The organism is Streptomyces apocyni (assembly GCF_009739465.1).
GTDB classification, from domain to species: domain Bacteria; phylum Actinomycetota; class Actinomycetes; order Streptomycetales; family Streptomycetaceae; genus Streptomyces; species Streptomyces apocyni.
Genome location: NZ_WHOM01000062.1, coordinates 114476 through 168814, shown reverse-complemented (window position 1 = coordinate 168814; position 54339 = coordinate 114476). Strand labels below are relative to the sequence as shown.

Genomic DNA, 54339 nt, shown 5'->3' with positions numbered 1-54339 from the left:
CGGTGGCGCCGCTGTGCGTTTGTGTGTCCGGGGTTAGCTTCGTCGCCGTTGCCTCCACTGCCTCTGTTGCCTCCGCTGGCGTACTGACTTGAGTGGAATAGGCTCAACTTTGTGTATGTTGGTTGAGTCAGTCAGTAAGTTCAGCAAGCAAGGTCAGTCAGAGGAGGAGAGCGGACTGTGGACGCCGAGCTGACGAACCGGAGTCGGGACGCGATCAACGCGGCCACCAGCCGGGCCGTGTCCGGAGGGCATCCGGATCTGACCCCCGCGCATCTGCTCCTCGCCCTCCTCGAAGGGCAGGACAACGAGAACATCACCGATCTGCTGGCCGCCGTCGAGGCCGACCAGGCCGCCGTACGGTCCGGCGCCGAGCGGGTGCTCGCCGGACTGCCCAGCGTGACCGGTTCCACTGTCGCACCGCCGCAGCCGAACCGCGAGATGCTCGCCGTCATCGCGGACGCCGCGCAGCGCGCGAAGGAGCTCGGAGACGAGTATCTGTCGACCGAGCATCTGCTGATCGGGCTCGCCGCGAAGGGCGGGCAGGTCGGGGACGTACTCTCCCAGCAGGGCGCCAGTGCGAAGAAGCTGCTGGACGCGTTCGAGAAGAGCAGGGGAGGGCGACGGGTGACGACCCCCGACCCGGAGGGGCAGTACAAGGCCCTGGAGAAGTTCGGTACGGACCTCACCGCCGCCGCGCGCGAGGGCAGGCTTGACCCCGTCATTGGGCGGGACCAGGAGATCCGGCGGGTCGTGCAGGTGCTGTCCCGGCGGACCAAGAACAACCCCGTGCTGATCGGCGAGCCGGGCGTGGGCAAGACCGCCGTCGTCGAAGGGCTGGCGCAGCGGATCGTCAAGGGGGACGTGCCTGAGTCGCTGCGCGACAAGCGGCTCGTCTCGCTTGACCTTGGGGCGATGGTGGCTGGTGCCAAGTACCGCGGCGAGTTCGAGGAGCGGCTGAAGACCGTGCTCTCCGAGATCAAGGGGAGCGACGGGCAGATCGTCACGTTCATCGATGAGCTGCACACGGTGGTGGGGGCTGGTGCCGGTGGGGACTCCGCCATGGACGCCGGGAACATGCTGAAGCCGATGCTCGCCCGCGGTGAGCTGCGTATGGTCGGCGCCACCACGCTCGACGAGTACCGCGAGCGGATCGAGAAGGACCCCGCCCTGGAACGCCGCTTCCAGCAGGTGCTGGTCGCCGAGCCCAGCGTCGAGGACTCCATCGCCATCCTGCGCGGGCTCAAGGGGCGGTACGAGGCCCACCACAAGGTCCAGATCGCTGACAACGCCCTGGTCGCCGCCGCGTCGCTGTCGGATCGATACATCACCTCGCGTTTCCTGCCCGACAAGGCCATCGACCTCGTGGACGAGGCCGCCTCCCGGCTTCGTATGGAGATCGACTCCTCGCCGCTGGAGATCGACGAGCTCCAGCGCGCCGTCGACCGGCTGAAGATGGAGGAGCTGGCGATCGGCAAGGAGTCGGACGCCGCCAGCCAGCAGCGGCTGGAGAAGCTGCGGCGCGACCTCGCCGACAAGGAGGAGGAGCTGCGCGGGCTCACCGCGAGGTGGGAGAAGGAGAAGACCTCCCTCAACCGCGTGGGCGCGCTCAAGGAGCAGCTCGACGAGCTGCGGGGACAGGCCGAGCGGGCGCAGCGCGACGGTGACTTCGACACCGCGTCCAAGCTGCTCTACGGCCAGATCCCCGGGCTTGAGCGGGAGCTGGAGGAAGCCGCGGCGGCCGAGGAGGAGGTCGCCAAGGACACGATGGTCAAGGACGAGGTCGGTCCCGACGACATCGCGGACGTCGTCGGGTCCTGGACCGGCATCCCGGCCGGACGGCTCCTGGAGGGCGAGACGCAGAAACTGCTCCGGATGGAGCAGGAGCTCGGCAAGCGGCTCATCGGGCAGCGCCAGGCCGTCCAGGCCGTGTCCGACGCCGTACGACGCACGCGCGCCGGGATCGCCGACCCGGACCGGCCCACGGGCTCCTTCCTCTTCCTCGGCCCGACCGGTGTCGGCAAGACCGAGCTCGCCAAGGCGCTCGCCGACTTCCTCTTCGACGACGAGCGGGCCATGGTCCGGATCGACATGAGCGAGTACGGCGAGAAGCACAGCGTCGCCCGGCTGGTCGGCGCGCCGCCCGGCTATGTCGGGTACGAGGAGGGCGGCCAGCTCACCGAGGCGGTGCGCAGGCGCCCGTACAGCGTCGTGCTCCTCGACGAGGTGGAGAAGGCGCACCCCGAGGTCTTCGACATCCTGCTCCAGGTACTCGACGACGGGCGGCTGACCGACGGGCAGGGGCGGACGGTCGACTTCCGCAACACCATCCTCATCCTGACCTCGAACCTCGGCAGCCAGCATCTGATGGACCCGCTGACCTCCGAGGACGAGAAGAAGCGGCAGGTGCTCGACGTCGTGCGAGCCTCCTTCAAGCCGGAATTCCTCAACCGGCTCGACGACCTCGTGGTGTTCTCGGCGCTCGACCAGGACGAGCTCGCGCATATCGCCGAGCTGCAGATCAACCGCCTCGCCGCCCGGCTCGCCGAGCGCCGGCTGATCCTGGACGTCACCCCGGCGGCGCTGGCCTGGCTGGCCGAGGAGGGCAATGACCCGGCGTACGGGGCCCGGCCGCTGCGGCGCCTCATCCAGACGTCCATCGGCGACCGGCTCGCCAAGGAGATCCTCGCGGGCGAGGTCAGGGACGGGGACACCGTACGGGTGGATGTGGCGGGGGACGGGCTGCTGGTGGGTCCGGCTACGGGGACAGGGACAGGGACAGGGACAGGGACAGGGACAGGGACAGGGAAGACGCTGTAGGGCGGTGTCGGGACCTCTCGGGGCCCGGTCGGGTTTGGCTTGGCGCTGAATGTCGGCCTTTTCCCGCCCAGGGTTGCGGGACCCCGCCCGGCATGGGGGAGGATGGCGGAATCCGTACGAAGGGACCAAGCACGTGAGCATCGACCCGTCCTCGATTCCCAATTTCGGGGCACAGCCCGACCCACAGCAGGGTTCAGGACCGGCGGGCCCTGTCGTCCCGGACCAGGATCTGGTCAAGCAGCTCCTGGACCAGATGGAGCTCAAGCACGTCGTCGACGAAGAGGGCGACCTCGCGGCGCCGTGGGAGAACTTCCGCACGTACTTCATGTTCCGTGGCGAGGACGACCAGCAGGTCTTCTCCGTGCGTACGTTCTACGACCGTCCGCACGCGATCGAGTCCAAGGCACAGATCCTGGACGCGATCGACGACTGGAACCGCCGCACCCTGTGGCCCAAGGTCTACAGCCACACCCATGAGCAGGAGGGTGGTCCCACCACCGTCCGGCTGATCGGTGAGGCGCAGATGCTGATCGGTACCGGCGTCAGCCTGGAGCACTTCGTCTCCTCGACGGTCAGCTGGGTTCGGGCCGCGATCGAGTTCGACCGCTGGCTGGTGGAGCACCTGGGCCTGGTCGACGAGATCGACTCGGCGGAGAAGCCTGACGAGGAGTGAGCGGGTTCTGACCTGTGGCAAGGAGCCCGGCCGTGACCACGGCCGGGCTCCTCGCCGTTCCGGGCGGCTACTTCGTGAGGGTGGGGTTCCTGGTCGCGGTGGTGGGGCTCGGCCTGCCGCACCCGGTCGGGCCTTCGCCCTTGCGTGGCCGCGTGGCCACGTGGCCGCGTGGCAGTCTGCGCCGCCGGAGCATGTGGTAGAAATACGCATATGATCGGACGTTTTGGCCGATCCCGGGCGGCGTCCGGTCAGTCACACACCGGCTGGCGTACACACAGCCGACGGAAGCGTCCGAGTTCGGGGCACGAGCAGGACGCTCACCATGAGCACGGGATCCCCCCTCAGCCGTCAAGGCGGTGGGGGCGGGACCTACTGAGCGTGCGCACTGTCTCAGGGCAGGTGTTCATCCTGCAGGTGGCAGTCCTGTTGCTGTTGGTCATCGGCGCGGTGTGGGCTCTCGTCCTGCAGTCGCGGAGCGACAGCGTCCGGGAGGCCCGTGCCCGCTCGGTCGCCGCCGCCCAGGCATTCGCGCACGCGCCGGGGCTCCCGGAGGTAGTTCAGTCGCCCGATCCCGCCAGGGTGCTCCAGCCGCTGACCGAGCGGGCGCGGAAGGAGGCCGAGGTCGACTTCATCGTGGTCATGGACACCAACGGAATTCGCTACACCCACCCCAGGCCGGAGCTCATCGGGGAGCGGTTCGTCGGCACCATCGAACCGTCGCTGGAGGGCCGCACCTTCATCGAGAGCGTCCAGGGCCCCCTCGGCCACGAGATGCAGGCGACGGTGCCCGTCACCGCCGCGGACGGCGAGGTCGTGGCTCTGGTCTCGGCCGGCCTCAAGGTCGCCAGCGTGACCAGTCTGGTCGACCGGCAGCTGCCACTCGTCTTCGGCGTCGGAGTCGGCGCGCTCCTCGTGTCCATGGCCGGGACGGCGCTGGTGACCCGGCGGTTGCGACGACAGACCCACGGCCTCGGCCCCGTCGAGATGACCCGTATGTACGAGCACCACGACGCGGTTCTGCACGCGGTCCGCGAAGGCGTGCTCATCACGGACGGCCACGGCCGACTGCTGCTCGCCAACGACGAGGCACGCCGGCTGCTCGCCCTGCCCCACGACGCGGAGGGCCGGGATGTCGCCGATCTGGGCCTCGAACCGCGCACCGCCCACCTGCTCGCCTCGGGAAGCGTCGTCACCGATGAGGTGCATCCTGCCGGGGACCGGCTGCTGGCCGTCAATCAGCGCCCCATCGACCGCTTCGGAGGGCAGCCCGGAACGGTCGTGACGCTGCGGGACTCCACCGAGCTGAGCGAGCTCTCCGGCAGGGCCGAGGTGGCGCAGTCACGCCTGAGGTTGTTGTACGAGGGGGGCGTACGGGTTGGCACCACCCTCGACGTGGTGCGGACGGCCGAGGAACTCACGGAGTTCGCGGTGCCCCGTTTCGCCGACTTCGCCTCGGTCGATCTGGTGGATTCCGTCCTGCGCGGTGAGGAGCCGGTGGACACGGGGGTGCGTCGTACGGCCATCAGAGGCACCCGGGATGACCACCCCCTGTACCCGCTGGGCGAGCTGATCGACTTCGCCTCCAGCACGCCGCAGGCCTTCGGCTTCGGAACCGGGCAGCCGGCGCTCGAAGCTCACCTGCCCGACTTCTCCGGCTGGCAGCAGCAGGATCCCGAACGCGCCCGGGCGATCGTCGACTACGGAATCCATTCGATGATGACGGTCCCGCTGCGGGCTCGGGGCGTCGTCATGGGGGTCGCCACGTTCTGGCGCTCGGAGAAGCCCGAGCCTTTCGAGGACGAAGACGTGTCCCTCGCCGAGGAGCTGGTCGGCCATGCGGCGGTGTGTATCGACAACGCCCGCCGCTACACCCGTGAGCACGCCATGGCGGTGACGCTGCAGCGCAGCCTGCTGCCGCGGGGTCTGCCCCAGCAGGGCGCGCTCGATGTCGCCTACCGCTATCTGCCCGCGCAGGCCGGGGTGGGCGGAGACTGGTTCGACGTCATCCCGCTGCCGGGCGCGCGTATCGCGCTGGTCGTGGGCGATGTGGTCGGCCACGGCCTGCACGCCGCCGCCACCATGGGCCGACTCCGTACTGCCGTCCACAACTTCTCCACGCTGGACCTGCCGCCGGACGAACTCCTCGGGCACCTCGACGACCTGGTCGACCGTATGTCCCAGGACGACGCGGGGGCGAACGGCGGCGACGGGATCATGGGGGCCACCTGCCTCTACGCGATCTACGACGCGGTCTCCGGCCGTTGCTCCCTGGCGCGGGCGGGCCACCCCCTGCCCGCGCTGGTCCGCCCGGACGGCACGGTGGAGTTCCCCGAGCTGCCCGCCGGTCCGCCCCTCGGCCTCGGGGGCCTGCCCTTCGAGACGGCCGAACTGCAACTGTCCGAGGGCAGCAGGCTGGTCCTCTACACCGACGGGCTCATCGAGCACCGCGAGCGGGACATCGACGTCGGTCTTGGGCTGCTGCGTGATGCTCTCGCCCACCCCGGCCGGACACCCGAGGAGACCTGCGCGGCCGTGCTCGACGCGCTGATGCTCACCCGTCAGACCGACGACATCGCCCTGCTCGTCGCCCGCACCCACCGGCTGGGCGCCGAACACGTCGCCCAGTGGGACGTGCCGTACGACCCGGCGGCCGTGCCGGAGATGCGCGGCGCCGTCACCCGGCAGCTCGAACAGTGGGGGCTGGATGACCTGACGTTCACGACCGAGTTGGTGCTCAGCGAGCTGATAACCAACGCCGTACGCCACGGCAGCAGCCCTATCGGCGTCCGGCTGATCCGCGTCGATTCCAGCCTGTTCTGCGAGGTGTCCGACGGCAGCAGCACCTCGCCTCATCTCCGCTACGCGTCCGCCACGGACGAGGGCGGCCGCGGCCTGTTCCTCGTCTCCCAGTTCGCCGAACGCTGGGGCACGCGCTACACCACCGGCGGCAAGGTCATCTGGGCCGAGCAGCCACTGCCGTAGGGCGGCGGCCGTCGGTCCGGGGCGGTCTCACGTCCTTCGGGGCCAGCGGCCGGCGGCAGGGGGGCTCACCAACGCTGGAGGCGTGCGGCGGCTTCGCGCAGGATGTCCTCGCGTTTGCAGAAGGCGAAGCGGACTTGGGTGCGGCCCGCGTCCGGGTCGTCGTAGAAGACGGTGTTGGGGATCGCGACGACGCCGCAGCGTTCCGGTAGTGCGCGGCAGAAGGCCAGGCCGTCCTTCGCTCCGAGTGCGGCGATGTCGGTGGTGATGAAGTAGGTGCCCTGGGGCTGGAAGACCTGGAAGCCCGCCGCGGTGAGTCCTTCGGACAGGATGTCGCGCTTGGTGCGCAGGTCTTCGCGGGTGGTCGCGAAGGAGTCGGCGGGCAGGCGCAGGGCTTCCGCGACGGCGTACTGGAACGGGCCCGCCGAGACGTAGGTGAGGTACTGCTTGGCGGTGCGTACGGCCGTGATCAGGGCCGGGGACGCTGTCACCCAGCCCACTCCGTATTCGTACACACATTTGCACCTCGTGCAACAGGCCCGTCAGGGGCAACTCCAGCACCACTGCCGCCGGTGAGTTGGCGACGGTCTACTCCGCATATCCCAGGCAGACGACGACCAGACGGGCTTCCGCGTGCTCACTCCCTGACACAACGGCGTAGGGCCAGCACCGCGTTGTGGCCGCCGAAGCCAAAGGAGTTGCTGAGAGCCAGGTCGCCGGCGGTAGGCAGGGGGCGGGGCAGGGTCTTGACCACATCCAGGGGGATGGCGTCATCGGGGTCGTCGCAGCCGATTGTGGGCGGCATGACCCCGTGGTGGAGTGTCAGCGATGCGGCCACGGCCTCCACGCCTCCGGCAGCACCTTGGAGGTGGCCGACATGCCCCTTGATCGCGGTTATTGGGACGTCGGGGTAGTTGCCCGAGTCGCCCAGGATCTCACGCAGAGCGGCGGCTTCCGCAAGGTCTCCCTCGACCGTGGCCGTGGCGTGTGCGTTGAAGTGCAGGATGTCCACAGCGTGGGCATCGGCGTCAGCCACGGCACGGCGGATGGCCAGTGCGACGCCGCGCCCCGAGGGGTCCGGGGCCGCGATGTGGTGGGCGTCGGCGGACAATCCCCAGCCGGCCGCCTCGCAGTAGATACGTGCGCCGCGGGCTCGGGCGTGCTCCTCTGCTTCCAGAACGAGCAGGCCAGCACCCTCACCATGCACGAAGCCGTCGCGGTTCTTGGCGAACGGCCGTGAGGCGTAGGAAGGCTCGTCGTTGCGGGTGGACAAGGCTCGCATTGCAGAGAAGGAGGCCATCACCGCCGGGGTGATTACGGCCTCTGTGCCGCCAGCCAGTGCGATATCAATCCTGCCGTACCGGATGCGGTCCACGGCCTGCCCGATCGCCTCGGTTCCCGAAGCACAGGCACTGACGACTGTGCGGGCCTCGCCGGTGATGTTGAGATCGAGCGAGATCTGGGATGCGGCCTGGGACGGTACGGTCAGGGGAGCAGTCAGCGGAGATACGGCGCGAACCCCCCGGTCACGCAGTCGGCGGTCACCCTCAACGAGGGCGGGTGCGCCTCCGATGATGGTGCCGATGCTGACCCCGACCTGGTCGGGGTCCAGTCCGCTCTCAGCGGTGCCGGCAGACTCGAAGCCGGCGTCCTGCCAAGCCTCGCGTGCGGCGAGCACAGCGAACTGCGCCGCGCGGTTCATCCGCCGGGCTTGGGCACGGGGGAGCAAGGTGGCTGGGTCGACAGGCACCGTAGCGGCGATGCGTACGGGGTGGTCAGCGAACTCCGGTTGATCCAGGGACCGTACACCGCAGCGCCCATCCAGCAGCCCTTGCCAGAGGTCGTGCACACCCACACCCAGCGGGGTTATCGCGCCTAGTCCGGTAACCACGACCTTGCGACCCGACTTGGACTGCGCCTGGGCGAGCGGGCGCGGTTCGTAGCCGAGTACGCCACCCTCCGAACCGGCCCGGCCACGCAGCTCTGTGTCGGACAGGGGGCGGTCGCCCATGCGGTCCAGGCTCTGGTGCCACCGGCCCCATCGCCGGGTGTACGTACTCACTCCGGGGGGCGGCCCGCAGTTGCTGGAGACGGTGACACGGTCACCGTCCTGAAACTCGGTCGGCAAGAGAGGGGAGTTGTCGGCGGAGACATCCGCAGGCAGGCTCATGTCAGTGCTGCTTTCGAGGGCCGGTGGCGAATAGTCGGTAGCAAGCGTGTTGGTGAGAGCGCAGAACGGCATGGGCGTAAGAACTGAATCTCACCAGTGATCCACACGCGCCAACTGATGGTGTATCATGCGCCTTATCTGGATTAGCGTGGGGGAGTTTTCGTGTTGGCTTTTACGGTAAGGTTGAAGTAGCCGTGACCGATTCGCCTTCCCCGCTCATGGAACTCTCCGACCTTCTTCGCGCGTGGCGAGTGATAGCCGGGACCAAACTTGGCCGGGATAAACCGCTGCCGCAGACAGAGGTCGCCGAGAGAATGGGCGTCAGCGAGCGCTGGTATCGCAGCCTCGAGAGCGGTGGACCTGTTTCACTGACACCCGAAGTGCTCAGTCGACTCTCCGAGGCGCTCATGCTCGGCCCGGACGAGCGGATGGCGCTGTATGGGCAGATATTCGGCGACGCCCCGATGAACCCTTGGGCCACGGCGGACCTCAGTGCCCTGACTTCACTCATCGAGGCGCAGTCTCTGCCTGCGTACCTGACCGACCACGCGTGGAACATTCAGGGCCACAACTCAGCCATGGCTGCCTGGTTCCCCTGGGTGCTTGAACCCGGCGCCAATCTGATGCGCTGGGCGCTGACCACCCGGGAGGCGCGCGAGCAATACGTGGACTGGCCCCTGCACGCCGAGGTCTATCTCGCGCTGCTGCGGTTCGCGCTGGTGAGTAGGCCGGAGAGCGTCGAACTGAGTGTGCTTCTCGACGAAGTCCTGCAGGACAAGGAGGTCCGCGAAGCCTGGGACCGCCAACCGCACATCGTCGCGTACCGCCAGGGACATCACTTCCGGCTCTCCCTCCCTCACATCTCCGCCGAGGAGCTGGTCCTCGAGTCCATGGTCCTCATCCCCGCATATCACCAGGACATCCGATGCGTGCTGCTGGTACGCCGGGAGGACCCAGAGGCCCCGGCCGCCGGCTGAACCTCATACCTTGTCCCACCCACGGTCGCCCTGGTCCTCTCCTCGAGGGCCGGGGTTTTACTTTGCCACGGGGGAACTTTGCTGTACAGCGGCAAATATTTGCCGCATTCGTAAGTGATTGGATCCAAGGCGACTGGCAGAAAAATGCCGGTCGCCTTTGTCGTCCAGTCGGCCTCCATGCGGCATATTGTTGCCGCTTGACGACCCGTGGGTCGGGTGTCAATGTTTCAGCCGTGCGAGAGCGGCGTAAGACCCGACCTGAATTAACAGGGTCTCCGCATGTACCGGGCGGTGGGTTTGGTATCCACGCCGGCGCATATGAGGCAGTCGCCCGCCGGTCTTTGCATTTCTCGAACAGAAGGCATGCACGTGATAATTCACGACGTCATCGGAATCGGTTTTGGTCCGGCTAACCTGGCTGTCGCCATTGCACTGGAAGAGCAGGAGGCCGGCCTCAGCGCCCGCTTCCTGGAGGCCCGTACGGAGCCCGCCTGGCAGCCGGGGATGCTGCTGGATGGTTCGGATATTCAGAACCACCCCTCCCGTGACCTCGTCTCGCTGCGCAACCCGCGTAGCCGTTACTCGTTCCTCAACTACCTGCACGAGAACGGCCGGTTGCTGGAGCACCTGAACCTCCCCATCGAGTTCCCGCTCCGCAAGGAGTACGCCCGGTACATCACCTGGGTGGCTCGCCAGTTCGACCACGTCGTGGACTATGGCCGCCGTGCGAGTGAGGTCCGCGTCGTTGAACACGACGGCGAGTCGCTGTACTCGGTCACCGCAGAGACCGGCGAGACGTACTTGGGCCGATCCCTGGTAGTAGGCCCGGGTCGTACGCCCTACCTGCCTGAGCCCTTCGACACCACTGGCAGCCGCCGGGCCTTCCACCTCACGGACTACCTGTTCCGGCTGGAAGAGTTCACCGCCGACCGGGCCCCTGAGTCGGTGGCGGTGATTGGTGGTAGCCAAAGCGCTGCGGAACTCACTCTCGACCTGGCCCACCGCTTCCCCGGCGCCCGCGTGCGCAACCTGGTGCGCTCCTTCAGCCTGCGACTGAAGGACACCAGCCCGTTCAGTGAGGAGGGTTACTTCCCCGCCTTCACGAATTACTACCACCAGGTCTCGCCCGAGGCGCGTCGTCGGCTCGACACCTACATGCACGCCACGAACTACTCCTCCGTGGATGGCGACGTCCTCAAGGAGCTCTATCTCCTCATCTACGAGCAGCGGCTGGACGGCGACCAGAAGGTCTCCGTGGACGGCAACCTCCAGGCGATTACGGCTGCCGAGCAGGATGACAAGGTCGTCCTGGAACTGCGCGAGCTCAACACAGGCGCGGTGGAGACGGACTCCTTCGACCTGGTCGTCGTCGCCACCGGCTTCCGTGACCTCGGTCCCGGCGAGCACCAGGAGCTCTTCCCACGAGTCATCAAGGATGTGGCCGGTCGTTTCAGGACTGAGGAATCCGGGGCCCTCCACGTGAGCTCCGACTACGCGCTGGAGGCCCTCAGCGAGTATGTGGACACTCCGCCGCTCTTCCTGAACGGCCTGTGCGAGTCCTCCCACGGCATCGGCGACGCAGGTTCCTTCAGCCTGCTGTCCCTGCGTGCCCAGACCCTGCTGGACGGTATCCGCAAGCGCAGCGGCGCCGCCTCCACGTCTGCCTGACCTCGATAGCTCATCCAACGGAAAGACGGAGGCCATGGCTTCGTTGACCGCCCCGGGGGTCTCCACCGAGATCCCTGGCCCCCGCAGCTCGGAACTGCTCAAGCGTCAGGCCGACCGAGAATCCAACACTCGGAGCTACCCGCGTCGGCTCCCCGTCGCGGTAGCTCGCGCCGAGGGCAGCTTGATTGAGGACCTCGACGGCAACGTCTTCCTCGACTGCCTGGCCGGTGCCGGCGTCCTGTCCCTCGGGCATGGACACCCCGAACTGGTGGTCGCCGCCGAACGCCAGCTGAAGACCTTCGTCCACGGTTTGGATCTGCCGACCGAACCTAAGGACGACTTCGTCGAGCAGCAGCTCAGCATGCTGCCCGAGTCGATGCGTCACAGCACCCGCATCCAGTTCTGCGGTCCCACGGGCGCCAACGCGGTCGACGCGGCCATCAAGCTCTGCAAGACGTACACCGGCCGCGGCGACATCGTCTCCTTCCAGGGTGGTTTCCACGGCAGTACGCACGCGGCGATGGCGCTGACCGGACTCGTGGAGCAGAAGAGCCCGATCGCGAACGGTATGCCGGGCGTCCACTTCTTCCCCTACTCCGCCTGCCACAACTGCCCGTTGGGCATGCGGCCGGATGCGTGCGAGACCAACTGCGCTACGTACTTGGAGAAGTCACTGGAGGACCCCAATGGGGGCATCACCAAGCCCGCCGCAGTAATCCTCGAGCTGCTCCAGGGTGAAGGCGGCGTCATCCCGGCCAAGCTGGAATTCGTGCGTCGGGTACGCGAGGTCACGCGGGAGCTCGACATTCCGCTCATCGTCGACGAGGTGCAGACCGGCTGTGGCCGGACCGGCACGTGGTTCGCATTCGAGCAGTACGGGATCGAGCCCGATGTAATCGTCGCTTCCAAGGCGCTCAGCGGCATGGGCCTGCCCGCCGCGGTGATCATGTATCACGAGCGGCTGGACACTTGGGCGCCCGGCGCACACTCGGGCACGTTCCGCGGTAACCAGCTGGCCTTCGCCACGGGTGCCGAGGCGATCCGGGTGGTTCGCCGCGACGGGATCCTGGAGAACGTACAGGCCCGCAGCGAACAGCTCATGGGCCGATTGACGGAGCTGCGCGAACGGTGCGCCTGGGTCAGCGATGTACGTGGTCGCGGCCTGATGCTCGGTATCGAGCTGGCGGACCCCGAGACCGGCACGCGCGGTTCGGCCCTGGCCAGGGCCGTGCAGGCCGAGGCCCTGGCAGAGGGGCTGATCCTGGAGCTCGGCGGCCGCGACGACTGCGTCGTGCGCCTGCTGCCGCCGCTCATCCTCACCGAGGCCGAGGCGGACTTCGCGGCGGATGTACTCGACCGCGTCTTCGACCGGCTGACCGCGCGGAGTACCGAGTCCGCGCAGAGCGCCTGACACCCAGGCCCCCTGACTGGTGCGGGGCCGGATGCCCCGGAGCCAACCGGCCTCCGGCCCCGCACCTCCCCCTCACACCCCGCTCGTCCCGACCCGGAGCCCCGACGATGCCCCTGATCCTGCCCAAGTCCATACCCGCCAAGGACCAGCTCGCCAAAGAGAACGTCACGGTCGTGGACGCCGTCCCGGCCGGCACTGATGTGCTCGAAGTTGCTGTCCTCAACATCATGCCGGACAAGCCGGTGACGGAGACCCAGCTGCTCAGGCTGCTGTCGATCTCCCCACTGCCAGTACGCACGACCTGGCTGCGGCCGGCGGACCACGTCTCCAAAAGCACTCCGCAGGCGTATCTCGACGAGCACTACCAGGTGCACGCCGACGTCACTGACCGCCACTTCGATGCGCTGATCGTGACCGGCGCACCCGTCGAGGAGATCGCGTTCGAGGACGTCACGTACTGGAACGAACTGCGCGGGATCATGGAGTGGGCGCGCGAGAACGTCACTTCCACGATGTACATCTGCTGGGGCGCACAGGCCGCGCTCTACCACCATTACGGCATCGCCAAGCACCACCTGGGCGCGAAGCTGTTCGGCAACTTCCCGACCCGCGCCGTGGACGCGTACGCGCCGCTGTTGGCCGGCTTCGACGAAGAGTTTCGTGTGCCGCACTCGCGCTACACGGGCACTGCTCTGGAAGACCTCCTGAACGAGCCTGAGATTGAGGTGCTGGCCCAGTCGCCGGAGACCGGCTTCTACGTCGCTGGGCGGCGTGACGGGCGGGAGTTCTACGTCTCCGGCCACCCCGAGTACGACCACAACACTCTGGGTGACCAGTACGAGCGCGATGTCGCCAAGGGTCTTCCGATGCACGTGCCGCCGGGCTACTACCCGGACGAGGACCCCCAGAAGACACCGGTCCGCAACTGGCACGCCCACGGCCGACTGCTCTATGCGAACTGGCTGCAGCGCTACGTCCTGGGCCGTCGCGCGACCACGCGCTGACCAGCCCGTACGCACCCTCTCTTTAAGGAAACCTGCGCTCAAATGACTACCCAAGACGGAATCCTGCTGGTTATCGGCATCGGCAGCCAGAAGGACCGAGACAGTCGGCCGTATCGCGAGTACCTGCTCTCCGCGGCCGCCCAGCGCTTCAAGCTCTGGCTCTTCGACTCGGATGAGCCGACGTGGCAGAACGAGTACGTCGTCGGCGCCACAGCACTGAACTGCTATGACCCCGAGGCGGTCGTCGAGGCGGCCCGAGCCCTCGCCGGGAAGCATCGGCTGGTTGGCATGTTCTGCCCCGACGAGGGCACGCTGCTGTCCGCCGCCCATGTCACCGAGATGCTGGGCTTGCCGGGGATGTCCGTCGACACCGTACTGGGCTGCCGGGACAAGAAGCTGAGCCGGGCGAGGCTGACTCAGGCCGGCGTACGCCAACCGCAGTTCGCGACAGTGCGTTCGGCTGAGGAAGCCCTGGAGGAGGCGGAGCGGCTGGAGTACCCCGTTGTCCTCAAGCCTCGTACGCTCGGCTCAAGTCTGGGCGTCGTAAAGGTATCCGGCCCGCAAGAGATGGCGGATGCCTTCACGATCACGACGTCGGCCGTCTACCCGGGTGTCCATGTGCCGGACGACTACATCATCGAGCAGTATCTCGACGGACCGGAGATCAGCATTGACGGTGCGGTCTTCGACGGTGAGTACACACCGCTCTTCGTCGGCCGTAAGCAGCTGGGTGGCGAACCGTACTTCGTCGAGACGGGCCACTATGTCTCCGCCGGGGACCCGCTGCTGACGGACACCGAGATCCTCGACATGCTTCAGCAGGCGCACGCCGCGCTGGGCATCACGCACGGCACCACGCACACCGAGGTGAAGCTGACTTCGCGCGGTCCGGTGATCGTTGAGGTCAACGGTCGGCTGGGTGGCGACCTCATCCCCTACCTGGGCAAGCTTGCCACAGGCATCGACCCCGGGCTGATCGCCGTGGACGTCATCACCGGTCGCCGGCCGGTCATCGAGCAGGCCCATGCCAAGACGCTCGGTATCCGCTTCCTGAGCCCGGCGGAGGACCTGCGGGTAGAGTCGATCACCTTTGGCGAGCCGGGTGCGCTGGAAGGCATCGTGCAACTGGCCGCAGCCGTCCCGCCGGGTGCGGAACTGCGCATGCCACCCGGTGACTTCGTGGCGCGTTACGCGTTCGTGGTCGCCGAGGGTGCGGACGAGGACGAGTGTGCCAAGCGGCTCGACGCCGCCGAGAGCCTGGTCCATCTGGACTACGAACCGTTGGTGACGCGGTCGTGACGGTCCGTGACACCCGTGGAGAGTCGACCGCCGGGGAGACGCCAGAGGACGTCGCCCGGTTGGAGACCGGGGAGGGCCGTAAGGGTCTGCTCGGCAGGGCGGCGATCCCACGTCCCATCGCGGTTGTCTCCCTCGGCGTCTTTCTGAACCGGATCGGCGGATTCTTCTCGATCTTCCTGACGCTGGTCCTTGCCGACCGCGGCTACGGACCGCGCGAGATCACTGTCGGCCTGGCGCTGGTTGCTGTGTCCGGCATGGCCGGCGCGGGATTGTCGGGTTTGATCGCCGACCGTATCGGCCGACGCAGCACGCTGCTGCTCTCCACCGGGCTGACGGCGCTCTTCTCGCTGGCTCTCGTACAGGTGGCGGGGTACTGGGGGACGTTGGTCCTGGCCTGTCTGATGGGCGCCGTAGTGCAGGCGTACGGCCCGGTCGCCCAGGCCGTAGTGGGTGAGGCAGCGCCCGCCGACCGGCGCGTGGCGCTCTTCGCCTTCTACCGCATGGCTCTGAACATCGGCGCCGCGATCGGCCCGCTGGTCGGCGGCTTCTGGGCCGCGAGCAATATGGGCTCGCTGCTGGTGGGCAATGCGGTGGTCTCCGCAGCCGCCGCGTTGATGCTGCTCTTGGGACTGCCGCGGGACATGCCGCAGCGCGGCACTCGTGGAAAGAAACGGACCGCGACCGTCGCGGCGCCGGGTGCGGGTGTCTTCAGCGACCTCCGCTTCGTCGGGGTGAGCGTCTTGCTCGGCGTCGTCGCGCTCGTCTATGCACAGCAGACCGGGCCGCTACCACTGGCGATGAAGGACAGCGGCTTCAGTACCAGCGCCTTCGGAGCACTGCTCACGATGAATGCCATTGTGGTGATCTCCTGTGAGGTGCCGCTGGCGATGCTGATCGGCAAGCTGCCCACCCGGATCCCGGTCACACTCGGCGCGGTGTGTGTCTTCGGCGGCTTCTTCGTCTATGCCTTGGGGGTCAGCTGGCCCTTCCTCATCGGAGGGGTGCTGCTGTGGACTGTGGGCGAGATGCTGATCTCGCCGGTTGCCGCTGCTGCGGCGACGGATGCCGCACCTGAGGGTGCGGGGGCCCGCTACCAGTCGTTCCTGGGCTTCTGCCAGTCGACCGGGATGTCGCTGGGACCGGCCTTCGGCGTGCTGCTTTACGGGATTGGCCCCCTGTGGCCCTGGCTGGTCAGCGGGGCTGTGGGCTGCGTGGTAGCGCCTCTGGTATTCCGTCTGCTGACTGTGCGCGGGGTGCGGAGATGAGCCTGGTCGTGCACAAGTACGGAGGCTCCTCCGTAGCCGACGCCGAGGGCGTCGAGCGTGTCGCCAAGCGGATCGTGGGTGCCAAGCGAAACGGCCGTCAAGGGGTTGTTGTGGTGTCGGCGATGGGCGATACCACGGACGAACTGATCGATCTGGCGGAGCAGGTGTCGCCGATGCCGCCGGGCCGTGAGTTCGACGTGCTGCTGACAGCCGGGGAGCGGATCACCGACGTGGCACCGGAGCGCATCCGTACAGCGCTGGATCAGGGCATCGACGGCTGTCGCGTTGGCAGCGGCGTTGGATGCCGAGGTCTGTGAAATCCATACGGATGTTGATGGTGTTTTCACCGCCGATCCTCGAGTAGTGACGAAGGCCCAGAAGATCGACTGGCTTTCATCCGAAGGACATGCCGGAGCTGGCCGCATCCGGTTCGAAAGTATTGCTGCACCGGTGTGTGGAGTACGCGCGCCGTACAACATTCCGATCCACGTCCGTTCGTCCTTCTTTCGGGACTGCGGACGTGGATCAGCAACGAGAAGCCACAAGGGGACGATCAAGTGGAACGCGCTGTCATCTCTGAAGTTGCCTGCGATACTTCGGCCGCTCAGGTCCTGGTGCGCGGTGTCCCGGACAAGACACAGGACATGGCCATTCTGTTCCGTGCCATCGGGGAGGCCCAGCTCAACATCGATATGGTGACCGCGAAGGTCGCCCCGGGATCTCCGGATCTGACTGATGTCTCCTTCCTGCTGCCGCGGGACGAGGTGGACCGTGCGGTCACCGCTTTGGAGGATGTGCGGCTGAGTGTCGGCTACGAGTCTCTGGGCTACGACGCCGATATCGCTCGGATCTCCCTGGTCGGGATGGGAGTGCGTACGACACCCGGCATCACGGCGACCTTCGTCGAGGCGCTGTCTGCGGTAGGCGTCGACGTGCAGCTCGTGTCGTCGGCGGGCAACCGTATCGCAGCGCTCGTTCATGATCACCAGGTCGCCACGGCTGTACAGGCTGTGCACACGTGCTTCGCGCTCGACCGGGCCGAAGGAGTAGCGGTGGTCAACGCAGGAACTGGCCGTTAGGAAGGGGGGACCCAATGACGATTACAGCCTCAGCTGTGGTTCCGTTCTCAGTCCCGATCGCCGACACCGCGACCGGAAGTGGGACCGACATCGCCCTGCTGGTCTGGGACAACAGGAGCCTGATGCACCGCGCCCTGCACACCACGCAGCCGGAGCCCGCCGTTTCGTTCCGCGTCACAGTCCAGGACGGCCGGCACTGGTGATCCTTTGATGATCCGCGGGTGTTCAGGAACCGCAATCGCCTGCTCGTGATCCTTTACCGAACGGTCAGCCGTTCAGCGGCTTTGCCCAGGTAGCTTCAAGGCATCCGTTGATTGCTGGAGGGGCACCGTGAGCCTGGTCAACCTGTTCGATGTCGCGGCCGGACTACCCGACGCGTGGCGCTCGCAGCCGCTGGGCCGGGTCGGGACGGCCTGCGTGAAGGTTCTACGCATGGACGAGCTGCCAGTCGAAGAGGAAGCACACGGTGTCACGGAGGCGCTGCTCGTCCTCGAAGGCAGGCTGGAGCTGCTCGTAGACGGTGGCCCGGTGACCGTGGCCCCCGGCGAGTTGTACTTGGTGCGGGCGGGTGCACGTCACGCAGTCCGGCCAGGCAGCCACGGCACCCTGGTGATCGTGGAGGTACCTCAGGAGCAAGGGTAGGCGAGGGCATCGCTGCCTGGCCTCATGCGGGAATGGGCCGTGTACGCAGTGCTGTCCGCGGCTTGGCCATGTGGGGGGGGCGACCGTGGAGGACACGTCGGAGGGCGGCGCAGCCGCCGCCTCGGCGCCAGCGCACGCGACGCAGATCCCGCCGTCCTGTTCGCGAGTCAACGGATCCCGGCACTCGGCGCATTCGGCCAGCGGCATGGCGGGAGCCCCGGCATCACGGGAGCGCTCACCATCGCTGAAGCCGTGAAGCGGCTTCCCGCAGGACGTCCGCGCGTTTGCAGAAGGCGAAGCGGACCTGGGTGCGGCCCGCCTCCGGGTCGTCGTAGAAGACCGCGTTGGGTACGGCGACCACCCCGCAGCGCTCCGGCAGTGCGCGGCAGAAGGCCAGGCCGTCCTTCTCGCCGAGGTCGAGTGCGGCGATGTCGGTGGTGATGAAGTAGGTGCCCTGGGGGCGGAAGACCTCGAAGCCTGCCTGGGTGAGGCCGTCGGCCAGGATGTCGCGTTTGGTGCGCAGGTCGTCGCGGGCGTGAGAGAAGTAGCTGGCGGGCAGGTGCAGGGCCTCCGCGACCGCGTACTGGAACGGGCCCGCCGACACGTACGTCAGGTACTGCTTGGCGGTGCGGACCGCCGTGACCAGCTCCGGCGATGCGGTCACCCAGCCGACCTTCCAGCCGGTGAACGAGAAGGTCTTGCCCGCCGAGGAGATGGTGACCGTGCGGTCGCGCATGCCGGGGAAGGACGCGAGGGGGAGGTGTTCGCCGTCGAAGACCAGGTGTTCGTAGACCTCGTCGGTGACCACGAGTAGGTCGCGGGCGACGGCGAGTTCGGCGATGGCGGAGAGCTCGGTGCGGGTGAGGACCGTGCCGGTGGGGTTGTGCGGGGTGTTGAGGAGGAGCAGGCGGGTGCGGTCGGTTACCGCGGCGCGCAGCTCGTCCAGGTCCAGGCGGAAGGAGTGGGTCCCGGTCGTGGTGTCAGTGTGCGGGCGCAGGGTGACGGGGACCCTGGTGCCGCCTGCCAGGGCGATGCTCGCCGCGTACGAGTCGTAGTACGGCTCCAGGGCGATGACCTCGTCGCCGGGCTCGACCAGGGCGAGCAGTGAGGCCGCGATCGCCTCGGTGGCGCCCGCCGTGACCAGCACCTCGCGGTCCGGGTCGTAGGACAGGTCGTAGCGGGTGAGCTGGTGGTCGGTGATGGCCGTGCGGAGTTCGGGGATGCCGGGGCCCGGCGGGTACTGGTTGCCGCGGCCGTCCCGGAGTGCGCGGACCGCGGCCTCGCGGACCTCTTCGGGGCCGTCGGTGTCGGGGAAGCCCTGGCCGAGGTTGATCGCGCCGGTCCGTACCGCGAGTGCCGACATCTCGGCGAAGATCGTCGTACCGAACTCGGCCAGTCGGCGGTTGAGCAGCGGGCGGCCGGTGGTTCCCGTAGAGGTCATGGCGGTCATCCTGCGCCGAACCTCTGGACTTCCTCAAGTCTGCTTTGGGTCCTTGGCGGCGGGGGCATCCCCTGTCCTACAGAGTCCTACAGGCGAACGGGGAGGGTGTCGTGGGAGTCGTTTTTGGTATCGCGATGGTGGGGGTGCTCGCGGTCGTCGGGCTTGTGGTCATGGCCGGGTCGCGGGGGTCCGGGGGGTCCGGAGGGTCCGGAGGGTCCGGAGGGTCCGGAGGGTCCGGAGGGTCGGGTGGCTGGTGGGCGGGTGGTGCCGCTGGCGGTGGGAGTGATCACCATCGGCACGGTGGTGGCGGTGACTCGTCCGGCGGGTTCTCGTGCGGAGGTGGCGGTGGCGGCTCCTCCTGTGGCGGGGGTGGCGGTGGCGGCTGCGGTGGCGGCAGCTGACACGGGACGGCTGGCGCGCGGCGGCCCCGCCGAGCGGCCCGTGGTTGACGGTGCGTACGCAACGCGTTGACGAAAGATACGCAACGGGTTGACGACGGAGAACAGTTGAACTGTGGGGCCCTCGAGGGGATGGAAACCCTACGAAGTTGGGTAAAAACGCTGTGTCAGCGCGCTCCTTCATGATTCCCTCTTAAACGTCAAGCAGCCCTCGGACGACTCGTGGGCAGTAAGCCGGCGATCAGCCTCAGCGGTGTGCCATCCGGCGCGCCTCCCGGTGCGTACCGGCCCAACCTCCACTGCGTGTTTGCGGAGCCGATCCATGCTCACGACCCTGAAAACCTCGTACACCGACACGCGCGCGTCCGACCTGGCGTGGGCGCTGGGGCGGGAGCCGCTCCCCGCGCTCAGTGTGCTCGACGTCGAACTCGGCGGCGCCCATGTGCAGCTGAGGCTTCTCGGTGCCTCGCATCAGGTACTGCTCGAGGATGAGGCGGGCACCTGTTCGGAGACTGTCGCCTGTATCCCGGGCAGCAGTACGCCCCTGCCGCTGGGCGTCGCCAAACGGCTCGACGACTGGGAGTACGAGTTCGCGGCCCGCGTCGAGGTCCTGTCGCCCGGCTCCTTCGCGGGCCGCGCCCAGGAGTTGATCGCGCTGGTCGCCGACCATCCGAACGGCCTCGCCGGGGTCTTCCCCGGCAGCCCCGACGCGTTCACCGCCCTGCTCGTACAGCGGCACGAGGGACAGGTGCACTGGCGGACCTGGCACGCGTACCCGCAGGAGGGGCAGTTGGTCGCCACGCGTACGCGGGTCGCCGCACGCATCGCGCACCCATCCGCCCGCTGAGTGCGGAGGGAGCGCGCCGGTTACACACGTCTGGGTGACATGCCGCGCACGGTCGGTGACGTAGCGTTACGAGGGTGATTGACCAGCCTGCGCTCTCGTCTCCGTCTCCCGGCGTTTCCCCGCACCGGGACCCGGAGGGTGTGGCGCGGCTGCCTGTCACGCCGCGCATCGGGCGGTTCCTGGTCCTGGTGGGTGTGTTCATCTGTGCCGCGTGTGGTCTGGTGTACGAACTCGAACTGGTCGCCCTCGCCGCGTACTTGATCGGCGACTCGGTCACCCAGGCGTCGGTCGTGCTCTCCGTGATGGTCTTCGCGATGGGCATCGGCTCGCTCCTGGCCAAGCGGCTGCGCGGCCGGGCCGCGGCCGGGTTCGGCGCGATCGAGGCGGTGCTCGCGCTGGTCGGCGGGTGCAGTGCGATGGCGTTGTACGCCGGGTTTGTGTGGGGCGCTGAGTCGCGTGTGCTGCTGGTGGCGTTCTCGCTCGCCATCGGGGTGCTGATCGGCGCCGAGGTGCCGCTGCTGATGACGATGATCCAGCGGGTGCGGCGGCAGGACGCGGGGGGCGCGGTGGCTGACCTGTTCGCCGCGGACTACGTGGGTGCGCTGGTGGGCGGCCTGGCCTTCCCCTTCCTCCTCCTCCCGATGTTCGGGCAGTTGACCGGCGCGCTGCTCACCGGCGCGGTGAACGCCGTGGCGGGCGGGGCGCTCGTCCTGTGGCTCTTCCGGCACGATCTGACGGCGCGCTCCCGGTGGGCGCTGCTGGTCGCCAACGCCCTGGTCCTGGGGGCGCTCGGCACCGCCGCCGCGCTCGTCGACGACTTCGAACGGGCCGCGCGGCACGCGGTGTACGGGCCCGATGTGCGGGCCGCCGTGCACACCGACGTCCAGGAGGTCGTCCTCACCGGACGGTCGCCCGGCACGCTGAACCTGTACCTCGACGGGCGGCTGCGGGTCAGCGGCCGCGACGAACGCCGCTACCACGAGGCGCTGGTACACCCCGCGATGAACGGGCCCCGGGCCCGCGTACTGATCCTCGGCGGCGGGGACGGGATGGCCGCGCGTGAGGTGCTGCGGCACCCCGGAGTGCGGAGCGTCGACATCGTCGAGCTCGACCCCGGCGTGGTCGAGCTGGCGCGTACGGACCCCGGGCTGAGCGCCCTCAACGAGCGGGCCCACCAGGACGAGCGGGTACGGGTCATCACCGCCGACGCCTTCACCTGGCTCCGCGAGGGCCCCAGACCGCCCGGTGCCCGGGGCCCGTACGACGTCGTCATCTCCGACCTCCCCGACCCCGGGATCACCGAGTCCACCAAGCTCTACTCGCGCGAGTTCTTCGGCCTCGCCGCGCGGACCCTCGCCGCTGACGGGCGCCTTGTGGTGCACGCGGGCCCGTTGGACAGCCGGGCGCGGACGTTCTGGACGGTCGAGGCCAGTGTGCGGTCGGTCGGACTGGGCACGGTGGCGTACCGGGAGCCGGGTCGGCTCACCGGTACCGCGGCGGGGCCCGACCGGGTCGCCGCGTCCTCGCCGGGGGCGGGTGACTGGGGCTTCGTACTCGCCGCGCGTACGCCGCCGACGCTGGGCCTGATACCGGGCCTCGACCGCGCGCTGACCCCGGACACGCTGGCGGCGGGGGCGCGGGCGGCGGAGCGGACGCGGGTGCCGGGGCTGCCGCCGTCGACGCTGGTGCACCCGCGGTACGCGGGCTGAGGGGGGCGCCTTCCGCTCGGCCTCGGCTCCCGTTTCCGCTTCGGCTCCCGGTTCCGTTTTCGGTTCCGCTTCGGCCAGGCGTATGAACGGATTCGCGGCTTCGTGGGCATGAAGGGGTGGTACGTGAGTAGGCTCGGCTGACATGGAGCACGAGGCGTTCGTACCGGTTCCGGCAGAGCCCCTCCGGCAGGCACTGGGGGACCCCGCGCGGGTCGCCCGGGCGATCCCTGGGCTCCAGCGCGACGCCACTGACGGGGGCGGCGAGGGTGTCGCGGGCCGCCTGAAGCTCCGCATCGCAGGCCACACCATCACCTACCGTGGCACGCTGCGCCTCACCCGGCAGTCCCCCCGCGACTACACGATCGAGGGCGACGCCACGGAAGCCCGCGGCACGGGCAGCGTCAAACTCGCCCTTGCCCTCCGTCTGTCCCCCACGGACGACGGCACCACCCTCACCTTCTCCGGTACGGCGACCACCACCGCGGACGGCCGCACCTCCGAACTCGACCCGTCCGCCATCGACTCAGCGACCCGCCGCCTCCTGAACCGCTGCGCCACCGCCCTCGCGGCGGAGGCGGCCCGTGGGCCAGCGGCCCCGGCCGGGTCGGCCGACGATGACGCGTCGGGCGTTGTCGATCCTGCGGCCGTTGATGACGACCTGCCGGTCGTAGATGACGCGGCGGAGGGCGACGACTCCGGGGCCGACGACTCCGGGGCCGAGGACTCCGGGGCCGAGGACTCCGAGGTCGATGACACGGGGGTCGGTCACTCGGTGGGGGCCGTGTTCGACGCGGAGGTCCCGCCGCCGTCGCTCTCGCGGTACGACGACGAGGCCGAGGCGCCGCCCGCCGAGGCCGCGCATGCGCGGCGGACCATGATCGGGCGGAGCGCGGAAGAGGTGGACCACGCGCCGCCGCGTGGGCGCTACGCCCCGATCCCGGCGCCCGCGACCAGCGTCTCCGCGAGCGACGCCCTGCGCTGGGCCGCCCCCGCCGCCGCGCTGGTGGTCGCCTCGGCGATCGTCGCGGGGCGGATTCTGCGGCGGCGTAGGTAAGTAAGTGGCGGCGCAAGTAAGCAGGGGTAAGTGGAGCAAGTAAGTAGGGTCGGGCCTGTGACTACACCGGACGACGAGATCACCCTGCGCGCCCGCGACGCGGAGTTGACCGTGCACCCGGCCAACGGCTGCCGCATCAGCAGCCTGCGGATCGGCGGCACCGAGGTGCTGCGCCAAGGCGAGCGGTACGGCTCGTTCCCGATGGCCCCCTGGTGCGGCCGCACCGCGAACGGCCAGTTCCGCAACGGCGCCACCTCGCACCAACTGCCCGTCAACGACCCGCCGCACGCCCTGCACGGCACCGTCAGAGACGTGGCCTGGCGCCTCGCGTACGCCACCGAGCGCGAGGCCGCGTTCACCTACGACCTCGTCGAGCCCTGGCCGTACCGCGGCCGCGTCACCCAGACCTTCGAGCTGGCCGACGACGGCGCTGGGCTCACCGTACGGACCGGGATCGAGACGTACGCCGACTCCTTCCCGGCGCAGGTGGGCTGGCACCCCTGGTTCCGGCGGGCGCTCAGCGACGGCGGCAAGGACGTACAGCTCGCCTTCGTCCCCGGCTGGCAGGAGGAGCGCGGCCCCGACCACCTTCCCACCGGCCGCCGTATCGACCCCACCCCCGGCCCCTGGGACGACTGCTTCGGCATGCCGGACGGCGTCGACGTGACCCTGACCTGGCCGGGTGAACTGGAGCTCAAGGTCACCAGCCGCGAGCAGTGGGTCGTGATCTACGACGAGCAGCCCGAAGCGGTCTGCGTGGAGCCTCAGTCAGGCCCACCCAACGGCCTGAACAGCCACCCCCGCCAGGTCACCCCCATCGACCCCCTGGAAGCCGCGATGACCTGGACCTGGCGACGGCTGTAGCAACCCGCGCGAGCGCACGACCTAAGCTGGCAGTCATGAGCGACGACGTACGCAGCGACCTCCTGCGGCAGATCAAGGACAAGGCCGTAGTGCACGGCAAGGTCACCCTCTCCTCCGGGCTGGAGGCCGACTACTACGTCGACCTGCGCCGGGTCACCCTCGACGGCGCTGCCGCCCCCCTCATCGGCCAGGTGATGCTGGACCTGACCGCGGACCTCGACTACGACGCGGTGGGCGGCCTCACCCTCGGCGCCGACCCCGTCGCCACCTCGATGCTGCACGCCGCCGCCACCCGCGGCAGGCAGCTCGACGCGTTCGTCGTACGCAAGGCCGCCAAGGCGCACGGCATGCAGCGCCGCGTCGAGGGCCCGGGCATCGAGGGCCGCCGCGTCCTGGTCGTCGAGGACACCTCCACCACCGGCGGCTCCCCGCTCACCGCCGTCGAGGCGGCCCGCGAGGCGGGCGCCGAGGTCGTGGCCGTCGCGACGATCGTGGACCGCGCCACGGGCGCCGCCGAGAAGATCGCCGAAGGCGCCGGAGTGCCGTACCTCTTCGCCTTCTCCAAGGACGAGCTCGGCCTGGACTGAAGTCGGACCGACGTCGGGCCGAAAGTCCGACTGAATTCGTGTCCGCACCCAGGCCGGAGCAATCCTCCGCGTCTGGAAAGATGGGGGCGACGATGACGTCGCCCCCCTCAGTGAGGGGCCCTACGGTCAGGGCCAAGCAACCCCACCCGCACATCCAAGGAGCGGACAGATGCCCATCGCAACCCCCGAGGTCTACAACGAGATGCTCGACCGGGCGAAGGCAGGCAAGTTCGCCTACCCGGCGATCAACGTCACCTCCTCCCAGACCCTGCACGCCGCGCTGCGCGGCTTCGCGGAGGCCGAGAGCGACGGCATCATCCAGATCTCCACCGGTGGCGCGGAGTTCCTGGGCGGTCAGCACAGCAAGGACATGGTCACCGGCGCGGTCGCGCTCGCCGAGTTCGCGCACATCGTCGCCAGGAAGTACGACGTCACCGTCGCGCTGCACACCGACCACTGCCCCAAGGACAAGCTGGACGGGTACGTACGCCCGCTGCTCGACATCTCCGCCGAGCGCGTCGCCAAGGGCGAGAACCCGCTCTTCCAGTCCCACATGTGGGACGGCTCCGCCGAGACCCTCGCGGACAACCTGGCCATCGGCCAGGAGCTGCTCGCCAAGGCCGTAGCCGCGAAGATCATCCTTGAGGTCGAGATCACCCCGACCGGTGGCGAGGAAGACGGCGTCACCCACGAGATCAACGACGAGCTGTACACGACCGTCGATGACGCGCTGCGCACCGCCGAGGCGCTCGGCCTGGGCGACAAGGGCCGCTACCTGCTCGCCGCCTCCTTCGGCAACGTCCACGGCGTCTACAAGCCGGGCAACGTCGTGCTCCGCCCCGAGCTGCTGAAGGACCTCCAGCAGGGCGTCGGCGAGAAGTACGGCAAGACGTCGCCGTTCGACTTCGTCTTCCACGGCGGCTCCGGCTCCACGGCCGAGGAGATCGCCACCGCGCTGGAGAACGGCGTCGTGAAGATGAACCTGGACACGGACACCCAGTACGCCTTCACCCGCCCCGTCGCGGACCACATGCTCAAGAACTACGACGGTGTGCTGAAGGTCGACGGCGAGGTCGGCAACAAGAAGACCTACGACCCGCGCACCTGGGGCAAGCTGGCCGAGGCGTCGATGGCCAAGCGCGTCACCGAGGCGTGCGCGGCGCTGCGCTCCACGGGCACCAAGCTGAAGTAAGCGGCAATGTGACAAAAGGGCCCAGTCTCCCGCGAGGGAGACCGGGCCCTTCCGCTTTCTGTCTACTGCTTCAGCTCGGCGTACGCCTCCGCGCTGCTGTCCTTCAGGAACGTCCAGCAGCGCTCCGACTCCTCGGTCTCGTTGACCGCCCCGGCAGCGCGCGCGAGCGCGGCCAGGCAGCGCAGGAAGCCACGGTTGGGCCGGTGCTCCCACGGGATCGGGCCGTGCCCCTTCCACCCGGCCCTGCGCAGCGCGTCCAGCCCACGGTGGTAGCCGGTGCGCGCGTAGGCGTACGACTCGACCACCCGCTCCGCCGCGAAGGCGTCATCCGCGAGCATCGCCCACGCGAGCGAGAAGGTGGGGAAGTCCGCCGCGACCTTCTCGGGCGTCGCGGACTCCTCGCCGAGGAGCCGGTACGCCTCTTCGTTCTCCGGCAGATAGGTCGGGTCGGGGCCGCCGAGCAGGTTCTTGTGAGTCGTCATACGGCAAAGTCTGCCACCTGCCCGCCACCTGCCCGACCCCGTCAGGCGCGCGCGAGTTCGGCCGCCCCGAACGACACGTTGAAGCGGTCGCACCAGATGCTGACGCTGGTGTACTCGTTCAGGTCGAGGTCGGCGGGCAGGGCGTAGTTCTGGTCGCCCTTGTTGCCCTTCAGCTTGCCGAGGCTGCGGTACTTCCCGTCGTCGAAGACGCCCCAACCGGCCTTGCCCTCGATGACCGGGGCGTCGGTGATCCAGACGCGCAGGTCGGGTCCGTTGCTGGTGTCCAGGCCCTCCAGGCGCAGTGTGCGGGAGCCGTCGGGGAGTTCCAGGACGCGGGCGGTGCCGGTGGTCGTGTGCTCGTGGCTGATGAGTTCACCCGAGGCCAGCGCAGTGGGCCCCGCGGGCGGCGCGCTGGACGGCTCGGCGCCCGCGTCCTTCGCGGGCGGTGTGTCCTTCGCGGGCTCGCCCGCCGGTGCCCCCGGTGCCCCCGGGGTCGGCGTGCTCGCGGCGACCGGCAGCGCCTCCCGTACGGTCTCGTCCTGCCACAGCTTCCACGGCTGGAACCAGTACGCGCCGAACGCGCCCCCCAGCACGGCCACCGCCAGCGCCCCGATCACGACCGGCCGCCCCAGCATCTCTCGTACGCTTCGCATGCTCCCGATTCAACGGGACCGCGGGGCCCGTTGTCCGCACTCCCCGGATGACGGAATCCTTACGGCGGCCCGCGGGTCACGGGCCTGGCGCCCGCGCGGGCCTAGCCTGCTGGCATGCGCGTACTAGTCACCGGCGGCGCCGGGTTCATCGGATCGCAGATCGTCGCGGAACTCGGGGCGTGCGGCCACGAGGCCCTCGTCTTCGACGCCCTCCTCCCCTCCGCGCACGCCCCGCTCGCCCCGCACACCGCGTACGTCGGCGACCGTCCCGAGAGCTGGACGGTCGCGGACGTACGGGACCGCGACGCGGTCGCGGCGGCGCTGCGCGGCGTGGACGCGGTGTGCCACCAGGCGGCGATGGTCGGCCTCGGCAAGGACTTCGCCGACGCCCCCGACTATGTCGGCTGCAACGACCTGGGTACGGCGGTGCTGCTGGCCGAGATGGCACGGGCCGGGGTCGGCCGGCTGCTGCTCGCTGGCTCGATGGTGGTGTACGGCGAGGGCCGTTACGAGTGCCCCCGGCACGGCGTCGTCCGGCCCGGGCCGCGCGCGGTCGCCGACCTGGAGGCGGGCCGCTTCGAGCCGTACTGCCCTGGCTGCGGTGCCCCGTTGCGGCCCGGCCTGGTCGGCGAGGACGCCCCGGTCGACCCGCGCAACGTCTACGCCGCGACGAAGCTGGCGCAGGAGCACCTGGCCGCGTCCTGGGCCCGGGCGACCGGCGGCCGTGCGGTCTCGCTGCGCTACCACAACGTGTACGGCCCGGGGATGCCCCGCGACACCCCGTACGCGGGTGTCGCCTCCCTCTTCCGCTCGGCGCTGGCCCGTGGCGAGGCGCCGCGGGTCTTCGAAGACGGCGGCCAGCGCCGGGACTTCGTCCACGTGCGGGATGTGGCCGCCGCGAACGTGGTGGCGCTGGACTCCCTGGCCGAGCGGCCGCCGGGCGCGTTCGCGGCGTACAACACGGGCAGCGGGGAGCCGCACACGGTCGGCGAGATGGCTCAGGCGCTGGCCGCCGCGTACGGGGGGCCGGAGCCGGTGGTCACGGGCGAGTACCGGCTGGGCGACGTCCGCCATGTGACGGCGGATTCGGCGCGGCTGCGGGGGGAGCTGGGGTGGAAGCCGGAGGTGGGGTTCGGGGAAGGGATGGTTGAGTTCGCTGGGGCTGAGTTGAGGTGAGGGAGATGGAGATAGTGAGGGTTTAGGACGCGCAAATCCGGCATATGGGATGTCGAGCTGTCCTGAAGTCTCACCTTGCTCCCACCTTGGTCCCCACCCCGCTCCCCACTGTCACGCGCGGCCCGCCGCCGGGAGGGTGACCTCGAAGCAGCAGCCGCCCGCGACGTTGCGGACCGCGGCCCGGCCCTGGTGGGCCTCGACGATGCCCTGGACGATCGCGAGGCCGAGGCCCGCGCCGGCCGGAGGCGTCCGGGCGTGGGTGCCGCGCCAGCCGGTGTCGAAGACACGCGGCAGGTCCTCGTCGGGGATGCCGCCGCAGCCGTCCGTCACGGACAGCACCACCCCGTCGTCTGAGCGGTGCGCCCCCACCGCGACCGTGCCGTCCGCGGGGGTGCGGCGGATCGCGTTGATCAGGAGGTTGCCGAGTACGCGGCTCATCTCACCGCTGTCGACCTCCACCGGCACCGGCTCGATCCGGTCGCCCACCAGCCGTACGCCGTGTTCGCGGGCCAGCGGGTCCGCGCCCGCGAGAGCGTCGCCGACGAGGTCGTACACGGAGATCCGGGACGGCGCGAGGGTGAGCGCGCCCGCGTGGATGCGGGACAGTTCGAAGAGGTCGCCGACCATGGCGTTGAGCCGCTCGACCTCGGTACGGATCTGGCGGAGGTAGCGGTCGGGGTCGGCGGCCACCCCGTCCTCCAGCGCCTCGGACATGGCGCGCAGCCCGGCCAGGGGGGTCCGCAGGTCGTGGGAGATCCAGGCGACCAGTTCGCGGCGGGACTTCTCCAGGGCGCGCTCGCGCTCCCGCGACTCGGCCAGCTTGGCGCTGGTCGCCTCCAGCTCGCGGGTCAGGGCGGCCAGTTCGGCGGTCGCGGGGACGTCGGGGGCGGCGAAGGTGCCGCCGTCGCCGAAGGAGCGGGCCGCCAGGGTGAGTTCGTTGCTGCGGGCGACGACCCAGCGGCCGAGCAGGACGGCGGTGGCCAGCGAGACGACCGCCGACATGGCGACCACGATGTTGACCACGGTCATGTCGTGCGGCGAGATGAACATCTCCCAGCAGACGAAGAGCGTCCCGGCGAGCATCGCGGTGACCGCGACGCCGACGACCACGGACATGTTCACCACCAGCGAGTGGTTCCGCAGCAGCCGCAGGGCGACGGCGCCGAGCAGGCCCGCGATCGCCGCGCCGAGGAAGGCGAGCAGGGCGATGACGAGGAAGTCCGTCATGGGGTCATCCGTCCTCGGTCTGGTGCGGCGGCGTGGGGTGCTCGTCGGTCGGCGGGTCCGTGGGTACGTCCGGTCCTGCGGGTACGTCCGGTCCCGCGGGTACGTCCAGCCGGTAGCCCACCCCCCACACCGTCTGGATCAGCCGTGGCCTGGCCGGGTCGTCCTCGACCTTGCCGCGCAGTCTGCGAATGTGCACCGTGACGGTGGACAGGTCGCCGAACTCCCAGCCCCACACCTCGCGCATCAGCTCCTCCCGGCTGAAGGCCCGCCCTGGATGCCGCAGGAAGAAGGTGAGAAGGTCGAACTCGCGGATGGTCAGGGCCAGTTCGCGGTCGGCCTTGGTGGCGCGGCGGGCGGCCGGGTCGAGTGTGAGCCCGGCCGCGACGAGGTGCGCGGCGGGGCGTGGGGTCCCGAGGGCGGCCTGGCTGCGGCGGAGTACGGATTCGACGCGGAGTACGAGTTCGCGCGGGCTGAACGGCTTGGTGACGTAGTCATCCGCCCCTATCTCCAGGCCGAGGATGCGGTCATCCTCGTCGCCGCGCGCGGTGAGCATGATGACCGGCACCGGTCCCTTGGCGCGCAGCCTGCGGCAGACCTCCAGGCCGTCCATGCCGGGCAGCATCAGGTCGAGTACGACCAGGTCCGGCCAGTGGGTGGCGGTGCGCGCCAGGGCGACGAGGCCGTCCTCGGCGCGGTCGACGTCGTAGCCAGCGCGGTCGAGGTAGCCCGCGACGACCTCGGCGACGGTGGGGTCGTCGTCCACGACGAGTACGCGTGGCGCGCGGCCCTGGAGCGGTGTCTGCATACGGTCAGCGTCGCACCGCGTCCGCGCGGGTGGGGCTCCGGGGCGCTCTCGGGCTGCCGATGTCCTCGCTTCGTAAGAACCTGATGTCAGCTATGTCCGTTTCCTCTTCGTAGGGTGAGTGACGTGACCCACTCCACCTCCCCCTCCTCCCCGTCGGGCCCTCCACGGGTCGATGTCGTGCTGCCCTGCCTCGACGAGGCCGCCGCGCTGCCCTGGGTGCTGGAGCGCATCCCCGCGGGCTGGCGGGCGATCGTCGTCGACAACGGCTCCACCGACGGCTCGGCGGACGTCGCCCGCGGCCTCGGGGCCACCGTGGTCACAGAGCCCCGGCGCGGCTTCGGAGCGGCCTGCCATGCCGGTCTGACGGCGGCGACGGCGGACGTCGTCTGCTTCTGCGACTGTGACGCCTCCCTCGACCCGGGCCTGCTCGCACCCTTCGTCCGTACGGTCGCGGCCGGGGACGCGGACCTGGTCATCGGGCGTCGGCGACCCAAGACGCGCGGCGCCTGGCCGCCGCACGCGCGGGCGGGCAACCTCGCCGTGTCCCAGCTGCTGCGCCGCCGCACCGGCGTACGGCTGCACGACATCGGCCCCCTGCGCGCGGCCCGCCGCGAGGCCCTCCTGGGCCTCGGTCTCACCGACCGCCGCAGTGGGTACCCGCTACAGATGGTCGTACGGGCGGCTGACGCGGGCTGGCGGATCGAGGAGCGAGACGTGCCCTACCTGCCGCGTACCGGCAGGTCGAAGGTCACCGGCACCTGGCGCGGCACCTGGCACGCCGTACGCGACATGCGGCGGGTCCTGGCCGAGCCACCCCGCGCCGAGGCCCCGAAGCCGGAAGGAGCAGCCTCTTGAACACCCCCGAGAGCGATCCTTTGAGCGACGCTTTGAGCGATCCTTTGAGAGGCGCCTTGACCACCACCGTGCTGGTGATCGCCAAGGAGCCGGTGCCGGGACGGGTGAAGACCCGGCTCACCCCGCCGTGCACCCCGGGCGAGGCTGCCGGACTCGCACAAGCCGCGCTGATCGACACGCTGCGCGCCGTGGCCGCCGCGCCCGCCCGGCGTCGGGTGCTGGTGCTGGACGGGGCGCCGGGCGCCTGGCTGCCCCCTGGCTTCGACGTCGTACCGCAGTCCGGTGGCGGGCTCGACGAACGGCTCGCCGCGGCCTTCGCGGGATGCGGCGGACCCGCCCTGGTGGTGGGCATGGACACCCCGCAGATCACGCCGGAGCTGCTCGCCCCGGCCCTTGAGCCCGGGGCCTGGCAGGGCACCGGCGCCTGGTTCGGACCGGCCGTCGACGGGGGCTTCTGGGCGCTGGGCCTGGCGGACCCCGACCCGGAACTGTTGCGCGGGGTGCCCATGTCCACGCCCGAGACCGGCGCCGTGCAGCGGGCCCGGCTCACCGCGGCCGGGCTACGGGTGCGCGATCTGCCGGTGCTGCGCGACGTCGACACCCTGGACGACGCCGAGCAGGTGGCGGCCGAGGCCCCCGGCACCCGCTTCGCGGCCGCGTACGCCCGCCTCGCCCTGGCCGCCGGACGATGAGCGCCCGGGCCCGTAAGCAGGCCTGGGGTGGTGTGGCCTGGGGTGGCGCGGCCCGGGGCGCGGTCGCCTGGGGTGCGGTCGCCTGGGGCACGGGCCCGTACGCCGACGCCCTGCGCAACGGCCACGGCCCCCTCTACCTGCGCCGCAACGACGGCTGGCTGCTGCCGCTGGAGGTCGAGCGCTGGTGCGCCGGTGCCAGCGCCGCAGACCTGTCCGCGCTGCGCCGCTGCGAGGGCAGCGTCCTGGATATCGGCTGCGGCCCGGGGCGCCTGGTCGCCGCGCTCTCCGCACGCGGCCACCGCGCCCTCGGCATCGACGTCAGTGAGGCGGCCGTCGCCCGCACCCGGCACCTCGGAGGCCCGGCCCTGCGCCGCTCCGTCTTCGACCCGCTGCCGGGCGAGGGGCACTGGGGCACGGCCCTGCTGATCGACGGCAACATCGGCATCGGGGGCGATCCGGACATCCTCCTCGCCAGGGTCGGGGAGTTGCTCGCCCCGGGCGGTCTGCTCATCGCCGAGACCGCACCGGTCGACATCGACGAGCGGGCGCAGGTACGCGTCGAAGACGGCCAGGGGGCCGCCGGCGCCCTTTTCCCGTGGGCCCGCCTGGGCACCCCCGCCCTGCTGAGCTACGCCCGCCCGGCGGGCTGGCGCCCCGTCGGTCAGTGGACCTGTGAGGGGCGCCCCTTCGTGGCGCTGCGCCGCCGCCGCACCAGCAGCCACAGCCCGGACCCCGCGAACAGCGCGGCCGACACCAGCAGCCAGCGGGCCAGGAACACGTCGGCGGACAGTCCGGTGACCGGCTCGTAGCGCTCCACCTGCCCGGTGATCAGCGGAAACCAGACCAGCAGGAGCAGCCCGGACAGAAAAGCGGGCACCCGGACGAAGTTGACCCAGGGCCGCCGCCTCCGCCCCGCCCCGCCCGCGACGGCCCGCAGGGCGCGGTCGGCGAGCGCGTACAGCGGCACCAGGACGAGATCGTGCACCAGCGCCGCGCCGACGAACCACACCGTGATCATCGGCCAGTCCCCGTCCAGGAGGCGCACCCCCGCATAGCCCGCGAGCGCGAACGAGGCCAGCAGAAGCAGGAGCTGGTACGGCCCCTCGCCGTACCAGCGCCGGAACCGATGCGCGGCCTCACCCGAGAGGCGGCTCATGAACCCGTACACGCGTGACGTCATCGCAGCTCTCCGAAGTCCAGCCTGGACACCCACTTGGTGTTGAGCACTCCCGGCGCGGCCGGGACGATGATCCGCGCCGGATACCCGTGATCCAGCGACAGATCCTCGCCGTTGACCTGGAGCGCCAGCAGCGACCGTGCGTCCCGCACCTGGTTGTCGCGCAGCGCCGCCCTGCGGAACGCCCCGCTCAGCTGGAGGGAATCCACCAGGACGTCGGGCGCGGCCCGGTCCGGGTCGAACCCGGCCAGCGCGGCCAGATCCCGCAGCCGTACCCCGCGCCACCACTGGTCGGACGTCGACCAGCCCTCCACGCACGCGATGGGCAACGCCGCGCTGTGCAAGGCGAGGTCGAGCAGGTCGTCGCGCGACAGGCGGATGTCGTCGCCGCGCGGCCCGCTGAGCGTCAGCCGCCACGCCGCACCCGTGTCCACGGGTCTGATGCCCCGCGCCGCGGCCGTCTTGTTGATCTGGAAGCCGTTCGGCCCGGAGCCCGGCTCGTCGCCGCCGTGCGGCGCGAACAGCGCCGTACGGCGCAGCGGCCCGTCGAAGTTCTGCCCCGCCGTGGTCGCCAGGAGCAGCAGCGATCCGCCGCCGACCATGCCGAGGGCGCCGCGCCGGGAGAGGGTCGGCTCGGCGGGGCGCGGCGACACCAGCTCGTCACCCTTGTCGCCGCCCTTGTCGCCGTCCGCGTCGCCGCTCTCGTCGTCGTTATCCGGCGTGTGGCGGTCGCGCAGCACCCGCAGCGCCTTGGGCAGCCGCAGCGCCACATGCACCACGAACGCGCCGAGGAACACCCAGGACCCGTAGAAGTGCAGCGGGTAGAACGAGCCGGGGAAGACGTACTCCAACTGGACGTTCAGCACCCCGGTCAGGAACACAAACAGCACCCCGCCGACCAGCAGCAGGAGCGAGATCCGCTCCAGCGCGTGCCCCAGCGACCGGGCCGGAGGCAGGGCGAACAGCTTCGGCACCACCGACCACAGTTTCGCCAGCAGCACCGGGATCAGCGCGATGCCGACCGTGACGTGCAGGCCCTGGTTGAGGCGGTAGAGCCAGTGCGGGTCGGTGGGCCAGTCGAAGAGGTAGAACCCGAGCAGGCCCTTGTCCGGTGTCTTGTCGTTGACCGGCGACAGATTCGGGTTGTACGCGGCGTACGAGAGCAGTCCCGTCACGGTCACCAGCGTGATCCCTGCCAGGAGGACGACGCCGAGTACGGAGGTCAGCCGGATGCCGCGCAGGGGACTGCGCCAGAATTCGGGCTGGGTCGGGTTGTTGGTCCGCGGTGTCTCGCGCATGCCGCGACGCTATGCCGCGCGGCGGCGCTGCGGGCGGCGCGGCACGTGACGAAACTCTGACGGTCCAGTGACGACGGCCCGGCGGTGGGCCCGTACCGGCCGGTCCCGGCCTACCGTGCACAGGTGACCCCCGAAGCACCCCCTGGCCCTCGCTCCGGCCCGCGCCCCGGCACCCGTTCCGGCACCCGCCCCGACCTGATCGCCGCAGGCCTCGGCGTCGTCCTCGTCACGGCCGCCGTCGTCATCGGGACGGTGATCGACCGGCCCAACGGCACCCCGGGCAGCCTGCACCTGAACTGGCCCCCGCTGTACGCCCGATGGTCGCCGCACATCGGGCCCGGCACACCCGCCGCCATCGCCGTGGCGGTCGCCGTCATCGCGTACGGGCCCACCCTCGCCGTACGCCTGTCGTGGCGGGCGCTCCTGGGCGCCGCCACGGGGGCCTCGATGGCCTGGATCTGGTCGTTGGCGCTGATCGACGGGTGGCAGGACGGGATCGCCAAGCGGCTGACGACCAAGCATGAGTATCTGCGGGTCATCGACCGTTTCGAGGACATTCCGGCGACCCTGCGGGACTTCACCAACCACATCCTGATGGGCTCGCCCGACAACTGGCCCGCGCATATCGCGGGCCACCCGCCGGGCGCCACGCTCACGTTCGTGTACCTCGACCGGATCGGTCTTGGCGGTGGCGCCTGGGCGGGTGTCTGGTGCATCACCGTCGGGGCCACCGCCGTGGCCGCCGTCCTGATCGCGCTGCGCGCGCTGGCCGACGAGGAGAGCGCCCGGCGTGCGGCGCCGTTTCTGGTGCTGGCGCCCGCCGCGATCTGGATCGGCGCGTCGGCGGACGGTTACTTCGCCGCCGTCACGGCCTGGATGGTCGCTCTGCTGGCCCTGGCGGCGACCCGGAAGGCCCGGTTTCCCGCCGTCGCCGCCTTCGGGGCGGGGCTCCTGCTCGGGCTGACCTTCAGTCTGTCGTACGGGCTGACTCTGTTCGGGCTCGTCGCCGTGGCGGTGCTGCTCATCGCCCGGTCCGCGCGGCCGCTGCCGCTGCTGCTGGCCGGGGCGTTGGTTGTGCCGCTCGCGCTCACGCTGGCGGGGTTCAACTACTGGGAGGCGTACCACCTGCTGGTGGAGCGGTACTACCAGGGCGCGGGCGGCAACCGCCCGTACGGCTACTTCGTGTGGGCCAACCTCGCCGTCACGGTGCTGGTCGTCGGGCTGGCCACCGTCGCGGGGCTGCGGCGCACCCTGGGGGCTGCCCCCGGCGCGCTGCGGCGGCTGCGTACCGGGGAGAGCACGGCCACGGACCGGCTGGTCGCCTTGGTGCTGGCCGCGCTGCTGGCGCTTGTCGTCGCCGATCTGTCTGGGATGAGCAAGGCGGAGACGGAACGCATCTGGCTGCCGTTCGTGACGTTCCTGATGGCCGCCGGGGCGCTGCTACCCCCGGCTGCCCGTCGCTCCTGGCTGACCGCCCAGGCCGTACTGGCGCTGACGATCAACCATCTGCTCTTCACCGGGTGGTAGGGGGCGGGCGGGGGCAGGCATCGTGGGGCCCGTCTTGCCTCCGTGCGTGGCGGCACGGATGATGTGCGGTGTGGGGACCGGGGCTCCGATACCGATCAAGGAGGGGGCGGACCGCTACCCGGAGTACGTATCGAGGAGACAGCGATGTCGCAGTACCCCGATGCCCACGTAGCAGGTTCGGACACGCCGAACCTGGACTTCGCGGGCACCACCCCGTACGAGGACTACGTCCAGGCGGATGTCCTCACCCACCTCCAGCACCCGCTCTCCGACGACCCGGGTGAGATGGTCTTCCTGGTCACCACCCAGGTGATGGAGCTGTGGTTCACCGTCATCGTGCACGAGTGGGAGACCGCGTCCCGCGCCCTGCGCGAGGACGACATCCCGGTCGCGGTGGCCGCGCTCAAGCGCAGTGTCCGTGAGCTGGAGGCGCTGAACGCCTCCTGGAAGCCGCTGGGCCAGCTGACCCCCGGGCAGTTCAACTCCTACCGCTCCGCGCTTGGCGAGGGCTCCGGCTTCCAGTCCGCGATGTACCGGCGGATGGAGTTCCTGCTCGGCGAGAAGTCGGCGTCCATGCTCGTCCCGCACCGGGGCGCGCCGCGCGTCCACGGCGAGCTGGAGAAGGCCCTGCAGGAGCCGAGCCTGTACGACGAGGTGCTGCGGCTGCTGGCCCGGCGCGGGTACGAGGTGCCGGAGGCCGTCCTGAAGCGCGACCTGGCGCGGAAGTACGAGCCGTCGCCCGAGGTCGAGGCGATCTGGGCGCGTCTGTACGCGGCCGAAGGCGCCGACGAGCGAGGCGGCGGGCAGGACGGCGGGCAGGACGGCGGGCAGGACGGCGAACTGCTGCGGCTGGGCGAGGCGCTCACCGATGTCGGCGAGCTGGTCTGGCGCTGGCGCAACGACCACCTTGTCGCGACCCGCCGCGCGATGGGCTCGAAGACTGGTACGGGCGGCTCCGCGGGCGTCGCCTGGCTGGAGAAGCGGGCCGCGAAGAACGTGTTCCCCGAGCTCTGGACGGCGCGCAGCCATGTCTGAGGCCTACGAAGAGCTGGTCGAGCGGGCCGCCGCGCTCGATGCCGCCGACGAACTGGCCAAGCTGCGCGAGCTGTTCGTCCTCGACGACGGCGTCGTCTACCTGGACGGCAACTCACTCGGCGCGCTGCCCCGCGCCGTCCCCGCCCGGGTCGCCGACGTCATCACCCGCGAGTGGGGCGAGCTGCGCATCCGGTCCTGGTTCGAGTCCGGCTGGTGGACGGCGCCGGAGCGGATCGGCGAGCGGGTCGCGCCGCTGGTCGGGGCGGCCCCGGGCCAGGTGGTGGTCGGCGACTCGACGAGCGTGAACGTCCTCAAGGCGGTCGTCGGCGCGGTGCGCCTGGCGCACACCGAAGGGGCGGTGGCCGCCCGGGTGGTGGCTCCGCCGTCCGGTGTCGCGCCATCCGGTGTCGCGCCGTCCGGTACCGCCCCGCCGCCGCGCGCCGTCGGGGCGCCGGTGCGGGACGAGGTCCTCGTCGACGCGGAGACGTTCCCGACCGACGGGTATATCGCGGCGTCGGCGGCCCGGCTGACCGGGTGCCGCCTGCGGGCCGTGCCCGCCGCGGACCTCGCCGCCGAGGTCGGTCCCCGTACCGCCGTCGTGCTGGTGAACCACGTCGACTACCTGACCGGGCGGCTGCGCGATCTGCCCGGCCTCACCGAGGCCGTGCACGCGGCGGGTGCGTACGTGGTGTGGGACCTGTGCCACAGCGCGGGCGCGCTGCCGGTCGCGCTGGACGCGCACGACGTGGACTTCGCCGTCGGCTGCACGTACAAGTTCCTGAACGGCGGCCCGGGTTCACCCGCGTACCTGTACGTGGCCGAGCGTCACCAGGCCGCCTTCGACTCGCCGCTGCCCGGCTGGAACTCGCACACCGACCCCTTCGGTATGCGGCCGGAGTACGAGGCGGCGGACGGCTCCGCGCGCGGGCGCGTCGGCACCCCCGACATCCTGTCGATGCTCGCCCTGGAGACGGCACTTGACGTCTGGGAGGGGGTGTCCATGCAGGCGGTGCGGGCGAAGTCGCTCATGCTGATGGACTTCTTCCTCGCGTGTGTGGAGGCGTATGTGCCGGACGGGCGGGTCACCTCGCTCACCCCGGCCGCGCACGACGAACGTGGCAGTCAGGTCTCCTTGCGGTGCGAGGGGCCCGGGGAGGCCGGGGAGGTCATGCGGGAGCTGATCGCGCGGGGCGTGGTGGGCGACTTCCGGCCACCGGACGTCCTGCGGTTCGGGTTCACGCCGCTGTACGTCTCCTTCGCTGATGTGCACCGGGCGGCACGGGTGCTGGGGACCGTGCTGGCCTGATAGCGTCCGGCGGATTCGCCCCGCGCCTTGCCTGCTCCGAACTGGGGTTTCCCTCAGATCAGTTCGGTCCACAGGGCGCGGGGCGGCAGGCCCGTTCCGTACGCCCTACACAGAGAGGCCGCAGCATGCCGGACGACGACGCCATCGCCCGAGACGCCGCCGAGGAGGAGTCGGCCCTCTCGCACCCCGCCGTCGCCCCGGACGCCACCGCCGCGTACGGCGAACACCCGGACCAGGTCATTGACTTCTACGCGCCCCGCCGTACCCCCCGGGGCGGCGACGGCGCACCCACGCCGCTGGTCATCGCCCTGCACGGCGGCGCGTGGCGGGCCCCGTACGACCGGTGGCACCTCACGCCGTTCGTGGACTTCCTGGCCCGGCGGGGCTTCGCGGTGGCCAACGTCGAGTACCGGCGGGGGAGTTCGCTGCCGGTGCAGGGGAGCCGGGGGCCGGTCGCCGGGCGGTGGCCGGAGACGTTCGACGATGTCGCCGCCGCGCTGGACGCGCTGCCCGGCCTGGTGCGGGAGCACCTGCCGGTGGCTGATACGCGGCGCACGGTCATCACCGGGCACTCGGCGGGCGGGCAGCTCGCCCTGTGGGCCGCGTCCCGGCACGTACTGCCCGCCGACTCGGCCTGGCACGCGCCGTATCCGGCGGGGCTGCGCGGGGTGGTCGCGCTGGCGCCGATCGCGGACTTCGCGGTGGCGGAGAAGCTGGACGTGTGCGGTGGCGCGGCACGGCAACTGCTCGGCAGCAGCGGTGAGTTCGAGGCGCGCCGGAAGCAGGCCGACCCGGTGTTGCTGCTGCCCACCGGGATCGCCACGACGCTGGTGCAGGGCCGCGACGACATCGTCGTCCCGCACGCGGTGTCCGAGTCGTACGCCGAGGCCGCGGGGCGGGCGGGGGAGGTCGTGGGGCTGACGTTGCTGGAGGACGTCGGGCACTTTCCGCTGATCGATCCGGCGGCGGACGCGTGTGCGGTGGTGGCGGAGGAGATCGCGCAGCTGGCGTTCTGAGGTGCGGCTCCGGTCGAGTCTGTGAAGCGGACAGAAGCTGACCGCGAGGGTTCCTACGGTGGACACACGTCACACCAAGCCAGTCACGCCACCTTACGGAGCCCCCATGACCGTCCTCGTCACCGGCGCCACCGGAACCGTAGGCCGCCAGACCGTCGAGCACCTCCTGTCGAAGGGCGCACGCGTCCGCGCCCTGACCCGCGATCCGCGCCGGGCCACCTTCCCCGACGGCGTCGAGGTCGTCCAGGGAGACCTGGGCGCCCCGGACGCCCTGGTGCCCGCCCTCGACGGGGTCAGCGCCGTCCATCTGATCACCTTCGACGGGGAGCTGTTCGCGCCGCTGGAGACCGGGCCGCGCCTCGTGGAGCTGGCCGAGAAGTCCGGCGTACGGCGGATCACCGTCCTGCACGGTGGCGGTCCGACCCCGCTGGAGGACGCCGTACGGGCGAGTCGGCTCGACTGGACGGTGCTGATGCCCGTCGAGTTCATGTCCAACGCCCTGGAGTGGGCGGACGGCATCCGCGACGCCGACGAGGTCCGCGAGCCGTTCACGGACCGGCTGAGCGCGATGGTCCACGAGTCCGACATCGGCGCGGTGGCGGCCGCGGTGCTCACCGAGGACGGGCACGGCGGGCAGGAGTACGTGATCACCGGGCCCGAGGTGCTCACCCTGTGGGACAAGGTGGACGCCATCGCGGCGGCCCGCGGCCGCGCCGTCCGGCTGGTGGAGCTGAGCGAGCGGGAGGCCCGCGAGCAGTGGGCTCAGCGGGGCGTCCCGGCTGACACGATCGACTTCCTGATCATGGTGTACGGAAACACCCCACCGCTAGGTCGTACGGTGAGCGACACCGTGGCGCGGGTCACCGGCCGCCCCGGCCTGACGTTCGCGGAGTGGGCGACGGCGCACGCGGCGGCGTTCCGCGCGTAGTACCCGCGTCTGGTGCCCGCGACTAGTACCTGCGACGGATCCCGAAGGTCCGTACCGCTGTGGACGACAGCACGCGGGGGCGCCGCCTACCGTTCTGGACGTGAACAAGACAGTCGCGAACGAGACAGTCCAGACCCCGGCCGCGTCGGGGGCGGACGCCCCGCGCAGTGAGCTCCGGCTCCTGCGCGGCGCCTTCCGCGCGCTGCGCGGGGACCTGCTGACCGGGGCGTTCGCGCTGCGGCCCCTGCCACCGCTGACCGACGGCGGCGGCGCCGGGCTGCTGCGCTGGATACCGGTGCGGCTGCGGCCGTACGCGCGGTGGCTGCCGCATGCCTCGGTGCTGCTGGCCGCGTTCCTGATCCTGATGATGGGCACGGTGTCCGCACCCTGGGGGCTCTCGGAGGCGGAGGCGCTGTTCTGGGGGGTGCTCGCCGCCGCTCCCGTGGTACTCACGCTCTTCCGGCCGGTCGCCGCGTTCTGGCTCTCACTCGCGACCGGCCTCGTCGTTGGGGTGGCGCTGGGCTACGGCGAGGCCTTCCCGTGGACCGTCGGCGGTTTCGCCGCGCACCTGGTGGTGCTGGCTCAGGTCGCGCTCAGGTCGCGCCCCCGGGTCGCGGCCGAGATGTGGGTGCTGACCATGCTCTTCGGCATCGTGATCACCAGGCTGGGCGAGGGGATGCACGTGGTGGCGCTGATGGGCGTGCTCTCGGCCTTCACCCTGGCCGCCGCCGTCGCCGCGGGCGGCTGGAACTCCGCTCGCCAGGAGGTGGTGGTCAAGGAGCGCGAGGTCGTCGCCAAGGAGGAGATGACCCTCGCCGAGCGCTCCAAGCGGACCCTGCTGGAGGAGCGGACGAACATCGCCCGCGAGTTGCACGACGTGGTCGCGCATCACATGTCCGTCGTCGCCATCCAGGCGGAGGCCGCGCCCTACCGTGTGGAGAACCCGCCGCCCGAGCTGGAGCGCGCCTTCGCCACGATCCGGGAGAACGCGGTGGCCGCGCTGACCGAGCTGCGCCGGGTGCTCGGTGTCGTACGGGCGGCGGACTACGAGGCCCCGGACGCGCCGCAGCCCACCCTCGCGGACCTGGACACCCTGCTGGGCAACGTCCGCGACGCGGGCCTGACCGTCGACAAGACGGTCACCGGTGCGGTGCGTGGGCTGCCGCCCGGCGTGGAGCTCTCCGCGTACCGCATCATCCAGGAGGCGCTGAGCAACTCACTGCGGCACGCGCCGGGCGCCCCCGCCGCCGTGGAACTCTCGTACGTACTCGGCGGCATCGGCCTGCGCGTGGTCAACGGCCCGCCCACCGGCCAGGCGCCGCCCTCGCCCGGCGCGGGCCACGGCATCACCGGGATGCGGGAGCGGGTCTCGATGCTGAACGGTGAGATGACGGCCGGGCCGTCCGACGACGACGGCGGTGGCGACGGTGGCTACGAGGTCACCGTCTTCCTCCCCGTGCCCGCGCCCGCCCGTGAGGAGCAGCCGTCGTGACCATCCGGGTGCTGATCGTCGACGATCAGATGATGGTCCGCGAGGGCTTCTCGGTCCTGCTCAACGCGATGCCCGGGATCGAGGTGGCCGGTGAGGCGGTGGACGGCCACCAGGCCATCGCGCAGGCCGCCGCGCTGCACCCGGACGTCGTCCTCATGGACATCCGGATGCCCGGTCTGAACGGCATCGAGGCGACCCGCGAGATCGTCGCGGCGAACGCCGACGCCAAGGTCCTCGTCCTCACCACCTTCGACCTCGACGAGTACGTCTATGACGCGCTGCGCGCGGGGGCGTCCGGGTTCCTGCTCAAGGACGCCTCGGCCCGCCAACTGGCCGACGGCGTACGGATCGTGTCCGAGGGCGAGGCCCTGCTCGCGCCCACCGTCACCAAGCGCCTGATCTCGGAGTTCGCCCACCTGGCCGACCGGGCGCGGCCGTCGGTGGCGTCGTACGGGGATCTCACCGAGCGCGAGACGGAGGTGCTGGTGCTGATCGCCCAGGGCCTGTCCAACGCGGAGATCGCCGGGCATCTGGTCGTCGCCGAGTCCACCATCAAGACCCATGTCAGCCGCATCCTGGTCAAGCTGGGTCTGCGCGACCGCACGCAGGCGGCGGTCTTCGCGTACGAGGCCCGCCTGGTGACGCCAGGCTGACCTCCTGGTCATCGGGTCACCGACCCTGGCCAGCAGCGCGTCGCCCGGCTAACGTCCGGCCATGGACGCCGCTGCCCCCACCCCAGCCTTCGCCCCCGACTCGCCCGAGTTCGCCGCCAACCCCTACCCGGCCTACGCCGACCTCCGCGCCCGCGGCCGCGCCCACTGGTACGAGCCGACCCGCCAGTGGCTCATCCCGCACCACGCCGACGTGTCGGCCCTGCTGCGCGACCGCCGCCTGGGCCGTACGTACCTCCACCGCTTCACTCACGAGGAGTTCGGCCGCACGCCGCCCCCGCCCGAGCACGAGCCGTTCCACACGCTCAACGACCACGGCCTGCTCGACCTGGAGGCCCCCGACCACACCCGTATCCGCCGCCTGGTCTCGAAGGCGTTCACCCCGCGCACGGTGGAGGGACTGCGCGGGTACGTCGACGAGCTGGCGGCCCGCCTGGTCGGCCAGCTCGTCGCGGACGGCGGCGGTGACCTGATCTCGGCGGTCGCCGAGCCGCTCCCGGTGGCCGTGATCGCCCAGATGCTGGGCATCCCTGAGGGGGACCGCGCCCCGCTCCGCCCCTGGTCAGCGGAGATCTGCGGGATGTACGAGCTGAACCCGTCCGAGGAGACGGCCCGCCGCGCCGTGACGGCCTCGCTGGAGTTCTCCGCGTACCTGAGGGAGCTGATCGCCGAGCGGCGCAAGGAGCCGGGCGACGATCTGATCTCGGCCCTGATCGCCGCACACGATGAAGGCGACCGCCTGTCCGAGCAGGAGATGATCTCGACCTGTGTGCTGCTGCTGAACGCGGGGCACGAGGCGACCGTCAACACCACCGGCAACGCCTGGCGGGCGCTCTTCGACCACCCCGCCCAACTCGCCGCACTCCGCGCCGACCCCGCCACCCTGCTGTCCACAGCTGTGGAGGAACTCCTGCGCTACGACACCCCGTTGCACCTCTTCGAGCGCTGGGTGCTTGAGGACATCGAGATCGACGGCGTCCGCATCCCGCGCGGCTCGGAGGTCGCGCTCCTCTTCGGCTCGGCCAACCACGACCCGGCCGTCTTCGACCGCCCGGACGACCTGGACCTCACTCGCGCCGACAACCCGCACGTCTCCCTCGGCGCGGGCATCCACTACTGCCTGGGCGCCCCGCTGGCCCGCGTCGAACTCGCCGCGTCGTTCGGCGAACTGCTGCGCCAGGCACCGGGGCTGCGGCTCGCGGCGGAACCGGTGCGCAAGGAGGGCTTCGTGATCCGGGGCTTCGACGCGCTACAGGTCGAGTGCTGACGGGTTCCACCACGCGTACAGGCCTCCGGCCAGCAGCGCGATCGCCCCGGTGGCGAGGGCCGCGGCGAGCAGGGACGCGGCGGTGCGCGGCATCCGCTGCCGCTGCCGCCCGCGCAGCAGCCTGAGCGCGCCGAGCCACACCACCATGGGGACCAGTGCCCCGGCCAGCACCACCAGAGGGATCTCCAGGAACGCGGACGGGTTCGCCCAGTGACCCTCGAAACGGCCGCCCAGCCGGAGGCGGGTCCGCTGCGACGACGTCCAGACCGCGAACGCCACGATCGCCCCGAAGGCCGCGAGCAGACAGCCCCCGCCGCTCTCACCAGCGCTCTCGCCGCCGCTCTCACCGTCCGCGTCCATGATCTCTACGGACGCGAACGGGGCACCAGAAGTTCCAGGCGCCTACCTCGCCTACCTCGCCTACCTCGCCTACCTCGCCCACCTCGGCTACTTCGTCTCCAGGTCGCGGCGGCGGAAGCCCGCCAGTCCGAGCCAGATCAGCCCGGCCGCCACTGCCGTGAGGATGACCATCGGTGTCCAGGTCATGTCGGCGGCTGGCAGCTGGGGGACATGGCCGTACGGCGACAGGTTGTTCATCCAGTCGGGGAAGCGCAGCAACTCGCCCAGGTAGCCGACGACGAAGGCGTACACCGGTACCACCCACGCCGCCGTGCTCGCCTTCGGGAACCAGCCGAAGAGCGCCACCGCCACCCCGACCGTCACCCACAGCGCCGGTGCGTACGCCAGCGCGGCGCCGGTGAGCTGGAGGACGAGCCCGCCGTCCGACGTCGCCGCCGCCCCCGCGAGGCCGAAGCCGAGCCCGGCCAGCAGCAGGACCACCGTGCCGCCCGCCAGGGCGACGGCCAGGTGGCTGCCGACCCAGCGGTCGCGGGACAGGCCGGTCGCCAGGAGCGGCTCGGCGCGGCCCGCCGTCTCCTCCGAGCGCGGGCGCAGCGCGGCCATCACCACGTACACCGCGGCGGCGATCGAGAGCACCACCATGATCATGGAGGCGAAGGACTCGACGATGCTGGCGCCGCCGATCTCCTCCAGCGCCTCCTGGAACTGGTCGATGTCCTGGAGCAGGTCCTCGGCGTCGCCGAGTACGGCGCCGTACATCCCGCCCATCAGGAACAGACCCGTACCGAAGCCGATCAGCACACCACGGTGCAGCCGCAGCGCGAAGCCGAGCGGCCGGGTCAGCGCGTGCGACGCCACCGGGCTGCCGAGCCGCGCCGCGCGCAGCCCGGCGCCCACGTCCCGCCGGGTGGACAGGACGAACGCCAGCGCCGCCGCGCCGACGGCGAGGCCCAGGCACAGCGCCAGCGGCCACCAGCGGTTGTCCACGTACGGGTACGTGCGCTGCACCCAGCCGATCGGGGACAGCCAGGACAGGACGGCACCGTCGCCGCCCGCGTCCCCGGACGCGCGCAGGACGTACGCCGCGCCGATGACCGCGAGCGCCATCCCCGAGGCGGCCCGGGTGTGCTCGGTGATCTGCGCGGTGACGGCGGCGACGGCGGCGAAGGTGAGGCCGATCGCCGCGTGCGCGGCGCCGTACAGCAGCGAGCCCCCGGTGTCGATGCCGTCGATGTCCATCGAGGTCAGGCCGAAGGCCAGGAGCAGCGCCAGCGCCACGTTGGCCAGCACCGCGACGGCGAACGCGGCGGCCAGGTGCGCGTGCCGTCCGACGACGGTGGAGCGCACCAGCTCGGCGCGGCCGGTCTCCTCCTCGCCCCGGGTGTGCCGGGTGATGATCAGGACGCTCATCAGGGCGACCAGTACGCCCATGAAGCCGAGCATCTGGTGGCTCAGCATCGAGCCGAGGTTGTAGTCGTCCAGGTAGTGGCGGGGGCCGTTGAGGGCGAGCCCGGCGGGGCTGTCCAGGGTCTCGGCGGCGGAGGCGCGCTGGTCGGCGGTGGGGTACAGGTCGCTGAGGCTGTTGGCCGTCGTGATCGTGCCGAGCAGGAGGGCGACGATCCATACGGGCAGCCGGATACGGTCCCTGCGCAGGTTGAAGCGGATCAGGGTACGGACCCCGGCCAGGGCGCCCGCGCCCGTGGCCGCGCCGGTGGAGGCGGGGGCCTTGGCGGTGGGGGTGGCGGTGCCGCTCATCGGTCGGCTCCGTCGGTTCCGTCGGTTCCGTCGGCTCCTGAGGTCGTGCTGTGTCCGTTGCCGGGCGCGTCGCCGTGTCCGTTGGCGGCCAGCTCGTCGCCGTAGTGGCGCAGCATCAGCTCTTCGAGCGTCGGCGGGTGGCTGACCAGGCTCCGGATGCCGAAATCGGTGAGCTTGCGGACCGCGCCGTCCAGCTGGGCGCCGTCCACGGCGAACCGCACCCGGTCGGCGCCGTCCAGTGTCTGTACGTCATGGACGCCCGGCAGCCCGTCGAGCCCGGTGGCCGGACGCTCGGTCTCGGCCTCGATGGTCGTACGGGTCAGATGGCGCAGCTCGCTCAGCGTGCCGGACTGCACGGTCTTGCCGAGCCGGATGATGCTGACGCGGTCGCAGAGCTTCTCGACCTGGGCCAGGATGTGGCTGGACAGCAGCACGGTCTTCCCCGCGGCCTTCGCTTCTTTGATGACGTCCTGGAAGGCGACCTCCATCAGCGGGTCCAGGCCCGCGGTGGGCTCGTCCAGGAGCAGCAGCTCGGCGTCGGACGCGAGTGCGGCGACGATGGCGACCTTTTGCCGGTTGCCCTTCGAGTAGGCGCGGCCCTTTTTCGTCGGGTCGAGGTCGAAGCGCTCGATGAGCTCGTCCCGGCGCGCCTTGTCCAGCTCCCCGCGCAGCCGCGAGAGCAGATCGATGGCCTCGCCGCCGGTGAGGTTGGGCCAGAGCTCGACGTCGCCCGGGACGTAGGCGAGGCGTCGGTGCAGTTCCACCGCCTGGTGCCAGGGGTCCTTGCCGAGCAGTCGCGCGGCGCCGCTGTCGGCGCGCAGCAGGCCGAGCAGGACCCGGATGGTGGTGGATTTTCCGGCGCCGTTTGGGCCCAGGAAGCCGTGCACCTCACCCGTTTCGACGTCGAGGTCGAGACCGTCCAGCGCGTGGGTCCGGCCGAAGGACTTGTGCAGACCGGACACGGTGATTGCCTTCGTCATGGTCAAGAAGCTACGCTAGTTTCACAAATTTGTGAAGCTAAGGAAGTGTTAAGAGCGGGCGTTACGATCACCTCGAGAAGACAGGAACGAGCAGGTCGTGGAGAAGGTGCGGTGACCGTGGGGAACGCAGACGCCATAGGCGAGCGAAACGAACAGGACGTCGCGGCGTTCATCGAGCGCTTCGCCGCCGAGCTCACCGAAGCCGGTATCCCGCGCATGCCGTCGCGGGTCTTCGCCTGCCTGCTGGTGGAGGAGGGCGGCGCCCTCACCTCCGCCGAACTCTCCGACCGGCTGCGGATCAGCGCGGCGGCGGTCTCCGGGGCTGTCCGCTATCTCGCCCAGATCAGCCTCGTCAGCCGCGAGCGCGAGCCCGGCTCACGCCGGGAGCGCTACCGCCTGCACAACCACGTCTGGTTCGAGTCCATGACCCGCCGGGACCAGATCCTGGACCGCTGGCAGCGGGTCCTGGAAGAGGGCGTCTCCGTGGTCGGCGGCGACACCCAGGCGGGCCGCCGCCTCGCGGAGAGCGCGGAGTTCTTCGACTTCCTCAAGCACGAGCTGCACGACGTCCTGGCCCGCTGGAACGCCCGCGTCGCGTCCCGCTCGGCGTCCACCTAGGCCGGGAGACCGGGAGACCGGGAGACCGGGGCTAGCTTTCGCGCGGCAGCGTGAGCTCCCAGGCCCCCGGTCGTACCGTCCAGGTGCGGGTCCGTACCGGCCCGGACACCCGGGTGTCCGCGAGATAGCGGAAGTCCGCGCCGGAGACGGTCACCGCGCGCGCCTGGGCCAGTACCGCCGCCGCGTCCGCGTCCACGTCCGCGCCCACCGACGACGGCCGCACCTCGACCCGGGCCAGACCGCCCGCGCCGGGGCGCACCGACACCGCCTCCACCGGCTGGTCGAGATCGACCAGCTTCACCCCGTCCACCTCGATCCGAAGCCGCGAAGGAGCGGCCGCCGTGAGACGGCCGGCCAGGCCCGGCTGCCGTACGAGGGTGCGCACCAGCGACTGGCAGGTACGCAGCAGCGGCCCCACCGACGCCCCCACGGGACCACCCGCGGACCCCGACCCTGAACCCGCCCCTGAACCCGACCCTGACCCCGAACCCGAACCCGACCTTGAGGCCCCCGCCTCATCCGCCGGAACAGCCGGAATCGCCGGAATCCGCAGGTCAGACAGCACCACCCCGTCGCTGTCGTCCACCAGCAGATCGAGCCGCCGCGGCGCGCCGTCCAGCACCGCCCGCGCCGCCGCCACCGTGCCACCGGGCACGCCCAGCGACTGCGCCAGCGTCGTCACCGCGCCGACCGGCACCAGCGACAGCGCCGACGACGCCAGCTCCCGATCTCGGTGCAGCCCCGCGACCGTACGTAGCAGCGCCCGGTCGTCACCCACCACCACCAAGCGCCGGGAACCCCTCCTGGCCAGGGCCCGGGAGAATTCCTCGGGCCCGTCCGGAAGGCACACCTTCACCGCCCCGTTGCCCCCGCACAGCACGTCTTTGGCGATCCGTACGGACTCCCCGTCGGTGTGTCGGGCGGCCGGATCGATCACCACCAGCAGGGGTCCTGCGCTCGGTACGTTCCGCGTGGCGGGCTCTGGAGCCGACACCTCGGTCCTTCCTCGGGTAGCATCTTTGTGCAAGAGCCCCTTGCGCTATTGCGCCAGGGGCTTCGTCTATTCCGGGGCACCGGTCCGACGGGTGCGGCCAACGAGGGTCGCCGGTGTGCGCTGCCGCGCACGCCCCTGACCCTGGACATGCCCCGCCCGGAAGGGGTGTACGCCTGTGCCCGCACTTGTGCTGCTCGGTGCTCAGTGGGGTGACGAGGGCAAGGGAAAGGCCACCGACCTGCTCGGTGGCTCCGTTGACTATGTAGTGCGCTATCAGGGCGGCAACAACGCCGGCCACACGGTTGTCGTAGGCGACCAGAAATACGCACTGCACCTCCTCCCCTCCGGCATCCTGTCCCCGGGGTGCACCCCGGTGATCGGGAACGGCGTCGTCGTCGACCCGGCCGTCCTGCTCTCCGAGCTGAGCGGACTCAATGACCGCGGCGTGGACACGTCCAAGCTGCTGATCAGCGGTAACGCTCACCTGATCACCCCTTACAACGTCACCGTCGACAAGGTGACGGAACGCTTCCTCGGTAAGCGCAAGATCGGCACCACGGGACGTGGCATCGGCCCGACCTACGCCGACAAGATCAACCGCACCGGCATCCGGGTCCAGGACCTCTACGACCAGTCGATCCTGGAGCAGAAGGTCGAGGCGGCCCTGGAGACCAAGAACCAACTCCTCGCCAAGGTCTTCAACCGGCGTGCGATCGACTCGGGCCAGATCGTCGAGGAGATGCTCACCTTCGCCGACCAGCTCAAGCCGTTCGTCGCCGACACGACCCTGATTCTGAACAACGCCATCGATGACGGCAAGGTCGTCCTCTTCGAAGGCGGCCAGGGCACCCTGCTCGACGTCGATCACGGCACCTACCCCTTCGTCACCTCCTCCAACCCGACCTCCGGTGGCGCGTGCACCGGCGCCGGTGTCGGACCGACGAAGATCAGCCGGGTCATCGGCATCCTCAAGGCGTACACCACCCGCGTCGGCGCTGGCCCGTTCCCCACGGAGCTCTTCGACGAGGACGGCGAGGCGCTGCGTCGCATCGGTGGCGAGCGCGGTGTGACCACCGGGCGCGACCGCCGCTGCGGCTGGTTCGACGCGGTCATCGCCCGTTACGCGACCCGCGTCAACGGCCTGACCGACTTCTTCCTCACCAAGCTGGACGTGCTCACCGGCTGGGAGCAGATCCCGGTCTGTGTCGCGTACGAGATCGACGGCCAGCGCGTCGAGGAACTGCCCTACTCGCAGACCGACTTCCACCACGCGAAGCCGGTGTACGAGTACCTGCCCGGCTGGTCCGAGGACATCACCAAGGCGAAGACGTTCTCCGACCTCCCGAAGAACGCCCAGGCGTACGTACGTGCCCTGGAGGAGATGTCCGGCGCCCCGATCTCGGCGATCGGCGTCGGCCCTGGCCGCGACGAGACAATCGAGATCAACTCGTTCATCTGACCCCTAACCGGGCAGCCGGGCGCCGGTGGTATCGATGCCGTGGCCGAAGCGGGAGTCCCGCTCCGGCCACGGCATCCGCGCGTGTGGGCGCGGTGCGCGTGACGTTGACTACGCTGGGCGGCAGGCGACGAAGGGGGAGGGCGAGACGGATGGCGGCGAGAAAGCCCCCGACCGAGCGGCAACGACGACTTGGCGCGGAGCTGCGCACGATGCGCGAGCACGCGGGCCTGTCGATCAATGATGCGGCCGTCATGCACGGCACCGATCGCACCAGCGTGACGAATGTCGAAACCGGCCGTGCTGGTGTCAGTACCGACCGGGTGCGAGTCTGGGCGGCTAACTACTCCTGCGCGGACTCGGCATACATCGACGCGCTCGCGGGCATGGCGAGGGAGCGCCGTGCGGGCAACACCAACTGGTGGGACGAGTACCGTGGCACGCTGCCTGCGGTGCTGCTGGATATCGCGGAGCTGGAGTATCACGCTGTAGCGATCCGTGCCGCGCAGCTGACGAACATGCCCGGCCTGCTTCAGCACGAGGATTACGTTCGGGCAGTCTTCGAGGAAGCGGTGGTTCCGCTTGCGCCTGCGGACTTCGAGCGGAAGCTCGCTTTCCGGCTGCGGCGCAGCGAGGTGATCGAGGGGCCGAGGGCCCTGCCGTGCACGTTCCTCGTGCACGAGGCCGCGCTGCGAATGCGGTTCGGCGGCCTGAAGGTCGTCCGGACCCAACTCGCCTACCTGCTGGAACAGTCCGAGAGGGAGAACGTGACTCTCCGCGTGCTCCCCTTTGAGGCAGGCGGCACCCCGCTGGCGGCTGGCTCGACGCAGTATGTACGGGGCCCGGTCCCGCGGCTCGACACGGTTCAGTCGGATACGCCGGTGGGGGTGTCGTTCCAGTCCGCCGAGGCCCATCTGGCGAACTACCGTGTCCTGTTGGACCGCATGGAAAAGAGGGCGCTCGCGCCGAAGCCGTCCCGTGACTTCATTCGCGAGCTGGCTCGGCAGCTGTGAGAGTGAGCAGAGTGGACATACCGTGGCGTAAATCCTCGTTCTCCGACCACCCCGACGGCGCTTGTCTGGAGCTCGCATTGCTGCGCGGCACCACCCTGATCAGGGAGAGCGACGAGCCAGACGTTGTCATCGAGGTAAGTTCAGGACGGCTGGGGGCGCTCTTGACGAGCGTCAAGGCGGGCGCGTTCAGCGCGGCGGACTAGGGCCTGCCCTCCGGGTGGACGGAAGGGCGGGCCTTTCATGACGCGCCCAGAGCGGCATATGCCATTCCACCCAGCAAGACGCAACATGTTGCGAATCGCATCACATTGGGCCTAGCGTGGGTGCAACCTCGCAGATTTGCACGCGAGTTGACGAAAGTAGCCCCGGCGGTGTCCTACCACCCCGGGGCTGGCCAACGCGTTACCCCAGACCAGGAAGCCAGGAAGCGAGCGTCAGCATGCTCCACCGTATCGGGCTCACCCTCCATCGAACAGTCACCCGCCTCCTCAACCTCCTCGCCCCGGCCAAGGGGCGGCGGCGCCGCCGTACGGCCACCCCAAGGGCCCGCACCGCGACCGGGCTGCCGCTGCGCATCCGCCGGATCATCCCGCCGCGCCTGCCCCGCCGGGACAGCAACCCCACCACCCCCGACACCACCACCCCCCACGCCGACGCCCCGATCCTCGACAGCCCCAGCCCCCTCGTACGCCCCTACCTCCTCGCCCATGAACAGCACGAGCGCCGTACCGCCCTCGCCCTCGCGCTCGACGGCGTCGATATCGGACCGTGGGTCATCCACGGGCACCCCATCGGCGCCCCCGGCATGCTGGGGGTGGCGGCGTGATGGCCCGACCCTCCCGTACCCCACGGGGGCCGCACATCAGCCGCGTACCCGGCAAACCCGTAGAGCGTGACGCGGACGGCCGCCTCACGATCCCCCTCTGGCTCCAGCAGGACGGCAGGTTCGGCACGGACCTGACCCTGCGCCTCACCCCCGCCGAAGCAGAGGCCCTGCACGCGCAACTCTGCTTCGCCCTGGACGCCGACCCCGTAACCACGCCACCCGGCGACCCCACGCCAGACTGCCGCAAGCCGACACGAGGCCCAACCGGGGTCCGCTGGCCGTAAATTCAGGCGCGGTCCGGGGACACATCCTCGGGCCGCGCCACCCGCCGTACGGAAGCGGCGGCCCTCACCAGGGGATGGTCAACCAGGGGCTCGCGGGGTCCGTCGTCAGGACGCGGTGGACCTCCAGGACCTCCTCGTACCACGTGCCGAACTCCTCTTCGTCGAAGTGGAGGCAGCGGCCGAGGGCGTACGCGGCGGAGAAGGCGGCCCACGAGCGGTAGTTGGCGCGGACGAGCTGACCGGCACGGATGACGGCGGACTCGGCCTCCGCGAGGGTGCCGTAGCGTGCGGCCAGGCCCCAACGGGCCATTCCGGCGGCGCGGCCGTAGTCCCAGGCCTCGACGGTCCGAATGTAGCCGTCTTCGGGCAGGAGGCCGTCGGCGCGGAAGCGGGCCTCGTAGCGGGTGATGCGGCCGATGAGCCGTTGCACACCGGTCACTTGCGACTCGAGTTCAGTCGGGGACGGCCCGCCGCCCTGGGTCACGCCGTCGGGGGTGAGGCGCGGCTGGGCGACCTCCTCGGCCCGGCGCCGTATGACGCGTTCGGCTGTCTCACGCCAGTGGTCGACGGACACGGGTCCGGCGAAGTCCAGGGCCATCGAACGGCGCAGCTGCAAGGCGAACTCCCAGACGCCGCTGACCATGTCAGCCCGCAGAAGCCGCTCCGTGCTGTCCAGCCACTGCTCGCGACTGGTGACGCCCCACCACCGCTCCAGGGTTGCCTTCTCGGCACCGTAGCCGTGGCCGTGGTAGGCCATCGAGTTCCAGAACTGACCGTTCTTCACGGAAATGTGCGCCCCTGCGGCCAACCCAAAGGCCACCGAACCCTGTTGAGGTCCGCCCACGTCGAGGGTGTGCACTGCCCCCGGGGCAAGGCCCCACTGCTCGGCCTTCGCGTCGTGGTGCTGCCACAGGGCCCGGCCCTCCGGGCTCGCGGGCATCACCACCTCACACGGCGTGCCCGGGTTCACGACGAGGTACGGCGGATCTCCGGGCTCCCACACACGGACGAACCAGCCCAGGTCGTGGGAGTTGTACACCGGGTCCGGGGCGGGTGCGGGCAGCATGCCGGGGGTGAACACGGCCACGCAACGCGACTGCGTCTGTGGGTTCCAGTACGAGTGGAAGAAGCACGAGCCCGCTTCGACGGCCGCCCGGCTCTGCGCCATGTACAGGCGTGATCGTGCGATGAGGTCGTAACACCTGGGCCAGTCACCACGCTGCCGCGCCTCGTAGAGCTCGCGCTCGACGGCGCTCGGCGCTTGCCAACCGCCTTGCGTCGCAGGCTGCGGCGCCCCTCCGTGACTCACCGACAGGTCCATGCACAAGATCGTACGAGGGGGTCATGCAACGCCATGCGAGGGGTCGAACCTGGACGGAGCCGGTGGTCCGCCATCGTCTTCATGGCAGGACTTTGGAACAGCCCTTCTGGGGCCTCGAACTGCTTAAGTCACGGCCATTAGGCTACGCGGTGCCACGAAGTGGGCCGAATCTTGACGGCGCCCGATGGTTTCCTTGATCCTCAAACCACTCACACTTGGCAGCCTGCACATACCCCTCGCCGTCATTCAGCAGAAAAACAGACCCTCTTGATGGTGTAACACCTTGATTGTCAAGGAAATCTACACCATCATCGTGGTTCAACTGGTGAATTGTGAGGCCTTCATAGGTCGGTCGCAAATGAAGAATTTCCACCGCAGGGAAAAGGATGTCGATGCGCGTATCGTAGAGCTGTGGGTCAACACTCCTGAGCAAAAGCACCGAATGGCTGACCGAATACTGCCAGACCTGAAATTCGCGATTCCAACCGGCGATCTTACTCAAGCTAACTCCCAGGCTTTGGAAATGACGGCGGTTCCGGGACGGTTACCCTCTTCCCGTCTTCGTAGAAGGTAATGCTATCCCATTCGCGATCTCCGAGCCGGACTGCCTTACCTACGTGGTACATCTCACGCTCAGTTGCCCACCAGTTGTCACCCATACCCGCCTTGTAAGCGTCCATGAACTTCTGTGACGGGTTCGCCCCGTCAAACCCGTCGAGTGATATATGCAGGCGAACATCTGGGTTATGTGCGGCCGCCCTGACGTCTGCCTCAAAGTCTGTCCAGTTATCGAGGTAATGTGTGAAATTGTTCCTCTCTGCGAATTCTCGCAACCCCTTCTTTCTGATTCCCAGGGCAACGTTATTTGGGCAAGCGTCGGGCGCCAGACCGAGTTGGTCAGTCCATGTGTGGGGGTTAAGAACGTACGCCGCTGGATTGGGTGCGGGAGAGAGGCCGAGGGGGTCGGAACTGAAATAGCGCGCGACCTCAGGGTCATAGTGCCGGAAGTAGTTGTAGTGGAGGCCGGTTTCTGGGTCGAAGTACTGGCC

The 54339-nt window shown here is 70.1% G+C and carries 49 protein-coding genes and 3 pseudogenes (1 of these 52 running past the window's edge); 37 read left to right on the top strand and 15 right to left on the bottom strand.

The window, feature by feature from the left end; translation table 11 throughout:
• The first annotated feature begins 177 nt into the window (after positions 1–177).
• The 4 genes from clpB (at position 178) to GCN81_RS18325 (ending at position 6472) form a co-directional block, all read left to right on the top strand.
• Complete coding sequence (gene clpB / locus GCN81_RS18340; RefSeq protein ID WP_156725718.1) at positions 178–2817, top strand: ATP-dependent chaperone ClpB; 2640 nt, start codon at positions 178–180, stop codon at positions 2815–2817.
• Positions 2818–2950: 133 nt separating this feature from the next.
• Positions 2951–3490 carry a type III secretion system chaperone family protein gene (locus GCN81_RS18335; RefSeq protein ID WP_156725717.1) on the top strand — a complete coding sequence of 180 codons (540 nt, stop codon included), beginning with the start codon at positions 2951–2953 and terminating at the stop codon, positions 3488–3490.
• A gap of 32 nt (positions 3491–3522) precedes the next feature.
• Entirely contained in the window at positions 3523–3690 is a 168-nt protein-coding gene (locus tag GCN81_RS18330; protein ID WP_156725716.1) for a hypothetical protein, read from the top strand.
• Positions 3691–3700: 10 nt separating this feature from the next.
• Complete coding sequence (locus GCN81_RS18325; protein WP_156725715.1) at positions 3701–6472, top strand: SpoIIE family protein phosphatase; 2772 nt, start codon at positions 3701–3703, stop codon at positions 6470–6472.
• A 65-nt stretch (positions 6473–6537) separates the two neighbouring features.
• Here the strand turns inward: GCN81_RS18325 and GCN81_RS18320 are convergent.
• Both GCN81_RS18320 and GCN81_RS18315 read right to left on the bottom strand, forming a co-directional pair.
• Positions 6538–6969, bottom strand: a pseudogene (locus tag GCN81_RS18320) (aminotransferase class I/II-fold pyridoxal phosphate-dependent enzyme); the annotation flags it as partial.
• Between the two features lie 137 nt (positions 6970–7106).
• Positions 7107–8639, bottom strand: a complete 1533-nt coding sequence (locus tag GCN81_RS18315; protein WP_231626817.1) for a beta-ketoacyl-[acyl-carrier-protein] synthase family protein — start codon at positions 8637–8639, stop codon at positions 7107–7109.
• Between the two features lie 194 nt (positions 8640–8833).
• Between GCN81_RS18315 and GCN81_RS18310 the strand changes: the two genes are divergently transcribed.
• From GCN81_RS18310 to GCN81_RS18270, 9 genes and pseudogenes are all read left to right on the top strand, one after another.
• The gene (locus GCN81_RS18310; protein ID WP_156725712.1) at positions 8834–9616 is read left to right on the top strand and encodes a helix-turn-helix domain-containing protein; all 783 of its coding nucleotides are present in this window, start codon (positions 8834–8836) and stop codon (positions 9614–9616) included.
• Positions 9617–9979: 363 nt separating this feature from the next.
• Complete coding sequence (locus GCN81_RS18305) at positions 9980–11284, top strand: SidA/IucD/PvdA family monooxygenase (RefSeq protein ID WP_156725711.1); 1305 nt, start codon at positions 9980–9982, stop codon at positions 11282–11284.
• A gap of 34 nt (positions 11285–11318) precedes the next feature.
• On the top strand, positions 11319–12695 hold the full coding sequence (locus GCN81_RS18300) for an aspartate aminotransferase family protein (protein WP_156725710.1): 1377 nt from the start codon (positions 11319–11321) through the stop codon (positions 12693–12695).
• 107 nt (positions 12696–12802) lie between these two features.
• Positions 12803–13699, top strand: a complete 897-nt coding sequence (locus GCN81_RS18295; protein WP_156725709.1) for a homoserine O-succinyltransferase — start codon at positions 12803–12805, stop codon at positions 13697–13699.
• A 42-nt stretch (positions 13700–13741) separates the two neighbouring features.
• Positions 13742–14998 (top strand): ATP-grasp domain-containing protein, encoded by a 1257-nt coding sequence (locus GCN81_RS18290; RefSeq protein WP_156725708.1) that lies wholly within the window; start codon positions 13742–13744, stop codon positions 14996–14998.
• Entirely contained in the window at positions 14995–16263 is a 1269-nt protein-coding gene (locus GCN81_RS18285) for an MFS transporter (RefSeq protein WP_197287690.1), read from the top strand. The genes GCN81_RS18290 and GCN81_RS18285 overlap by 4 nt, the downstream gene beginning before the upstream one ends.
• Positions 16260–17342 (top strand): annotated as a pseudogene (locus tag GCN81_RS18280) (aspartate kinase). The gene GCN81_RS18285 and the pseudogene GCN81_RS18280 overlap by 4 nt, the downstream one beginning before the upstream one ends.
• Before the next feature lie 95 nt (positions 17343–17437).
• Positions 17438–17545, top strand: a pseudogene (locus tag GCN81_RS18275) (TauD/TfdA family dioxygenase); the annotation flags it as partial.
• Positions 17546–17672: 127 nt separating this feature from the next.
• A complete protein-coding gene (locus tag GCN81_RS18270) occupies positions 17673–17984 on the top strand; it encodes a cupin domain-containing protein (RefSeq protein WP_156725706.1) in 312 nt (103 codons plus the stop codon).
• 235 nt (positions 17985–18219) lie between these two features.
• On the opposite strand, the gene GCN81_RS18265 is transcribed toward GCN81_RS18270, so the two are convergent.
• Positions 18220–19434 (bottom strand): pyridoxal phosphate-dependent aminotransferase, encoded by a 1215-nt coding sequence (locus GCN81_RS18265; protein ID WP_156725705.1) that lies wholly within the window; start codon positions 19432–19434, stop codon positions 18220–18222.
• 711 nt (positions 19435–20145) lie between these two features.
• Here GCN81_RS18265 and GCN81_RS18255 point away from each other — a divergent pair.
• The 6 genes from GCN81_RS18255 to fbaA all read left to right on the top strand — a co-directional run bounded on the left by GCN81_RS18255 (position 20146) and on the right by fbaA (position 26076).
• Positions 20146–20670, top strand: a complete 525-nt coding sequence (locus tag GCN81_RS18255; protein WP_156725704.1) for a DUF2617 family protein — start codon at positions 20146–20148, stop codon at positions 20668–20670.
• Positions 20671–20747: 77 nt separating this feature from the next.
• Positions 20748–22379: a polyamine aminopropyltransferase gene (locus GCN81_RS18250; RefSeq protein ID WP_156725777.1), complete on the top strand. Its 1632-nt coding sequence runs from the start codon at positions 20748–20750 to the stop codon at positions 22377–22379.
• A gap of 142 nt (positions 22380–22521) precedes the next feature.
• Positions 22522–23433, top strand: a complete 912-nt coding sequence (locus GCN81_RS18245; protein WP_156725703.1) for an SRPBCC family protein — start codon at positions 22522–22524, stop codon at positions 23431–23433.
• A 57-nt stretch (positions 23434–23490) separates the two neighbouring features.
• Complete coding sequence (locus tag GCN81_RS18240) at positions 23491–24297, top strand: aldose epimerase family protein (protein WP_156725702.1); 807 nt, start codon at positions 23491–23493, stop codon at positions 24295–24297.
• A gap of 35 nt (positions 24298–24332) precedes the next feature.
• The gene (pyrE, locus tag GCN81_RS18235) at positions 24333–24884 is read left to right on the top strand and encodes an orotate phosphoribosyltransferase (RefSeq protein WP_156725701.1); all 552 of its coding nucleotides are present in this window, start codon (positions 24333–24335) and stop codon (positions 24882–24884) included.
• 169 nt (positions 24885–25053) lie between these two features.
• Positions 25054–26076 carry a class II fructose-bisphosphate aldolase gene (fbaA, locus tag GCN81_RS18230; protein ID WP_156725700.1) on the top strand — a complete coding sequence of 341 codons (1023 nt, stop codon included), beginning with the start codon at positions 25054–25056 and terminating at the stop codon, positions 26074–26076.
• Positions 26077–26138: 62 nt separating this feature from the next.
• On the opposite strand, the gene GCN81_RS18225 is transcribed toward fbaA, so the two are convergent.
• Positions 26139–26558: a DUF3151 domain-containing protein gene (locus GCN81_RS18225; RefSeq protein ID WP_156725699.1), complete on the bottom strand. Its 420-nt coding sequence runs from the start codon at positions 26556–26558 to the stop codon at positions 26139–26141.
• 41 nt (positions 26559–26599) lie between these two features.
• A complete protein-coding gene (locus GCN81_RS18220; protein WP_156725698.1) occupies positions 26600–27211 on the bottom strand; it encodes a DM13 domain-containing protein in 612 nt (203 codons plus the stop codon).
• 114 nt (positions 27212–27325) lie between these two features.
• Here GCN81_RS18220 and GCN81_RS18215 point away from each other — a divergent pair, with 114 nt between their 5' ends.
• On the top strand, positions 27326–28387 hold the full coding sequence (locus GCN81_RS18215; RefSeq protein WP_156725697.1) for an NAD-dependent epimerase/dehydratase family protein: 1062 nt from the start codon (positions 27326–27328) through the stop codon (positions 28385–28387).
• A gap of 111 nt (positions 28388–28498) precedes the next feature.
• On the opposite strand, the gene GCN81_RS18210 is transcribed toward GCN81_RS18215, so the two are convergent.
• Complete coding sequence (locus GCN81_RS18210) at positions 28499–29614, bottom strand: sensor histidine kinase (RefSeq protein WP_156725696.1); 1116 nt, start codon at positions 29612–29614, stop codon at positions 28499–28501.
• A gap of 4 nt (positions 29615–29618) precedes the next feature.
• Entirely contained in the window at positions 29619–30419 is an 801-nt protein-coding gene (locus GCN81_RS18205; RefSeq protein WP_156725695.1) for a response regulator transcription factor, read from the bottom strand.
• A 114-nt stretch (positions 30420–30533) separates the two neighbouring features.
• Here GCN81_RS18205 and GCN81_RS18200 point away from each other — a divergent pair, with 114 nt between their 5' ends.
• Genes GCN81_RS18200 through GCN81_RS32875 form a run of 3 tightly spaced genes read left to right on the top strand, consistent with a single transcriptional unit; the run spans position 30534 to position 32775 of the window.
• Positions 30534–31274: a glycosyltransferase family 2 protein gene (locus GCN81_RS18200; protein WP_156725694.1), complete on the top strand. Its 741-nt coding sequence runs from the start codon at positions 30534–30536 to the stop codon at positions 31272–31274.
• 56 nt (positions 31275–31330) lie between these two features.
• Positions 31331–31966 (top strand): TIGR04282 family arsenosugar biosynthesis glycosyltransferase, encoded by a 636-nt coding sequence (locus GCN81_RS18195; protein ID WP_231626816.1) that lies wholly within the window; start codon positions 31331–31333, stop codon positions 31964–31966.
• Complete coding sequence (locus GCN81_RS32875) at positions 31963–32775, top strand: class I SAM-dependent methyltransferase (RefSeq protein WP_156725692.1); 813 nt, start codon at positions 31963–31965, stop codon at positions 32773–32775. The genes GCN81_RS18195 and GCN81_RS32875 overlap by 4 nt, the downstream gene beginning before the upstream one ends.
• 367 nt (positions 32776–33142) lie before the next feature.
• Here GCN81_RS32875 and GCN81_RS18185 read toward each other — a convergent pair whose 3' ends face one another.
• A complete protein-coding gene (locus tag GCN81_RS18185; RefSeq protein WP_156725691.1) occupies positions 33143–34441 on the bottom strand; it encodes a molybdopterin-dependent oxidoreductase in 1299 nt (432 codons plus the stop codon).
• A gap of 123 nt (positions 34442–34564) precedes the next feature.
• Here GCN81_RS18185 and GCN81_RS18180 point away from each other — a divergent pair, with 123 nt between their 5' ends.
• From GCN81_RS18180 to GCN81_RS18145, 8 genes are all read left to right on the top strand, one after another.
• Complete coding sequence (locus GCN81_RS18180) at positions 34565–35968, top strand: hypothetical protein (protein ID WP_156725690.1); 1404 nt, start codon at positions 34565–34567, stop codon at positions 35966–35968.
• A gap of 144 nt (positions 35969–36112) precedes the next feature.
• Positions 36113–37003 carry a tryptophan 2,3-dioxygenase family protein gene (locus tag GCN81_RS18175; protein ID WP_156725689.1) on the top strand — a complete coding sequence of 297 codons (891 nt, stop codon included), beginning with the start codon at positions 36113–36115 and terminating at the stop codon, positions 37001–37003.
• A complete protein-coding gene (locus tag GCN81_RS18170; protein ID WP_156725688.1) occupies positions 36996–38309 on the top strand; it encodes a kynureninase in 1314 nt (437 codons plus the stop codon). Before GCN81_RS18175 ends, GCN81_RS18170 begins: the two co-directional genes overlap by 8 nt.
• A 125-nt stretch (positions 38310–38434) precedes the next feature.
• Positions 38435–39325, top strand: coding sequence for an alpha/beta hydrolase family protein (locus tag GCN81_RS18165; protein ID WP_156725687.1), 891 nt, complete (start codon positions 38435–38437; stop codon positions 39323–39325).
• 106 nt (positions 39326–39431) lie between these two features.
• Complete coding sequence (locus GCN81_RS18160) at positions 39432–40253, top strand: NAD(P)H-binding protein (RefSeq protein WP_156725686.1); 822 nt, start codon at positions 39432–39434, stop codon at positions 40251–40253.
• Positions 40254–40353: 100 nt separating this feature from the next.
• Entirely contained in the window at positions 40354–41745 is a 1392-nt protein-coding gene (locus GCN81_RS18155) for a sensor histidine kinase (RefSeq protein WP_156725685.1), read from the top strand.
• Positions 41742–42398 (top strand): response regulator, encoded by a 657-nt coding sequence (locus GCN81_RS18150; RefSeq protein ID WP_156725684.1) that lies wholly within the window; start codon positions 41742–41744, stop codon positions 42396–42398. Before GCN81_RS18155 ends, GCN81_RS18150 begins: the two co-directional genes overlap by 4 nt.
• A 61-nt stretch (positions 42399–42459) precedes the next feature.
• On the top strand, positions 42460–43683 hold the full coding sequence (locus GCN81_RS18145; protein WP_156725683.1) for a cytochrome P450: 1224 nt from the start codon (positions 42460–42462) through the stop codon (positions 43681–43683).
• Here the strand turns inward: GCN81_RS18145 and GCN81_RS18140 are convergent.
• The 3 genes from GCN81_RS18140 to GCN81_RS18130 all read right to left on the bottom strand — a co-directional run bounded on the left by GCN81_RS18140 (position 43666) and on the right by GCN81_RS18130 (position 46778).
• Entirely contained in the window at positions 43666–44043 is a 378-nt protein-coding gene (locus GCN81_RS18140; protein ID WP_156725682.1) for a hypothetical protein, read from the bottom strand. The two genes, GCN81_RS18145 and GCN81_RS18140, sit on opposite strands and share 18 nt — an antisense overlap.
• An 87-nt stretch (positions 44044–44130) precedes the next feature.
• Entirely contained in the window at positions 44131–45798 is a 1668-nt protein-coding gene (locus tag GCN81_RS18135; RefSeq protein ID WP_156725681.1) for an ABC transporter permease, read from the bottom strand.
• Positions 45795–46778: an ABC transporter ATP-binding protein gene (locus GCN81_RS18130; RefSeq protein WP_156725680.1), complete on the bottom strand. Its 984-nt coding sequence runs from the start codon at positions 46776–46778 to the stop codon at positions 45795–45797. Before GCN81_RS18130 ends, GCN81_RS18135 begins: the two co-directional genes overlap by 4 nt.
• Positions 46779–46895: 117 nt before the next feature.
• Between GCN81_RS18130 and GCN81_RS18125 the strand changes: the two genes are divergently transcribed.
• Entirely contained in the window at positions 46896–47396 is a 501-nt protein-coding gene (locus GCN81_RS18125; protein WP_231626812.1) for a GbsR/MarR family transcriptional regulator, read from the top strand.
• A 31-nt stretch (positions 47397–47427) separates the two neighbouring features.
• Here GCN81_RS18125 and GCN81_RS18120 read toward each other — a convergent pair whose 3' ends face one another.
• Positions 47428–48342, bottom strand: a complete 915-nt coding sequence (locus GCN81_RS18120; RefSeq protein WP_407697986.1) for a diacylglycerol kinase family protein — start codon at positions 48340–48342, stop codon at positions 47428–47430.
• A gap of 223 nt (positions 48343–48565) precedes the next feature.
• Here GCN81_RS18120 and GCN81_RS18115 point away from each other — a divergent pair, with 223 nt between their 5' ends.
• The 5 genes from GCN81_RS18115 to GCN81_RS18095 all read left to right on the top strand — a co-directional run bounded on the left by GCN81_RS18115 (position 48566) and on the right by GCN81_RS18095 (position 51969).
• Positions 48566–49849, top strand: coding sequence for an adenylosuccinate synthase (locus tag GCN81_RS18115; protein ID WP_156725678.1), 1284 nt, complete (start codon positions 48566–48568; stop codon positions 49847–49849).
• Between the two features lie 149 nt (positions 49850–49998).
• Positions 49999–50859 carry a helix-turn-helix domain-containing protein gene (locus GCN81_RS18110; RefSeq protein ID WP_156725677.1) on the top strand — a complete coding sequence of 287 codons (861 nt, stop codon included), beginning with the start codon at positions 49999–50001 and terminating at the stop codon, positions 50857–50859.
• Complete coding sequence (locus tag GCN81_RS18105; RefSeq protein ID WP_325065112.1) at positions 50856–51062, top strand: DUF397 domain-containing protein; 207 nt, start codon at positions 50856–50858, stop codon at positions 51060–51062. The genes GCN81_RS18110 and GCN81_RS18105 overlap by 4 nt, the downstream gene beginning before the upstream one ends.
• Positions 51063–51298: 236 nt before the next feature.
• Complete coding sequence (locus tag GCN81_RS18100; protein ID WP_156725675.1) at positions 51299–51685, top strand: hypothetical protein; 387 nt, start codon at positions 51299–51301, stop codon at positions 51683–51685.
• The gene (locus GCN81_RS18095; protein ID WP_156725674.1) at positions 51685–51969 is read left to right on the top strand and encodes a hypothetical protein; all 285 of its coding nucleotides are present in this window, start codon (positions 51685–51687) and stop codon (positions 51967–51969) included. The genes GCN81_RS18100 and GCN81_RS18095 overlap by 1 nt, the downstream gene beginning before the upstream one ends.
• A gap of 64 nt (positions 51970–52033) precedes the next feature.
• On the opposite strand, the gene GCN81_RS18090 is transcribed toward GCN81_RS18095, so the two are convergent.
• From GCN81_RS18090 to GCN81_RS18080, 3 genes are all read right to left on the bottom strand, one after another.
• A complete protein-coding gene (locus GCN81_RS18090) occupies positions 52034–53290 on the bottom strand; it encodes a DUF1266 domain-containing protein (RefSeq protein ID WP_156725673.1) in 1257 nt (418 codons plus the stop codon).
• A 142-nt stretch (positions 53291–53432) separates the two neighbouring features.
• Positions 53433–53792: a hypothetical protein gene (locus GCN81_RS18085; RefSeq protein ID WP_156725672.1), complete on the bottom strand. Its 360-nt coding sequence runs from the start codon at positions 53790–53792 to the stop codon at positions 53433–53435.
• A gap of 1 nt (position 53793) precedes the next feature.
• Positions 53794–54339 carry the end of a putative T7SS-secreted protein gene (locus GCN81_RS18080; protein WP_156725671.1) on the bottom strand. 4161 nt of this gene lie beyond the right edge of the window, so the window shows 546 of its 4707 coding nt (coding positions 4162–4707); the start codon falls outside the window, past its right edge — the gene reads right to left on this strand; it ends in the stop codon at positions 53794–53796.

Coding starts and splice junctions, on each gene's coding strand:
- GCN81_RS18325 (WP_156725715.1), top strand. CDS start 3,701: ATGATCGGACGTTTTGGCCGATCCCGGGCGGCGTCCGGTCAGTCACAC.
- GCN81_RS18315 (WP_231626817.1), bottom strand. CDS start 8,639: ATGAGCCTGCCTGCGGATGTCTCCGCCGACAACTCCCCTCTCTTGCCG.
- GCN81_RS18305 (WP_156725711.1), top strand. CDS start 9,980: ATGCACGTGATAATTCACGACGTCATCGGAATCGGTTTTGGTCCGGCT.
- GCN81_RS18300 (WP_156725710.1), top strand. CDS start 11,319: ATGGCTTCGTTGACCGCCCCGGGGGTCTCCACCGAGATCCCTGGCCCC.
- GCN81_RS18295 (WP_156725709.1), top strand. CDS start 12,803: ATGCCCCTGATCCTGCCCAAGTCCATACCCGCCAAGGACCAGCTCGCC.
- GCN81_RS18290 (WP_156725708.1), top strand. CDS start 13,742: ATGACTACCCAAGACGGAATCCTGCTGGTTATCGGCATCGGCAGCCAG.
- GCN81_RS18265 (WP_156725705.1), bottom strand. CDS start 19,434: ATGACCGCCATGACCTCTACGGGAACCACCGGCCGCCCGCTGCTCAAC.
- GCN81_RS18255 (WP_156725704.1), top strand. CDS start 20,146: ATGCTCACGACCCTGAAAACCTCGTACACCGACACGCGCGCGTCCGAC.
- GCN81_RS18245 (WP_156725703.1), top strand. CDS start 22,522: ATGGAGCACGAGGCGTTCGTACCGGTTCCGGCAGAGCCCCTCCGGCAG.
- pyrE (WP_156725701.1), top strand. CDS start 24,333: ATGAGCGACGACGTACGCAGCGACCTCCTGCGGCAGATCAAGGACAAG.
- fbaA (WP_156725700.1), top strand. CDS start 25,054: ATGCCCATCGCAACCCCCGAGGTCTACAACGAGATGCTCGACCGGGCG.
- GCN81_RS18225 (WP_156725699.1), bottom strand. CDS start 26,558: ATGACGACTCACAAGAACCTGCTCGGCGGCCCCGACCCGACCTATCTG.
- GCN81_RS18220 (WP_156725698.1), bottom strand. CDS start 27,211: ATGCGAAGCGTACGAGAGATGCTGGGGCGGCCGGTCGTGATCGGGGCG.
- GCN81_RS18215 (WP_156725697.1), top strand. CDS start 27,326: ATGCGCGTACTAGTCACCGGCGGCGCCGGGTTCATCGGATCGCAGATC.
- GCN81_RS18210 (WP_156725696.1), bottom strand. CDS start 29,614: ATGACGGACTTCCTCGTCATCGCCCTGCTCGCCTTCCTCGGCGCGGCG.
- GCN81_RS18205 (WP_156725695.1), bottom strand. CDS start 30,419: ATGCAGACACCGCTCCAGGGCCGCGCGCCACGCGTACTCGTCGTGGAC.
- GCN81_RS32875 (WP_156725692.1), top strand. CDS start 31,963: ATGAGCGCCCGGGCCCGTAAGCAGGCCTGGGGTGGTGTGGCCTGGGGT.
- GCN81_RS18185 (WP_156725691.1), bottom strand. CDS start 34,441: ATGCGCGAGACACCGCGGACCAACAACCCGACCCAGCCCGAATTCTGG.
- GCN81_RS18175 (WP_156725689.1), top strand. CDS start 36,113: ATGTCGCAGTACCCCGATGCCCACGTAGCAGGTTCGGACACGCCGAAC.
- GCN81_RS18170 (WP_156725688.1), top strand. CDS start 36,996: ATGTCTGAGGCCTACGAAGAGCTGGTCGAGCGGGCCGCCGCGCTCGAT.
- GCN81_RS18165 (WP_156725687.1), top strand. CDS start 38,435: ATGCCGGACGACGACGCCATCGCCCGAGACGCCGCCGAGGAGGAGTCG.
- GCN81_RS18160 (WP_156725686.1), top strand. CDS start 39,432: ATGACCGTCCTCGTCACCGGCGCCACCGGAACCGTAGGCCGCCAGACC.
- GCN81_RS18145 (WP_156725683.1), top strand. CDS start 42,460: ATGGACGCCGCTGCCCCCACCCCAGCCTTCGCCCCCGACTCGCCCGAG.
- GCN81_RS18140 (WP_156725682.1), bottom strand. CDS start 44,043: ATGGACGCGGACGGTGAGAGCGGCGGCGAGAGCGCTGGTGAGAGCGGC.
- GCN81_RS18135 (WP_156725681.1), bottom strand. CDS start 45,798: ATGAGCGGCACCGCCACCCCCACCGCCAAGGCCCCCGCCTCCACCGGC.
- GCN81_RS18130 (WP_156725680.1), bottom strand. CDS start 46,778: ATGACGAAGGCAATCACCGTGTCCGGTCTGCACAAGTCCTTCGGCCGG.
- GCN81_RS18110 (WP_156725677.1), top strand. CDS start 49,999: ATGGCGGCGAGAAAGCCCCCGACCGAGCGGCAACGACGACTTGGCGCG.
- GCN81_RS18100 (WP_156725675.1), top strand. CDS start 51,299: ATGCTCCACCGTATCGGGCTCACCCTCCATCGAACAGTCACCCGCCTC.
- GCN81_RS18095 (WP_156725674.1), top strand. CDS start 51,685: ATGGCCCGACCCTCCCGTACCCCACGGGGGCCGCACATCAGCCGCGTA.
- GCN81_RS18090 (WP_156725673.1), bottom strand. CDS start 53,290: ATGGACCTGTCGGTGAGTCACGGAGGGGCGCCGCAGCCTGCGACGCAA.